The sequence below is a fragment of the Streptomyces sp. NPDC054796 genome (genome assembly GCF_053611545.1).
In genome coordinates, this window is sequence record NZ_JBSHAO010000009.1 from 1 (window position 1) to 57,671 (window position 57,671).

A 57,671-nucleotide genomic window follows, 5' to 3' on the forward strand; every position below is an offset into this window, starting at 1 on the left:
TGTCGGCGAGGAGGAGGCCCTGGGGCCCCGGGCGGCTCGTGGCGAGCCGCCCGCCCTCGTGGTGCTACTTCTCTTCGGCCTTGTCGGCGGCCTTCTCGTCGGCGGCGTCGGCCTTCTCGTCCGCCTTGGCCTCGGCGGCCTCCTCGGCGTCACCGGACTCGGTGGCCTCGACCGTCTCGGCGGTCTCGTCCTCGTCGTCCAGGTCGACGATCTCGCCGTTGGTGTCCTTGACCGTGGTGGCCTCGACGACCGTCGCCAGGGCCTTGCCGCGGGCGACCTCGCCCACCAGCATCGGGACCTGGCCGCCCTCGACGACGGCCTGCGCGAACTGGTCCGGGCTCATGCCGGAGGACTGCGCGCGGCGCATGAGGTGCTCGGTGAGCTCCTCCTGGCTGACGTTCAGCTTCTCCTTGTTGACCAGCTCGTCCAGCACGAACTGCGTGCGGATGCCCTTCTCCGCCTGCTCCTTCAGCTCGGCGTCGAAGTCCTCCTCCGACTTGTCCTGCATCTGGAGGTAGGTGGCGAGGTCGAGACCCATCTGGCCGAGCTGGTGGTTGACCAGGTTGTGCTTGCGGGTCTCGACCTCGTCCGCGAGAAGCTTCTCGGGGATCGGCACCTCGACGCGCTCCAGGAGGGCGTCGAGCACCTTCTCCTGGGCCTGGGTGGCCTGGTCGTACTTCTTCTGCTGCTCGAGGCGCTTGCGGCTGTCGGCCCTCAGCTCCTCCAGCGTGTCGAACTCGCTGGCCATCTGCGCGAACTCGTCGTCCAGCTCGGGCAGCTCGCGGGCCGAGACGCTCTCGACGTCGACCTTGACCTCGGCCTCCTTGCCGGCGGCGGAGCCGCCCTTCAGCTCGGAGGTGAAGGTGGCGGTGCCGCCGGCCTCCAGGCCCGTGACGGCGTCGTCGATGCCTTCCAGCAGCTCGCCGGAGCCGATCGTGTAGTCGACGCCCTGGGCGACGCCGTCCTCCAGGACCTCGCCGTCGACCTTGGCCTCCAGATCGACCTTCACGACGTCGCCCTCGGCGGCGGCGCGCTCGACGACGCTGGTGGAGGCGAAGCGCTCACGGAGCTGCTCGACGGCCTTGTCCACGTCCTCGTCGGACACGACGGTGGCGTCGACCTCGACCTCGATGTCCGAGTAGTCCGGGATCTCGATCTCGGGACGGATGTCGACCTCGGCCGTGAAGGCCAGCGACTCGTTGTCCTTGAGGTCGGTGATGTCCACCTCGGGCTGCCCGAGCGTGTTCAGCTCGGCCTCCTCGACGGCGGACTGGTACAGCTTCGGGAGCGCGTCGTTGACGGCCTCTTCCAGCACCGCGCCGCGGCCGAATCGCTGGTCGATGACGCGGGCAGGGATCTTGCCCTTACGGAAGCCCGGCACCGTGACCTGCTGATTGATCTTCTTGTACGCCGCGTCGAGGCTGTCCTTGAGCTCCTCGAAGGGCACCTCGACAGTGAGCCGAACCCTGGTGGGGTTCAGGTTCTCAACGGCGCTCTTCACGGTCGGTCTCCTTGGGGCTGACTTCTGGGGGTTTCACGATTGAGAGGGGCGCCCCGTATGCGACACGACGAGTTTGCGGACACGACACAGGCACGCGCGTCTTTCATAGTACGTGGTCGGGGTGGCCGGATTCGAACCGACGACCTTCCGCTCCCAAAGCGGACGCGCTACCAAGCTGCGCCACACCCCGTCGGTGCGACACGTAGAGTACATGCCGTACGATGCAGTCCGTGCCGCTCCGGGGGACAGCTCCGGGAGCACGGGACCGGCAGGGTCCCGATACGCTCTGCGGCGGCGCATGCGGGCGTAGCTCAATGGTAGAGCCCTGGTCTTCCAAACCAGCTACGCGGGTTCGATTCCCGTCGCCCGCTCCACACACGCGAAGGGCCCGGTTCCCCGAGGGGAGCCGGGCCCTTCGCGTCGGCGCGCACGGATCGCTCGGGCCGCACGGGTCCCGTCGCGTCAGGCTGCGGTGACGGGAGGCGGGGCCGTCAGAAGCTGATCTGGTTGATCATGTCCGCCAGCGAGTTCATGAAGCGGTTGATCGACGGAGCCATGCCCGTGGAGGCCAGGAAGAAGCCGAAGAGGACGGCGACGACGGCCGGTCCCGCCTTGAGCGAGCCTCCACGGATCAGCACGATCAGGATGACAAGCAACAACACAACTACAGACAGTGAAATGGCCATAACTGATCACACCCTCGCGGTCGCAACGCCTCGCCGTGCCCGGGGACCCGTCGCCATGGCCATGCCCCCGCACCGGCACCATCGTGCCACCAACTTCCGCGCGGGCCGACCCGAGTGACGAATCATCGGCCAAAGGTCCCGGCCCTGATCATGCCGTTCCTCCCCCGGATGCCCTTCGCGTACACCCCACCCGCCCCACGCGATGGGACCGTGTACACGGAAGACAGCGCGTACACAGGTAATTGCACGGGGAATTCGGCCTGATCAATGCGGTGTGCAGCAGTCATGCAACATGTGCAATAGCCCGGGTCGGCGCGGCACTCTCCGGTCGAATTCACGGACGCACATGAGAGGTCCAACTCCCTTTGTGGGGTCGGTCACAGGGGTGACAGACCGGGACGCATGGGGCGTCGTGAGGCGGTCGCCGTGGACTCATATGCGTTGCTTATGTGGGACATCACACGACACAGTCAGCGATAACGAGCATCGAATACTCGTGCCGATTCGGGGTGTGACGAATTAGCCCTCGGGCACGCGTACATGAGGACGCGAAGAATTTACGACTCACAGGTTTGAACGCTAAGGTGCGGCAGATGTTGCACGCTGGTTATGAGCGGGCGCCGCTCCCCCCTGCCCGCGAGGAGTCCCCCTCCGCGACGCCGCCGAAGGACGCGTCGACGGAGCCCCCTGCCAAGGCAGCACCCAGGCCAGCAGCCAAGAACAAGCCCCGGGACCCGTTCTTCGACAACGCGAAGTACCTGACGATCCTCCTGGTCGGCATAGGTCACGCGTGGGACCCGATCCGGAGCGACAGCCGGACCGCCGAAGCGCTCTACTTCGTGCTCTACACCTTCCACATGCCGGCGTTCATCGTCATCTCCGGCTACCTTTCCCGGAGCTTCGAGGGCAAACCCCGGCAGATCCAGCGGCTGATCACCGGCGTCCTCGTGCCGTACGTGATCTTCCAGGTCGCCTACACCTTCTTCATGCGCTGGGCCAGCGACAGCCCGGACCGCGAGTTCCACATGCAGGAGCCCGGCTTCGCGCTCTGGTTCTTGATCGCGCTCTTCCTGTGGCGGCTGACCACGCCGGTCTGGAAGAACCTGCGCTGGCCGCTCCCCGTCGCCCTGGCCATCGCCGTCGCCGCGAGCGTCACGCCGACCATCAGCAGCGACCTCAACCTGATGCGCGTCTGCCAGTTCCTCCCCTTCTTCGTCCTCGGACTCAAGCTGAAGCCCGAGCACTTCGAGCTGGTGAAGCAGCGCAGGATGCGGCTCATCGCCGTCCCCGTCACGCTGGCGGCCCTGGTCTTCGCCTACTGGGCCGTGCCCCGGATGTCGAAGGGCTGGTTCCTGCACGACAAGGCGGCGCAGGAACTGGGCGTCCCCGCCTGGGTCGGCGCCGTGATGTTCCTCGCCGTGTTCGGCTGCGGGCTCGTCATGACCGCGTGCTTCCTGTCCTGGGTGCCGCGCCGCCACATGTGGTTCACGGTGCTGGGGTCCGGGACGCTGTACGCGTATCTGCTGCACATCTACCCGATCAAGATCTCGCGCGAGTTCGACTGGTACGACATGGACTGGGTGGACCACCCGCTGAGCCGCGTCGTGATCACGCTGCTCGCCGCGGCGATGATGACCGTCCTGTGCACGCCCCTCGTGCAGCGGATCTTCCGCTTCGCGATGGAGCCGACGATGGACTGGTTCTTCAAGCGGGACGCGGGCGCCGCCGCGCGCGAGCGCGAGAAGTCCTCACCCTCGCAAGGCCAGAACCAGGGCCAGGGCCCCGGTCAGGGCTCCGGCCAGGTCGGCGCGTCCGGGAGCGGTGGCGCCGGGCAGCACGGGCAGCACGGGCAGCACGGGCGGCACGCGGCGCACCGGTCGACGCAGGGCTACTACTAGACGCACGCACACGCCACGCATCACGTACGACACGGCTGAGGGCCGTCGCGCCGCGGGAGACATCCCGTGCGCGGCGGCCCTCGGCCGTGCGTGCCCCGCCCCGCCCCGTCGCGGTCCCGTGTCGCGTGTTCCGTCGCGGCCCCGTCGCGCCCCGTGCCCGTGCCCGCCGGGACCCCGTCACAGGCCGAGCACGGCGCGCGCGGTGAGGAAGTAGATCACCAGGCCCGTGGCGTCCACGAGGGTGGTCACCATGGGTGCCGAGACCACGGCCGGGTCGATGCGCAGCCGCTTGGCCAGCAGCGGCATCGCGCCGCCCACCGTCGCCGCCCAGCCGCAGATGATGATCAGCGCGGCGGCGACGACGACCGCGATGTCCAGGCCCACGAAGAGCGAGCCCACCCCGAGCGCGAGCACCGCCAGCAGCGCCCCGAGCGCCAGCCCGACGCGGCACTCGCGCCAGATGACCGCGAGCAGGTCGGAGCCGCGCACCTCGCCCACCGCCAGGGCGCGCACCGCGGCCGTCGCCGCCTGGGCCCCTGTGTTGCCGCCCGTGCCGATCAGCAGCGGGATGAACATGGCGAGCTGCGTGACCTGCTCCAGCGTCCCCTCGAACGCCTGGGTCACGCTCACCGTCAGCGTCGCGGCCAGCAGGAGCAGCAGCAGCCACACCACGCGGTAGCGGGCGAGCTGCCACACCGTCGCCGCCATGTAGTGCCCGGCCCAGGGCGCCGAGCCCGACTGGCGTGCCACGTCCTCGGTGTCGGCCGCCTCGATGACCTCGACGGCGTCGTCGATGGTGAGCAGGCCGAGGAGCCGGTTCTCGCTGTCCACGACGGGCAGGTCCAGGACGTTCGTCTCGCGCATCAGCCGGGACGCGTCCTCCGCCGGGTCGGTGGCGTGGGCGCGCGGGGCCTCGGTGACGACGAGATCGGCGACGGTGCGGTCCGGCGGGCTCAGCACCAGCTCCCGCAGCTCGACGATCCCGGTGAGCCGCCGCCCGTCGTCCACGACGGGCAGGGTGTAGACGGTCTCGGCGTGCTCGCCCCTGGCCCGCACCCGCTCCAGCGCCTGCTCGACGGTCAGGTCCTGGTTCAGCGGCACCGTCTCCGGGGTCATGTAGCGGCCGACGGAGCCCTCGGGGTAGCCGAGCAGCGCGGCCGTCATGCGGCGCTCGTGGGCGCTGAGCCCGGCCAGCACGCGCTGGGCGACCTTGGCGGGGGCCTCGCGCAGCATGCGGACGCGGTCGTCCGGGTCCATGCCCTCGACCAGCTCACGGAACGCCACGTCGCGCAGGCCCATGAGAACGGCCTGCTGGTCGACGGGTTCCAGCTCCTCGAAGACCGTGATGGCCTGGTCCTTGTCCAGGAGGCGGAAGGCGACGACGGCGTCGACCGTGTCCATGCGGGCGAGTTCGTCGGCGATCAGGTGGGGCGGGTTCTCGCCGAGCCAGTGCTGCGCGTCGCGCAGGTCGTGGCGCTCAAGGGCGCTCCGGAGGCCGGTGGGCAGCTCGTCGGGCAGCTGGGACTGCGTCATGGCAGGCATCCCTTACGAAACGGTGGGTGGGCGCTGTGGCTGTGTCCGTACGCGCGCGCCGCACGCCGCGCCCGCCCTTCACCGCACCGGGCGGCTGCCTGGCTGGCTGCCCGGCTACCTGGGGGCTATCTGGGGGTGCCTGTGCCGGGTTCTGGAAGGGGCCTGTGGGAGGTCACGGCGGCGGGGCGCGGTGGTCGACTGGGAGGCTCGCTGCGCATCCGGACCACCTCCTCCGCTCGCCGTCGCCGGGGTCACCGGCGGGCCCTGACGTTCCTGGTCCGACGTCTCCGTCCGACGGCCCGGCGTTCCGGGCCGTCGTCCAGGATACCCGCCGCCCCTCCCCCGCTCCCCGTCGGCTCAGCCGCCTCGGCCACGCGAGCCGCCTCAGCCGCCTCAGCCGCGCGAGAGCAGCAGCAGGGCGCGGTCGTCGTTGACGTCGCGGGCCACGGCCTCGATGAGGTGCCACGCCGCGCCGTGGAAGCCGGAGGCGACATAGCGGTCGGCCTCGCCCGTGAGGCGGTCGATGCCGTCGGACAGATCGCGCTCGGCCGTCTCGACCAGGCCGTCGGTGAACAGCATCAGCACGTCGCCGGGGCGCAGCGTGCCCTTGACCGGGTCGAACTGGGCGCCGTCGTACACCCCCAGGAGCGGGCCCTCGGCGGCCTTCTCCTCCCAGGTGCCCGTGCCGGCGCCGCGCTGCACGGCGGGGACGTGCCCCGCGGAGAAGAGTTCGTAGTCGCCGCTGTCCAGGTCCAGGACGAGGTGCACGGAGGTCGCGAAGCCCTCCTCCCAGTCCTGGCGCAGCAGATAGCCGTTGGCCGCGGGCAGGAACGCGTGCGGGGGCAGCGAGCCCAGCAGGCCGCCGAAGGCGCCGGAGAGCAGCAGCGCGCGGGACGCGGCGTCCATGCCCTTGCCGGAGACATCGGTGAGGACGACCTCCAGGGTGCGCCCGCCCGGACCTGTCCTGGCCGCGACGACGAAGTCGCCCGAGAAGGACTGCCCACCCGCCGGGCGCAGTGCCATCTCGCGGTGCCAGCCCTGCGGCAGCCGGGGCAACTTGCTCTGGACCCTGATGCGTTCGCGCAGGTCGAAGAGCATGGTGCCGCCCCTGCGCCACGGCACACCGACCCGGCTGCGGAACTGCGCGACGAGCAGCCCGGACAGCCCGGCGGCGGCGACCACGAGGATCGTGCCAGGCGTGACACGGCCCGCGCCGTCGTCGTAGGGGCCCAGCACGGCGGACTCGACGATCAGGGCGAAGGCAGCGGCGGCGTACAGCGTGATCAGGCTGGCCGGGCGCAGCAGCAGCCCGCCCGCGATGATCGGCAGGACCAGCGCCTCGGGCGCGGCCCACAGGGGCATCACGATCGTGGCGCAGGTGAGGGTGGGGATCGTCAGTAAGAGGGCGGCGAGTGCGACCCAGTCGGAGGCACCGCCGCGGAAGTAGTCGACGGCGGATCGACGCACGGTCGTGCGGGCCCGGTGCAGCGCCTTGCGCGCCTGGTGCAACCGGGCCGCCGTGGGAGCCAGGCCCGGTCGACGTACCACCATGCTTCGGGACCTTATCCACACGTTCGGCAACCCGTCGATTCCCGGCACGGCTCCCCAGTGGAACAGACCGTGCATACGCACGTGCATGCGCCATACAAGCGTCGTAGGCCGTGCGGCCAGGGCCGGAAGGGGGCAGTGCGGCGGCTGTGCCCCGGCCGGGCCGGGGCCGCGCGGGCCCCCTTGATCGGGCACCCGTAATTTCGTTCGCCCGCGCACCGCGTCCCTGGTCTCATGGGCCCATGACGACTGAGCTGCGGGTGCTGGACCCCGCGGAGTACGAGAGCTGGACCGAGGGCCTGCTGCGCGCCCTCCTCGTGGACACGGAGCCGCCGGAAGAGCGCGAACTGTGGCGGGAACTGACCGAGTTCGACCGCTCGCTCGCCGCGTGGGACGGCGACGACGTGGTGGGCTCGGCCTCGGCGCTCTCCTTCCGCATGTCGGTGCCGGGCGGCGCCGTGGTGCCCACGGCGGGCGTGACGATGGTCCACGTCGCGGCGACACACCGGCGCCGGGGCGTGCTGCGCTCCATGATGCGGCGGCAGTTGGACGACATCCACGAGGCGGGCACCGAGCCGCTCGCCGCGCTCACCGCCTCCGAGCCGCAGATCTACGGCCGGTTCGGCTACGGCCTGGCCACCCGCAAACTCCTCGCCGACATCGACACGAGCCGCGTCACGCTCGACGTGCCGCCCGAAGCCGACGACGTACGGCTGCGGTTCGTCGCCGATCCCGCCTCCGTGTGGGAGCGGTGCGAGGCCGTGTACGCGCGGCGGGTCGGCGCGCGCGCCGGGATGCTGGAGCGCGGGCGGCTCCTGCACCGGCTCCCACTGCTCGATCCCGAAGGGCAGCGCGAGGGGTCGCTGCCGCTGGCCTGCGTGCTGGCCGAGCGCGACGGCGAGGTGACGGGCTACGCGCGCTACTTCGCGCGCGACAGCTCCGACGCCTACGGCGTGCCGCGCGGCACCGTGCGGCTCCGCGATCTGGAGGCGCTGGACCCGGCCTCGTACGGTGCGCTGTGGCGCTACCTCTTCGACCTCGACCTCACCACGACGCTCGTAACGCACAACCGGCCCGTCGACGACGCGTGGCAGCACATGGTCAGCGACGTGCGGCAGTGCGGGCTTCGCTACTGCGACGCGCTGTTCCTGCGGCCCGTCGACGTGGGCGCCGCGCTCGCCTCGCGGACGTACACGGTGCCCGTGGACGTCGTCCTGGAGGTCGAGGACGCGTTCTGCCCCTGGAACGCGGGGCGGTGGCGGCTCAGCGGCGACGCGAAGGGCGCGAGCTGTGAGCGGACGCGGGACGGGGCGGATGTGGCGTTGTCAGTGCGGGAGTTGGGGGCCGCGTATCTGGGGGGTGAGTCGCTGGGCACGATGGCCTTCACGGGGCGCGTCCGTGAGCTCCGCGAGGGCGCCCTCGCGACGGCCTCGTCGGCCTTCCTGTCCGACCCGCTCCCCTGGCTGCCGCACGGCTTCTAAGGAAACGGTGGGTTGCCGGTTCGTCTGGGGTGTTGCGCGGGACGGTTTGCCGGTGTGGTGGGTGCCGTAGGGTCCCGCGCCATTTTTTGTGCCTGGGCGCTGTTCTTCGGGTGCGGGCCGGTGGCTACGGCGCGGCGTGTGGTGACGGTGCGACGCGGCTGGCGCCGCGTGATTCTGGCTCGGACCGTGGATGTGGGGTTGCTGTGTGGTGGGGGTCGGTGCCGCGCCGGGGTGTCTCCTCGGGCGGCGACAAGTGCGGGTCGGCTTTTCGGCTGCCTGTACATACTCGTCGCCACCACTTGCGGGGACACCCCACCACGTCCCCTCCCACCCGGTGGCCAACCTCCGGCCCGCTCCCACTGTTGTGGGCAAGCGTTCCGCATGGCGAGGGGGCACCTCCCAGCGGTAGCTGGGGGAGGGTGGGCACAACCCACCCACCGGCCCGCACCCGCGAACGAACCCCCAAAGGGGCAACCGGGTAGGCGCACCCCTGATGAAGGGAGCACCCCGTGATGGCTTCACCCCGCACCCCGTGAAGGGGCAACCCTGCGTTTTAGGGCGCGCCCCGCGAGGGTTGGCAGGTGGGGCACCAGAAGAGGTTGCGGGCGGCCAGTTCGGCGGCCCGGACTTCCGTGCCGCACAGGAGACAGGGCCGGCCCGCCCTGCGGTAGACGTACACCTCGCCGCCGTGGTCGTCCACGCGCGGCGCCCGCCCCATCGCCTCGGGCGTGTGCTCGGGCCTGACGGTGTCGATGCGCCCCAGCCGTACGCCTTCCCTCATCAGCCCGACGAGATCGGCCCAGATCGCGTCCCACTCGGCGCGCCGCAGATCACGCCCGGCCCGGTACGGATCGATCCCGTGCCGGAACAGCACCTCGGCGCGGTAGACGTTGCCGACGCCCGCGACGATCTTCTGGTCCATGAGCAGCGCCGCGATCGTGGTGCGGCTGCGGGAGACGCGGGCCCAGGCGAGCCCGGGGTCCGCGTCCACGTCGGCCCGCAGCGGGTCGGGACCCAGCCGGTCCCGTACGGCGCGCATCTCCTCGCCCGTGATCAGCTCGCAGCGGGTGGGCCCGCGCAGATCCGCGTACGCGTCGTCGGTCGAGAGCCGCAGCCGTACCTGCCCCACGGGCGCGGGCGCCGGGCCCTCGCCGAAGGTGAACTTGCCGTAGAGGCCGAGGTGGACGTGGACCCACCCGTTCGGCTCGAAGCCGAGGAAGAGGTGCTTGCCGTGCGCGTCGGCGCCCGAGAGCACCTGGCCGTCCAGCAGAGCGGCGCCGTCGGAGAACTTGCCCTGCGGGCTGGCGGCACGCACGGCCCGGCCGCCGAACCTCTCCTCGTGGTCGGCGGCCAGCCGGTGGATCGTGTGGCCCTCGGGCATGGGTGCGGCGCCCGCCCGCTCAGTCCTGCTGGGGGTGGTGCGCGGGTACGGGCGGGAGCTGGCCCGTCACCTCGTACGCCGAGAGCATGTCGATGCGGCGCTGGTGGCGCTCGCCGTCGGAGAAGGGGGTGGCGAGGAAGGTCTCGACGAACTTCACCGCCTCGTCCGTGGTGTGCATCCGCGCGCCGACGCTGACGAGGTTGGCGTTGTTGTGCTCGCGGGCGAGGGCCGCCGTCTCCTCGCTCCAGGCCAGGGCGCAGCGGGCGCCCTTCACCTTGTTGGCAGCGATCTGCTCGCCGTTGCCCGAGCCGCCGATGACGATGCCCAGGGCCTCGCCGTCGGCGACGGTGCGCTCGGCGGCGCGGAGGCAGAAGGGCGGGTAGTCGTCGTCGGCGTCGTAGATGTGCGGGCCGCAGTCGACGGGCTCGTGGCCCGCGGCCTTGAGCCATTCGACGAGGTGGTTCTTGAGTTCGTAACCGGCATGATCGGAGCCGAGGTACACGCGCATGCCGTCGAGTCTATGACGGGACGGTACGGCCGCTCGTCCGGGCCGGTCCTGGCGGGTCCCGGGACGGCAGCGTGCGGGGCCTCGTACGCGGAAACGCCGGGCCGCCCGGCGAGGGGCGGCCCGGCGTCACCCGGTGCGTGGCCGGTGCGCGGCCGGTGCGTGGCGTCAGCCGCGGCGGCCCGCCAGCTTCCAGGCCGTGGGCAGCGCGCCCATGGCCAGCGCGGCCTTGAGCACGTCGCCGACGAGGAAGGGGACGAGGCCCGCCGCGAGCGCCTCGCCCGCCGACATGCCCGTGGCCAGCGCGAGGTAGGGGACGCCGATCGCGTAGATGATCACCGTGCCCACGGCCATGGTCCCGGCCGTGCGCAGCACCCCGCGGTCACCGCCGCGCCGCGCCAGCGCGCCGACGGCCGCGACGGCGAGCAGCATGCCCAGGACGTAGCCGAGCGAGGGGATGGCGGTTCCCGAGGCGCCCTCGGCGAACCAGGGCATGCCCGCGATCCCGGCCAGCGCGTACAGCGCGAGGGAGAGGAAGCCGCGCCGGGCGCCGAGGCCCATGCCCACGACGAGGGCCGCGAAGGTCTGGCCCGTGACCGGGACGGGGGAGCCCGGGACGGGAACGGCTATCTGGGCCGCCACACCGGTCAGCGCGGCGCCCCCGACGACCAGGGCCACGTCGCGGACACGGGCGCGGGCCGCCGTGGAGGCGGGGAGCAGGTCGGCGAGGACGGTTCCGGGGCGGGTGGTGCTGGCGGTGGACGTGAGGGCGCTCATCAGGGCGACTCCGAGTCGTTCGTCGTCGGTGCTGGACCTTTCGACGCTAGCCGACCACGGCGCGTGTTCCAGCGTGACGTTGGCGACAAAGCCCGGCCGGGAGCCTTGGTGGGATCCGCACGTGTATGCACCATGTATCGTGCGGCGACGTGGGGGGAGACCCGTGTCCGTATACCGGAACGTTATCCACGACTATTGCAGCGCCGGGTGAGCCTGCCGAGACTGTCCCGAGCGCCACAACGATCAGTTCTCCGACCCCCACCAGGAACGGCCTCTCATGACGCGCACCGAGCTGTCCGACGACGCGCCGCCGCCCCGGGAACCACAGGGTTCCGCAGGCCAGGACCCCGCGCGGCCCGCGCTTGCACAGGGTCTCAAGCAGCGCCATCTGTCCATGATCGCCCTGGGCGGTGTCATCGGCGCCGGGCTCTTCGTCGGATCGGGTGCGGGCATCGCGGCCGCGGGCCCCTCCATCGTCCTCGCGTACGCCGCTTCGGGTCTGCTTGTCATGCTCGTGATGCGCATGCTGGGCGAGATGTCGGCGGCGCACCCGGCCTCCGGCTCCTTCTCCGTGCACGCGGAGCGCGCGATCGGCCCGTGGGCGGGCTTCACCGCGGGCTGGATCTACTGGGTGCTGCTCTGCGTCGCCATCGCCACGGAGGCGACGGCGGCGGCGGACATCATGGTGAAGTGGCTGCCGGGCACCGACTCCTGGATGTGGGTCGCCCTCTTCATGGTGATGTTCTGCGGGACGAACCTGGCCGCCGTGCGCAACTTCGGCGAGTACGAGTTCTGGTTCGCGGCGCTGAAGATCTTCGCCATCACGGCCTTCCTGCTGCTCGGCGTCCTCGCCATCGTGGGCGTCCTGCCGGGCACCGAGGCCCCGGGCACGGACAACCTCACCGGTGAGGGCGGCTTCCTGCCGAACGGCTCGGAGGGGCTGGTCATCGGCCTGCTGGCCTCCGTGTTCGCGTACGGAGGGCTGGAGACGGTGACCATCGCGGCGGCCGAGTCCGAGAAGCCCGTCTCGGGCGTCGCGAAGGCGGTGCGCACCGCGATGTGGCGCATCGGTGTCTTCTACGTCGGCTCGATGCTGGTGATCGTCACCCTGATCCCGTGGGACGACAAGTCGGTCCTCTCCGGCCCGTACGCCGCCGCGCTGGACTACATCGGCATCCCTGCGGCGGCCCAGGTCATGAACATCGTGGTCCTGGTGGCGCTGCTCTCCGCCATGAACGCGAACATCTACGGCGCCTCCCGGATGTCGTACTCCCTCATCGCGCGCGGCGAGGGCCCCGCCTTCCTCGGCCGGGTCAGCGGCAGCGGCGTCCCGCGCTACGCGGTCATCGCCTCGTCCTTCTTCGGCTTCGTCGCGGTGCTGCTCAACTTCATGTGGCCCGACACGGTCTTCCAGTGGCTGCTGAACATGGTCGGCGCCGCCACCCTCGTCGTGTGGGGCTTCATCGCCGTCTCGCAGCTCATCACGCGCCGCCGCCTGGAGCGCGAGGAGCCGGAGAAGCTGGTCGTGAAGATGTGGGGCTTCCCGTGGCTGACGGGCCTCGCGATCCTCGGCATCCTCGCCGTGCTGGCCCTGATGCTGCGCGAGAGCGACACCCGTACGCAGCTCGCGTTCACGGGCGGGCTGACGATCGTGCTGGCGCTGGTCGGGCTGCTGCGGCAGCGGCTGGCCGGGCAGCGCGCGGCCGTCGGCGGCGCGGCCGGCGCCGGTACGGAGAAGTCCGAGGGCTGACGGCACACACACCAGACCCGCGCACAGCACACCCGCGGCGCGCGCCGCGACACACGTCAGGGGCGGTCCCTCCCGGAGGGGCCGCCCCGGACTGTTGCTGCTACCTTCTTCTTGCAAGTAATGTGCAATAGCGGAGGGGCAAGCAGAATGGCGACCTACACACTTCCAGAGCTGCCGTACGACTACGCCTCGCTGGAGCCGGTCATCAGCGGCGAGATCATCGAGCTGCACCACGACAAGCACCACGCCGCGTATGTGAAGGGTGCGAACGACACCCTGGAGCAACTGGCGGAGGCCCGTGACAAGGACGCGTGGGGCTCCATCAACGGCCTGGAGAAGAACCTGGCCTTCCACCTCTCCGGGCACATCCTGCACACCATCTACTGGCAGAACATGACCGGCGACGGCGGCGGCGAGCCGCTGGAGAAGGACGGCACGGGCGAGCTGGCGGACGCCATCGCCGAGTCGTTCGGCTCCTTCGCCAAGTTCAAGGCCCAGCTCTCGAAGGCCGCGGCCACCACCCAGGGTTCGGGCTGGGGCGTCCTCGCCTACGAGCCGGTGACGGCCCGCCTCATCGTCGAGCAGGTCTACGACCACCAGGGCAACGTCGGCCAGGGCAGCGTGCCCATCCTGGTCTTCGACGCCTGGGAGCACGCCTTCTATCTCCAGTACCGCAACCAGAAGGTCGACTTCGTCGAGGCCATGTGGCGCGTCGTCAACTGGCAGGACGTGGCCAGGCGCTACACCGCAGCCAAGGAGCGCGCCAACAACCTGCTCCTCGCGCCCTGATGCTCCGGCCCCCCGTCGACCAGGGGGACCGGCCTCCTGCCTCGTGATCGTCTTCTCACCGCTTCACCGGGCAGGCGGAAAGCGGGAGGGCCCCGTACGGACGTGACGTACGGGGCCCTCCTGTCAGTGGCCGGGGCCGCTTCGGCCGGCCGGGGTCAGTCGAAGATCGGGCCGACGTCGCGGGTCCGCTTGATCTCGAAGAAGCCCGGCGTCGACGCCACCAGCAGCGTCCCGTCCCACAGCTTCGCCGCCGCCTCACCCTTGGGGGCCGGGGTGACGACGGGGCCGAAGAAGGCGACCTGCCCGCCGTCCGCGCCCGGGACGGCGATGACCGGGGTGCCGACCTCCTGGCCGACCAGATCGATGCCCTCCTTGTGCGAGGCACGCAGCGCCTCGTCGTACTCCGTCGAATCGGCCGCGTCCGCGAGATCGGCGGGCAGCCCCGCCTCCTCCAGCGCCTCCACGAACGTCTCGCGGGTCCGCTCCTGCGCACGGTTGTGGAAACGGGTGCCGAGGGCGGTGTAAAGGGGGCCGAGCACCTCGTTCCCGTACTTCTGCTCGGCCGCGATGCACACCCGCACCGGGCCCCAGCCGGTCTTCAGCAGCTCTCGGTACTCCTCGGGCAGCTCGTCCAGCTTCGGCTCGTTGAGCACCGACAGGCTCATCACATGCCAGCGGACCTCGACAGGCCGGACCTTCTCCACCTCCAGCATCCAGCGGGAAGTCATCCACGCCCACGGGCACAGGGGGTCGAACCAGAAGTCTGCCGGTGTCTTCTCGGCCATGGCCAGGGTCTCCTCGGACGAACGATTAACGGACGGTACCGGAGCACGCTACGAACGTGCGGTACGGACGCAGGGAAAACGCGCGGGAGGGCGCGCCCATTCCCCGGTATGCGTTGTCTGTACCGCGTGCGATGCTGACTGAGATCGTTCACCATGCGAGACGAGGGAGTCACGTCGTGCCCGGAGAGAACCTGACCCGAGACGAGGCCCGCGCCCGCGCGGCGCTGCTGACCGTCGAGGGTTACGAGGTGGCGCTCGATCTGCGCTCTGCCGTCGCTCCCCCTCCGGCCCAGGGCCCCCGCACCTTCCGCTCCACGACGACGATCCGCTTCCGCTGCGCCGAACCCGGCGCCGCCACCTTCGCCGATCTCGTGGCGCCCGCCGTCCACTCCGTCACCCTGAACGGCCGGTCCCTCAACGTGGACACCGTCTTCGACGGCACCCGCATCGCGCTGGAAGGGCTCGCAGAGGAGAACGAACTGCTGGTGGACGCCTCCTGCGCCTACAGCCGCACGGGCGAGGGGCTGCACCACTTCATCGACCCCGAGGACGGCGAGGTCTACCTCTATACGCAGTACGAACCGGCCGACGCGCGCCGCGTCTTCGCCAACTTCGAGCAGCCCGACCTCAAGGCGGCGTTCGACTTCACCGTGACCGCGCCCGCCCGCTGGACCGTGCTCAGCAACGGCGCCCAGCAGGGCGAGGCGGAGCCCCTGGAGGACGGCACCTTCTCGGTACGTCGCTTCGCGCGCACGCGGCCCATCTCCACGTACATCACGGCGGTCGTCGCGGGCCCGTACCACCGCGTCACCGACACCTACCGCCGCGCCCTCCCCGGCGGCGGCGAGCTGGAGATCCCCCTCGGCGCGCTCTGCCGCAAGGGCCTGGCCAGGTATTTCGACCCCCAGGACATCTTCACCGTCACCAAGCAGGGCCTGGACTTCTTCCACGACCACTTCGACTACCCGTACCCCTTCGGGAAGTACGACCAGGCGTTCGTGCCCGAGTACAACATCGGGGCCATGGAGAACCCGGGCTGTGTGACCTTCCGCGAGGAGTTCGTCTTCCGCGGCAAGGTGACGCAGGCGTCCTACGAGGGCCGGGCCAACGTCATCCTGCACGAGATGGCCCACATGTGGTTCGGCGATCTCGTCACCATGGAGTGGTGGGACGACCTGTGGCTCAAGGAGTCCTTCGCCGACTTCATGGGCGCCTTCTCGCTCGTCGAGTCCACCCGCTTCACCGACGGCTGGATCACCTTCGCCAACCGCCGCAAGTCCTGGGCCTACCGCGCCGACCAACTCCCCTCCACCCACCCCGTCACGGCGGACATCCGGGACCTGGAGGACGCCAAGCTCAACTTCGACGGGATCACCTACGCCAAGGGCGCCTCCGTACTGAAGCAGCTCGTCGCCTACGTCGGCAGGGACGCGTTCCTGGAGGGCGCGCGGCGCTACTTCCGGCGCCACGAGTGGGGCAACACCCGCCTGGAGCACCTCCTCTCCGTGCTGGAGGAGACCTCGGGCCGGGACATGGGCGAGTGGGCCAAGTCCTGGCTCCAGACCGCCGGGGTCAACGTGCTCACGCCCCAGCTCACCTACGACTCCGCCGGCCGCGTCACCGAACTGGCCGTCCTCCAGGAGGCCGCCGAAGGCCACCCCACGCTGCGCCCCCACCGCGTCGCCGTCGGCCTCTACCGCCACGAAGCGCCCGGCGGCGCCCTCGTCCGCTACGCACGCGCGGAGACCGACGTCACAGGGGCCCGCACCGTCGTGGCGGAGCTGGCGGGCGCCGAACGGCCCGATCTGGTCCTCGTCAACGACGACGACCTCACCTACTGCAAGGTCCGCTTCGACGAGCGCTCCCTGGACACCCTGCGCGGCCACCTCGGCTCCCTCACCGACCCCCTCGCGCGCGCCCTGTGCTGGTCGGCTGTGTGGAACCTGACGCGCGACGGACTGATGCCCACGCGCGACTTCCTCGGCCTCGTGCTGCGGTTCGCCGGTGCCGAGTCGGACATCGGCGTGCTCCAGATGCTGCACGCCTGGGCCCGCACCGCCGTCGTCCACTACGCGGCGCCCCAGTGGCGCGAGGAGGGCGAGCGCCTGCTGTCCGAGGGCGCGCTGACCCAACTGCGGCTGGCCGAGCCCGGCAGCGGCCACCAGTTGGCGTGGGCCCGCTTCTTCGCCTCCGTCGCGGTGCGCGAGCAGGACCTGCGGCTGCTGCGGGGACTGCTCGACGGCTCGGCGCGCGTCGACGGCCTCGACGTCGACCAGGAGCTGCGCTGGACGTTCCTCGAACCCCTCGCCGCGCAGGGCGTCGCCGGGGCCGAGGAGATCGACGCGGAGCTGGCCCGCGACGACACGGCCTCCGGCAAGCGGCACCAGGTCCGCTGCCTCGCGGCGCGCCCCACGGCCGAGGTCAAGGCCCAGGCGTGGGTCGCGGTCATCGAGTCGGACCAACTGTCCAACGCGCTGGTCGAGGCCACGATCTCGGGCTTCGAGCAGCCGGGGCAGCGCGAGTTGATCGCGCCCTACACGGGGCGGTATTTCGAGGTCCTGGAGGACGTGTGGCGCACACGCTCCATCGAGATCGGCATGGCCATCGTGCGGGGCATGTACCCCGCGCTCCAGGGCGACCAGGCCACGCTCGACGCCACGGACGCGTGGCTCGCAGCGCACGAGGACGCCGCGCCCGCGCTGCGGCGCCTCGTCCTGGAGTCCCGCGACGACCTCTCCCGCGCACTGCGCGCCCAGCGCCGTGACGGTCCCCTTCGCGGGGGGCGGAAGGAAACGAAGGGTTAGCCCTTCACCGGGCTGCACCCCTTCACGGGGTACGAGGTGAAGCCCTCACGGGTGCCGCCTCCTCGTAGGGGGCGCCTCTGCGGCGTGCGGCTGGTGTTTCGGCTACCGCTGAGGGGGTTCCCCCTTCACGGGGGGGGTGCGCGGTACGGCTGCCCTGTGCGGTGCGCGACCCTTCGCGGGTGCGGAAGGTGACGGGTGGGGTTGCCCCCCCCTCACGGAGACGTTGCGCGGGACGGTGGGCTGGTGAGTCGGGGCCAGCGCCGAGGGGTCACCAGGCGTCTCCTGGGCGGGGGTCCGCCGTCAGGGGCCGGGACAGATCGAGGGCTCCGTTCACGGCGAGTACGAAGACGCCGCCGTCGTCCTCGGGCGTACGTCGCGCCCCGACGGGGGTGAGGACGGACGTGGGCCCCTGCCACGGGTGCCAGCCCCGTGCGGCGTAGAAGTCCACGGCGTCCTCGGACGCGCTGAGGGCACCCAGTTCGTACGCCCCGCGCACGACGCGCTCCACCTCGCGCATCATCGCGGCACCGTAGCCGAACCCGCGCCGGTCCTCGCGGACGGCCACACCTTCGACGTAGCCCGTACGCAGCGCGCGCTCCCCGTACAGCAGACGGCGCTGGACCAGGGCCGCGTGGCCGACGAGGTCGGCGTCCCCTTCCAGGACGAGGACGTGGAGGCCGCCCACGGTGTGGTCCCAGTCATCGTCGGAGAAGTCCCCCTCGAACGCGTCGTCCAGAAGCTTCCGCACTGCGGTGAGCGTCCCGCCGTCCAGCGCCCCTGTATGCACCGTCCGCAACTGTGCCCCGCCCATGTCCGTGTCCATGGCGCCATCCTCCCAGCGGGTCCCCTTCGCGGGGGGGCGGAAGGAAACGGGGGGTTCTGGTTGTCCGGGGGTGTTGCGCGGGACGGTTGGCCGGTGTGGTGCGCACTGTAGGGTCCCGCGCTGATTTTTGCGCCGCGTCACGGGGGCGGCGTCGTGTGGCTTGGCGCCGTATTCGGGCGCGGGCCGGTGGCTTCGGCGCGGCGTGTGGTTGCGGTGCGTTGCGGCTGGCGCCGCGTGATTCCGGGTTTCCACCGTGGTTATGGGCGCGTGGGTGCGGGGTGTCCGGTGCCGCGGTGGGGTGTCTCCTCGGCGTGAAGCTTTCGTTGTCGGCTTTCTGCCGTCGTTCGTCTCGACCTGCGGGGACACCCCACCACGTCCCCGTCCCGCCGGTGACCCACCTCCGCTCCGGGTCCGCCAGGGCCGACACCATGACGTGCGGCGGCACGCCCCCAGCGCGGGACCTACGGTCCCCACTCCACGGGCAAACCGTCCCGCGCAACACCCCCTTCGCAGGGGGCGCCTACCCGAGTGCCCCCTGGGGTCTCGTTCGCGTGCCAGGGGCGGGCGCATGGTGGTGGCGCGCCGGTACCAGCGATGGACCGGTCCACAGCATGGGGACAAGCGGAGGGGTCGCCGACCTGTTGTTGGCCACCGGGCGGGAGGGGACGCGGTGGGGTGTCCCCGCAGGACGAGCAAGTCACCGGCGGAAAGCCGTAAACGAGACCTTCACGCCGAGGAGACACCCCACCGCGGCACCGACCCCCACCACACAGCAACCCCACATCCACGGTCCGAGCCAGAATCACGCGGCGCCAGCCGCGTCGCACCGTCACCACACGCCGCGCCGTAGCCACCGGCCCGCACCCGACCACGACGCCAAGCCACACGTCGCCGCCCCGCCGGGCAACGGCACGCCAAAATGTTGTGGGCAATCGTCCCGCAGGGCGGGACGGGTGGGCACAACCCGTGCCACCGGCCCGCACCACGCGAACGAACCCCCAAGGGGCACCAGCCAAGGCGCACCCCTACAAGAGACGGGCACCCCGTGAAGGGGCACAACCCGGCGAAGGGGCAACCCCCCGTTTCCTTCCGCACCCCGCGAAGGGGCCGTCAGGCCGGTATCGGTGCCGAGAGGGGGCGCAGCAGGGGGATGTGGAGGGCCGGAGGGTTCGGGGCCGTGCCCTTGGGGGGCGGGCCCTCCGGGCGGGAGACGCCGTGGCGGCGGAGCCAGTTGCGGTACGTCTCGCTGGCCCAGGCGACCTCCGCGTATGCCGACTGGAGGTCGGCGAAGAGCGCGTCGGCGTCCAGGCCCGGCACGTCGGGGGAACCGGGCCCCGCGCGGAACGCGCGGGACACCATCACCAGCCGGACCGCGAGCGGATCGCCCCGCAACGGGCGGATCGTCATGCCGGGCCGCGGCCTCGACGTGGGCTGGCACGGCGTGACCACCTCGCCGCCCGCGACGAGGTCGGAGGCCGCGAGATAGTCCCCGTACACCACGCGCGGCTCCAGCCCCGCCGCCATGAAGACGCGGCGCAGCCCTGGCCAGTCGCCGTCGACGGCCGGATCGACCATCCAGCGGTCGGCCGCGAGGTCGGACAGGTCCAGTTCCTCCTTCACCGTGGCGGGGTGCGCCGAGGGGAGGGCGACGAACTGGGGCTCGCGCTCGACGAGTACCCGCAGCTCCAGGCCCTCGGGAAACCGCAGCGGCGAGCCCTCGACCTCGTGCACGAACACGGCGTCGAGCTGATTGGCCGCGACCATCTGGAGCAGCGTGTTCGCGGAGACGTCCATGTGGATCGTGGTGTCCGTCTCGGGGAGCCGGGCGTGGAGCCTGCGGAGCCAGCCTGAGACGGCACGGCTGCCCGTGCTGCCGATGCGCAGGCGTCGTCCGCCCGCGCGCCCCGCCGCCTCCTTCGCCTCGCTGACCAGCGCGTTCATCTCGGCCACGAGGGGCCGGGCGCGGCTGAGCACGGAGCGCCCCAGCGGGGTGGGCCTGCTTCCGGTGCGCTCCCGGGAGAAGAGCTGGCCGCCGATGGCCTGCTCGATGCGGCGAAGCTGTGTCGTCAGGGACGGCTGTGTCATGCCCAGTTGGCGTGCTGCCTTGTGCACGCTGCCCGTATCGGCGATCGCACACAGGGCGCGAAGGTGCCTCACTTCGAGCTCCACAGGCCGGAGCATAACGGCGCATGAGCATGTCACACCAGACACTCTCCGCCGCCCGACGGGGGCGCGCCAGGAAGGGGTGACGGAGGGGACGAGGAGGGCGGCAGCGAACGCGGCGGCCGTCGCGAGCCCCGGAGCCCCCGGGGATAGGCCCGTCCTATCCCCGGATGGCATCATCCCGCGCACCCCCGGCTCCAAGAGACTCTGCCTCGGCAGGAGTTCATCCGGCGGAACGGCGGTCGCGCCGCACACCACACCGCGACCGGACGGTTTCCGCGGACAGAAGGAGACCCCCCATGAGACACCGCAGAACGGCACTCTCCGCGACGCTCGGCCTCGGCCTGGCCGTGTCCCTCGGCCTCGGCGCGGGCCCCGCGACCGCGGCCCCCACCGGCGCGGACGAAAACCACGGCACCATCGCCCCCGCCAAGGCCGGCTACGTCGGCGAGAGCGACAAGGGCACCGAGGCGTTCTTCAACGCCGTGGTCAAGGACGCGCTCAAGAAGCAGGCGGCGAAGCCGGGCATCCAGGCCGTCACCGTCAAGTACGACACCAGCCGCGCTCCGTCGTTCCGCAGCCAGATAGCCAACAGCACCGCGGTCTGGAACTCGTCCGTGACGAACGTCAAGCTCCAGGAGGGCTCGGGCGCCAGCTTCAGCTACCGCGAGGGCAACGACGCGCGCGGCTCGTACGCCTCCACCGACGGGCACGGCCGCGGCTACATCTTCCTGGACTACCGGCAGAACCAGCAGTACAGCTCCAACCGCGTCGTCGCCCACGAGACGGGCCACGTGCTCGGGCTGCCCGACCACTACTCGGGCCCCTGCTCCGAGCTGATGTCGGGCGGCGGGCCCGGCACGTCCTGCACCAACGACCGGCCGAACGCGCAGGAAGCCGCCCGCGTCAACCAGCTGTGGGCGAACGGGGTGGCCAGCGCCGCCTTCGACAAGGCCGCCTTCTCCGGCACCCGCTGAGTCGCTCCACCCGGAAGGACCTGGCCCGGGACACCATCTGAACCCCGCACCCGCACACGCACCCGCACCCGCACCGCTTCCCAGTCGCCACCTCCCACACGAAGGCCCCCGGTACTTCCTCCTCCGGGGGCCTTCGCACGCCCTCACGGGCCAGGGACGCGGGACCGGGTCAGCCCGCCACGCCTCCCGTCGCGTCAGCGGCCCGCGCGTCGGCTGCCTGCGCTCGCAGCGCCCGCTCGACGCCCGCGCGCGACTCCGTCACCAGCCGCCGCAGCGCCGCGCTCGGCTCGACGGAGTCCAGCCAGGCGTCCGTCGCCTCCAGCGTGGCGGGCTCGATCTGGAGCGTCGGGTAGAGGCCGACGGCGATCTGCTGGGCCATCTCGTGGCTGCGCGCGTCCCAGATGTCCTTGACCACGGCGAAGTACCGCTCCGCGTACGGGGCCAGCAGCTCGCGCTGGTCGGTCTGGAGGAAGCCTCCGATGACGGCCTCCTGGACGGCGTTGGGCAGCGTGTCGTTCTCCACCACGGCCGCCCACGCCTCCGCCTTCGCCTCGGCGGTCGGCCGCGCGGCCCGCGCCATCGCCGCGTAGCGCTCGCCCGCCGACGTCGCGTCCCGCGCCAGCTCGGCGTCGATCTCGGCCTCGCCCGCGCGCCCGGTGGCGGCGAGCCGCTGGAGCAGCGCCCAGCGTAGATCGGTGTCCACCGTCAGGCCCTCGACGCTCTCGCCGCCGTCCAGCAGCCCGGCCAGCAGCGCGAGCTGCTCGTCCGTACGGGCCGTCGCGGCGAACGCGCGGGCCCACGCCAACTGGTGGTCGCTGCCAGGATCGGCCGCGCGCAGGTGCTCCAGCGTCGCCTCGGACCAGCGCCTGAGCCCGGTCTCGCGCCACGCGGGCTCCGCGTACAGGTCGAGGGCCAGCTTGACCTGGCGGTGCAGGGTCTGCACGACGCCGATGTCCGACTCCTTGGCGATCCCGGAGAGGACGAGATCGAGGTAGTCACGGGTGGCCAGCTCGCCGTCGCGGGTCATGTCCCAGGCCGAGGCCCAGCACAGGGCGCGCGGCAGGGACTCGGTGAAGTCGCCGAGGTGCGCGGTCACCACCGCCAGCGACTCCGGGTCGAGGCGGACCTTGGCGTACGAGAGGTCGTCGTCGTTGAGCAGCAGCACCGCCGGGCGGGGGCGACCCACCAGCGAGGGCACCTCGGTCAGCTCGCCGTCCACGTCCAGCTCGACGCGGTCGGTGCGCACCAGCTTGCCGTCCACCAGCTCGTACGCGCCCACCGCGATCCGGTGCGGGCGCAGCGTCGGCTCGCCCGTCGCGCCCGCGGGCAGCGCGGGGGCCTCCTGGCGGATGGCGAAGGAGGTGAGAACGCCCTCCTCGTCCGTGGTGATCTCGGGGCGCAGGATGTTGATGCCCGCCGTCTGGAGCCACGCCGTCGACCAGGTCTTCAGATCCCGGCCCGACGTCTCCTCCAGCGCGCCGAGCAGATCGCTGAGCCGGGTGTTGCCCCACTCGTGCCGCTTGAAGTAGCGCTGCACGCCCTGGAAGAACTCGTCCATCCCGACGTAGGCGACGAGCTGCTTCAGCACGGAAGCGCCCTTGGCGTAGGTGATCCCGTCGAAGTTGACGAGGACGTCGTCCAGGTCGCGGATCTCCGCCATGATCGGGTGGGTGGAGGGGAGCTGGTCCTGACGGTAGGCCCAGGTCTTCATCTGGTTGGCGAAGCTGGTCCAGGCGTGCGGCCAGCGGCTGCCCGGCGCGTGCGCCTGGCAGGCGATGGAGGTGTACGTCGCGAACGACTCATTGAGCCACAGGTCGTTCCACCACTCCATGGTGACGAGGTCGCCGAACCACATGTGGGCCAGCTCGTGCAGGATCGTCTCGGCCCTGGCCTCGTACGCGGCCTCCGTCACCTTGGACCGGAAGACGTACTGGTCACGGATGGTGACTGCGCCCGCGTTCTCCATGGCTCCCGCGTTGAACTCGGGCACGAAGAGCTGGTCGTACTTCTCGAAGGGGTACGGGTAGTCGAACTTCTCCTGGAACCAGTCGAAGCCCTGGCGCGTGACCTCGAAGAGCGCGTCGGCGTCCAGGTACTCGGCGAGCGACGGACGACAGTACAGGCCCAGCGGCACGCTGCGGTCGCCGCCCTCCCAGCTGCTGTGCACCGAGTGGTACGGGCCGACGATCAGCGCGGTGATGTACGAGGAGATCCGCGGCGTCGGTGCGAAGCGCCAGACGTTGTCCTGCGGCTCCGGCGTCGGCGAGTTGGAGATCACGGTCCAGCCCTCGGGGGCCTTCACGGTGAACTGGAACGTCGCCTTCAGGTCCGGCTGCTCGAAGCTGGCGAACACGCGGCGCGAGTCCGGCACCTCGAACTGGGTGTAGAGGTACGCCTGGTCGTCGACGGGATCGACGAAGCGGTGCAGGCCCTCGCCCGTGTTCGTGTACGCACAGTCCGCGACCACCGTCAGCTCGTTGCGGCCCGCGAGCAGCGAGGGCAGTGCGATGCGGGAGTCCGCGAAGACCTCGGCGGGGTCGAGGGTGTCACCGTTGAGGGTGACGGAGTGCACGGTCGGGGCGATCAGGTCGATGAACGTTTCGGAGCCGGGGGCGGTCTCCGCGACGTCGAAGGTGACCGTCGTCACCGAGCGGAAGGTGCCGCCCTGCTGGGCCGCGCTGAGGTCCAGCTCGATGGCGTAGGAGTCCACGGTGAGCAGCCGTGCGCGCTCCTGGGCCTCTTCGCGCGTCAGATTTGTGCCAGGCACGTGGTGATCTCCCCACTCTCATGGCTCTGTATATGGCGTGTTCCGGCCATCCTTCCACGGGGCCCCTTCGCGGGGTGCGGCTCCCTTCGCGGGGTGCGGAAGGAAACGGGGGGTTGCCCCTTCACGGGGCTGTGCCGCTTCACGGGGTGCGGGGTGATGGCTTCACGGGGTGCGCGTCTCTTGCAGGGGTGCGCCTTCCCTGGTGCCTCTTGGGGGTTCGTTCGCGTGGTGCGGGCCGGTGGCACGGGTTGTGCCCACCCGTCCCGCCAGCGGGACGTTTGCCCACAACAGTTTTGGCGCCGTCGCCAGTGGGGGCGTCCCTGGGTGCGTGTTGGGGGTTCGTTGCGCGGGTGCGGGTGGGTGGCTTCGGCGCGGCGTGTGGTTGCGGTGCGATGCGGCTGGCGCCGCGTGATTCCGGGTTTCGGCCGTGGTTGTGGGCGCGTGGGTGCGGGGTGTCCGGTGCCGCGCCGGGGTGTCTCCTCGGCGTGAAGCTTTCGTTTTCGGCTTTCCGCCGTCGTTCGTCTCGACCTGCGGGGACACCCCACCGCGTCCCCGTCCCGCCGGTGGCCCACAGCCCCTCCGGGTCCGCCAATGCCCACCCCCGGCGCGGGACCTCCGGTCCCCACTTCACGGGCCCAGAGCGTGGGAACAACGGGAGCGGCCTCCGGCCGGAGGGTGGCCACCGGGTGGGAGGTGGCGCGGCGGGGTGTCCCCGCAGGTCGAGCAAGTCACCGGCGGAGAGTTGACGACGATGGCTTCACGCCGAGGAGACACCCCGGCGCGGCGCCGACCCCCACCACACAGGCACCCCATAACCACGAGGCCAGCCAAGAATCACGCGGCGCCAGCCGCGAACAACCGGTCCACACGCCGCGCCGAAGCCACAGGCCAGGCAGCCGAACACGGCGCCAAGCCACATCGCCGCCCGCGCCGGGCAACGGCACCCAAAAGTTGTGGGCAATCGTCCCGCAGGGCGGGACGGGTGGGCACAACCCGTGCCACCGGCCCGCAGCACGCGAACGAACCCCCAAGGGGCACCAGCCAAGGCGCACCCCTGCGAGAACCGGGCACCCCGTGAAGCCATCACCCCGCACCCCGTGAAGGAGTGCAGCCCCCGTGAAGGGGCAACCCTGCGTTTCCTGGCGCCGCCCGCGAAGGGGACCCCCTACCCCGTCACATGAACGGCGCGTGAGCGGAGGTTCACGATCCGGGGAGGGGGTGACGAGGGGTGCGTAACGGGCGCGAACTGTCATGATCCCTGCGCCCCGATGGGCTTACGGCGTTCCCGCGCAGTTAAGACGCAGGTCACCCCGGCTGCCAAGGCTCACTGGTGAGCGGGCCCACCCCGCTCACCCAACGCACCACGTCGCGTTCGCACTCGGGGAGCCAGCATATGTCCCGCACCCGTATCCGCACCCGCACCCACCCCCACACCCTCGACCGCCGCACGCTCCTCGCCGCCACCGCCGCAGGCGCCGCCACCGGACTCGGCGCCGGGCTCGGGCTCGGCGGCGGGTCCGCGACGGCGAACCAGCCCGCCACGGCCCGCGCCGCCGTCGGCGCACACCCCCTCGCCGCGGGCGCCCCCGCCCGCGAGCCGTCGACGTCGGGCACGACGCTCGAATCCGTCGCCACCCCGCGCGGCGCCTCCGGCGGCTACCAGCGACTCGGCGAGGGCCCCGCCTGGGACCGTGTCGTGCGCACCGAGCTGGCCCCCGCGCGCGGCGGCAGGGCGGAGAAGCGGACGGCGCTGACCGCGTTCACCCAGTTCACCGACCTGCATCTGGTGGACGTGCAGCACCCGCTGCGCTACGAGTACCTGCGCGCGGAGACGGCCAGCGCCTGGCGCCCGCAGGAGGCGCTCTCCGTCGCGGGCGTCGTCTCGCTCATCGAGCGCGTCAACGGGCTCAAGGGTGCCCCGGCCACGGGCGCGCCGCTGTCCTTCGTCGTGACGACGGGCGACAACACGGACAACAACAGCAAGGCGGAGCTGGACTGGTTCCTCACCGCGATGAGCGGCGGCCGGATCACCCCGAACACGGGTGACCCGCGCGCGTACGAGGGGGTGCAGGACAGCGGGCTGAAGCTGTACTGGCAGCCCGAGTCGGAACTCCGCGACGACGACAAGGCGCTGGGCTTCCCGCGTATCGACGGTTTCCTCGACGCGGCGATCCGCGAGGTGAACAGCCCGGGGCTGACGCTTCCGTGGTATTCGACCGTCGGCAACCACGACTCCCTGCCGGGCGGCTGTTTCGTCTCGGGCGACGGCTTCTTCGCGGAGTTCGCCGTCGGCGGCAGGAAGCTGATGGACGTGGGCTCGGAGGCGGAGGCCGAGCGGCTGTGGCAGACGGTGCAGGACGGGAGCGACCCGAAGGGCGAGCGGTTCCAGGCGATGCTGCGCTCGCGGGCGAAGCAGATGCGCGCGGTCACCCCGGACCCGGCCCGCGCGCCCTTCACACCCGAGGAGTATCTGCGCGCCCACCTCAACCCGCGCTACGAGGGTCCAGGGCCCGTCGGGCACGGCTACACGAAGGAGAACCTGGACGAGGAGCGGATGTACTACGCGTTCCGGGTCTCGGACGACGTGGTGGGCATCAGCCTCGACACGACCCGCTCGGACGGCGACTACAGAGGCAGGGTCGGCGCGGCCCAGCGCCGCTGGCTGGAGCGGGAGCTGGAGAAGCACCGTGAGGAGGGCTCGTACGTGCTGGTCTTCAGCCACCACACCAGCGCGACGACCCCGGACGGCGGCGCCGAACTCGTCTCGCTGTTCCAGCGCAACCCGCACGTCCTGGCCTGGATCAACGGGCACAGCCACAAGAACGCCATCACTCCGCGCGGCACGTTCTGGGAGGTCTCGACGGCCTCGCACATCGACTACCCGCAGTTGGCCCGCGTGGTGGAGGTGGCCGACAACGGGGACGGCACCCTCTCCCTGTTCACCACCCTCATCGAGTCGGCGGCCCCGCACCGCACCGCGTTCGACGACCTGTCCCAGACGGGGCTGGCCGCGCTCTACCGCGAGCTGTCCTTCAACGCCCCCGCCGCCCGCAAGACCCTCACCGGCGACCCCGAGGACCGCAACACGGAGCTGCTGCTGCGCAAGCCGTGAGCCCTCCCCCGTCGCTCAGCCGCCCGCCCCCGCCCCCGCCCCCGCATCCGCACCCGCGCTCTCGGCCAGCGCGGCGACGCAGGCGCGGACCGAGGGGTTCTCAGCGCGCGCCCGCCACGCGGCCCGCACCTCGCGCCGCCCCCGCCGACCGGCTCCACGCTGCTGCTCCAGCCGGTGATGGCCATCGGCTTCGGCATCGGATTCCTCGGGGAACGCCCCACCCTCACCCAGTACGCCGGGTGCGCCCTGGTCGTCCTCACCGTATGGCGTGCGAGCCGCACCGATCATTAGGGTGCTGTCGCATGCCCCTGCGCACCACCCTCGTCGCCATGGTGGTCACGGCTGCCGTCGTCGCGTTCTCCATCAGCTCCTCCGAGGCGGCCGACCGGGGCCATGCCACGACGCAGGGCGCGTTGGACGCCGCCGTCACCGAGGACGGCGCGCCGGGGGTGCTGGCGCGTGCCGAGGACGGCGGCGGGGTGTGGAACGGCGCCTCGGGCGTGGCCCGGCTCGGCACCGAGCGCCCCAGGCTCCCCCAGGACCGCTTCCGCATCGGCAGCCTCACCAAGCCCTTCGTCGCGACGGTGCTGCTCCAGCTCGAAGCCGAGGGCAGGCTGCGCCTCGACGACCCGGTGGAGCGCTGGCTGCCCGGCACGGTGAGCGGCGACGGCTACGACGGACGCCGCATCACGCTGCGCCAACTGCTCGGCCACACCAGCGGGATCTACGACTACACCGAGGACGCCGCCTTCCAGCGCGCCTACTTCACCGACGCCTTCATGACCAGCCGCTTCCGCCCCGTCAGCCCCGAGGGGCTGGTGCGCACGGCGACCTCGCACCCGCCTGTCTCGGCCCCCGGCGCCGCCTGGCACTACTCCAACACCAACTATGTGCTGGCCGGGATGGTGATCGAGCGGGTGACGGGCCACTCCTACGCCCACGAGATCGAGCGCCGCGTGCTGCGCCCCCTCGGCCTGCGGGACACTTCGCTGCCCGGCGCCTCGACGCGCGTACCGGGGCGGCACGGGCACGCGTACTCCGCCCTCCTCTCGCCGGGCAACGGGGCGAAGGTGCACGACGTGACGGTCCTGAACCCGGCCATGGCGGGCGCCTCGGGCGAGATGATCTCCACGACCGGCGACCTCGTCCGCTTCTTCCGCGCGCTGGCGACGGGCGAGCTGCTGCCGCCGCACCAGTCGCGCGAGATGAGGACGACCGTCCCCGCCGTGGACGGCAACCGCTACGGCCTGGGCCTCACCGAGCGCACCCTGCCCTGCGGCCAGAAGGTGTGGGGGCACGAGGGCTCCATCCAGGGCTCCCGCACCATCGCCGCCACCACGCCCGACGGTGTGCACACCGCGGCGTTCAACATCAACGGCGACTGGTCGGGCGATCCGGGGAAGCTCCTGGAAGCGGAGTTCTGCGGCTAGGGACGTATCCTGAGCAGCCGACGCGGCCGCCGCAGCCGATGATGTTGATCGTCGCAACCGCCCGTCGCAACCGCCCGTCACAGCCGGGTGCCGCACAGCTCCGGGTACCGGGTACCCGGCGAACGATCAGGAGTTGACCGGTGATCAGCCTGGCCGCAGTGGGGGGAGTGGCCCTGATCGAACTGGGCATGGCCCTGACCCCGGGACCGAACATGATCCACCTTGCCTCTCGTGCGATCACCCAAGGCCGCAGGGCGGGCCTGGTCAGCCTGAGCGGGACCGCCGTGGGATTCCTGTGCTACCTGCTGGCCGCCGCCGCGGGCCTGTCCGCGTTGTTCGCCGCCGTGCCGATAGCGTTCATGGTGGTCAAGCTCGCCGGAGCCGCCTATCTGGCCTACCTGGCCTGGGACATGCTCAAGCCCGGTGGCCGCTCACCCTTCGCCCCGGCCCAGGACCTGCCGCCGGTCTCCGACGCCCGCCTGTTCTCGACGGGGCTCCTGACCAACCTGCTCAACCCCAAGATCGCGCTCCTCTACGCCGCCCTTCTGCCCCAGTTCATGGATCCGCAGGCGGGCCCGCCCTGGGCACAACTGCTCCAGCTCGGCGGTGTGCAGATCATCGTGGGGATCTCCGTGAACGCTCTGGTCATGCTCGGTGCGGCGCGGGTGTCCGGGTTTCTGGTCGCCCGGCCCCGTGTGATGGCCGCTCAGCGGTTCGCTGCGGGCGGTCTGCTCGGCGTCTTCGCGCTGCGCACCGCCCTGTCCCGTACGCCCCTCCCGGCCTGAGCCCACCCGGAGGCGCCTCAGCGGGGCGAGACCACCACATACTCGGCCGGGGCCCGTTCCACCGAGGTCACCAGTGCCGTACGCACGATCGCCGCCTGCGACTCCAGCGACTCGCGCAGCCTCTTCGGGGTGAGGTGGACGACCGCGATACCGATCTCCTCCAGCGCCTGCCGCTTGCGCGCGAGCGAGGACCACTGCGCGCCGCTCTGCTGGTGGCGGGGCGCACGGGTGTCGAGTTCGACGGCGACCCCGTGGTCGGGCCAGAAGGCGTCGACGCCGCCCAGGTGCGGGCCGCCGGGGAGGCGGAGGTCCACGTTCCAGCAGGGGTCGGGCAGGTCGTGGCACCGCACCATCGCGTAGAGGGAGCCCTCGGCCAGCGCCCTGCCCTCGGCGAGCAGCGCGTCGACGGCGTCCACGACGTGGGGGCTCGCCAGCAGTCTGGCCCGGGTCAGCTCGCGCACGACGGCCTGCGCCTCGCAGTGTCCGCCGCGCACCGCCTCCGTGAGCAGCCGCCGCACCGTCACCGCGTCCGTGAGCCGCAGGACGGCGTCGGCGAGCGCGCGGGGCACGGGCGCCACCGGCAGCCCGGTGACCTGCTCGGGCTCGGGCGGCTGCTCGTCGCGCACGACGCGGGCGCAGCCGTGGGAGCGCAGCCGCCGGGTGCGCGGGACGAGCACGTCGAGCTGGTCGAGGGCGCGCAGCGGGGGCGCCGAGGAGAAGCCGTGCAGGGCGAGCGCGGCGAGCCCGGTGATCATCACGACGCACCCGCGCGGCAGCGCCTCCTCCGCGCCCGCGCCGCTGTGGCCTTCGCGGTCTTCTCCGCGGGCGCCGTCGGGCCGTGGTTGCGGAGGGATCAGCTGGCGTCCCGCGTAGAGGAGTACGGCGCGCAGCCGTTCGTCGCTCGTGGGCGGTCCGGCGTGCAGGACGTAGACGCCGGGCAGCGGCATCTGCCAGGGGCCGCCGGGGCGGCAGCGCTCGTTGGCCACCGCGGTGGTGACCCCGTGCTCGCGCAGCGCGCGGGCGGTGAGGACGCGCTGCCGCACGGCGTCCGTCAGTTCGCTGAGGGGGCGGGGGGAGAGGGGTGCGTTGTGCGTCATGCCGGGCCGATTCCCACCTCTGGTACCGGGTCCACCCTCTGTTACGAGGCCGTCGACAAAGCCGGACAACGCCGTCCTAAAGTACGGACGTTCGACTGCCGATGATCTCGCCCCATTCCGGCACAGGACCGGAGCCCCGGCGCCGCGCCGCTCTGGCCCGGTCCGGTCCGTCCGTCCCGTCAGTCCCGTCCGTCCCGTCAGCCTCGCCCGGTCCCGTCAGCTCGTGGCACGCGCGTACCGCTCGCGCAGCCCCGCCCGGCCGCGCTCGGTCAGCGCGCCGTGCAGCCGGAGGCGGGCGATGCCGCCGTCGGGGAGGACGTCGAGGCGTACGTGGGTCGCCGTCGCGCCCTCGGGCAGCGCGAGGCGGTGCGTCGTGTCGGGCTCCAGGCGGGTGCGCGGCAGCAGCTCCGACCAGGTCCTGCCGCCGTCGACGGAGCCGTGCAGCGCCGCCCAGCCCGCCGCGTTGCCCTTGTAGTTGGCGGTGTCGATCTCGACGGCGCGCGGCTGCGCCTCACCGGCGAGCCGCAGCCGCACCCAGTCGTTGCCGGTGTCGCGGCGCCGCCGCCCCTCCCAGCCGTCGTCCATCTTGTGGGAGATGCCGGGGAGGGTGATGTTGACGGGCTGCGAGAAGAAGCGGTCGGAGGCGTCCTCGACGTGCGCGCCGTTGAGGACGGAGGCCAGGTCGTAGGTGCCGAGCAGCGCCAGCCAGGACGGATCGGGCAGCACCTCGCCGTGGACGCGCAGGCGGGCGATGCCGCCGTCGGGGTGCTGCTTGAGCCGCAGATGGGTGAAGCGGCGGCCGTCGTCCACGGGGAAGCCGTTGGCGGCGTGCCCGTACACGCGGGTGGGCGGGACCAGCTCGTGCCAGGTCACCTCGCCCGAGAGCAGTTCTTCGGGGCTCGGGGTGCCCTCGACGGCCGCCGCCTCGACGCTGACGCGCTGCGGGTAGTTGCCGCGGAAGTGCGCGGTGTCGACGAGAAGTCCGTGGACGACGCCGGGGGCACCGAGGCGGATCAGCGCCCAGTCGTGGTCCCCGTCCGCCGGATGCGGCGCCTCGGCCGAGACGCCGCGCCTGCGGCGGGTCTCCCAGCCGTCCATGACCTTGCCCTTGTGGCCGAACGCCTCGGGGTCGAAGTGCGCGGCGCCGGGCCGCAGCAGGTTCTCGCGCTCGGCGAAGAACTCATCGTTCGCGGCGACGACGCCCCCGCCGAAGCGGCGGTCCGCGAGGTCGACGAGATCGGTGAAGGGGAACGCGGCGGCGCGGTAGTCGGCGTACGGGTCGCCCGTGGTGCAGGGCGGCGCGTCGTGGGGGTGGGCGTCGTGGGGGTGGGGCTGCTGCTGGGACAACTGGAGCCTTCCGTCGGAAGCGGCGCGGCGCGGTGCGGTGCGGTGCGGTGTGGTGCGGGTGGGCCGTGCGACGGCACAGCCCCCGGCCCGTCTCGTGAACGACCCTGGCAGCAGCCGACTCATCAGGTCCATCGAGACTTTCTAGGCCCACCGTTCAGTTCAACTGAACGTTCCGCAGGGCCTCGACGACCCGCCCCAGTCCGGGCCACTCCTCGGCGCCCCTGCGCACGGCGGCCACCACGTGCCGCCGCGGCCTGTCGTGCTCCAGTACGCGCACGGCGACACGCGCCGCCGACTCCGCGCGCAGCGAGCCCGTACCGCACTCCGCCGTCACCATCCGGGGCAGCAGCGCCACCCCCATCCCCGCGCCCACCATCGCGAGGATCGCGGACCAGTCGGCGGCCGTGTGCGCCTGCTCGGGCGCGAACCCGGCCGTCTCGCACACGGTCGTCGTGATCTCCGACCACGGTCCGCTGTGCCCGAAGATCCAGGGTTCGTCGGCGAGTTCCGCCAGCCGCAGCCCGGACTTCCCCGCCAGCGGATGCCCGGCGGGCAGCGCGATGTCGAGGGGGTCGGCGTGCAGCGCGAACCCGGTGAAGCGCGGATCGCGGGCCGTGGGCGCGTGCGCGGCCAGCGAGAGCGCCAGATCGACGGCGCCCTCCGCGAGCATCCCGTACGCCTCGGCCGCCTCGGCCTCGCGCACGGACACCGTCAGCCCGGGGTGCTCCTCGCGCAGCGCCCGCACGGCGGGGACGACGAGCGCGGGCACGGCCGTGCTGAAGGCGCCGACCCGTACCCGGCCGACCTCGCCCCGCAGGTACCCCGCGAGGTCGGCGTCGGCGCGCTCCAGTTGGGCGAAGACGGCCTCGGCGTGCCGCAGCACGAGCGCGGCGGCGGGGGTGAGCCGCACCCGTCGGCCCTGGGCCTCCAGCAGGGGCACCCCGAGCTGCTTGCTGAGCGCGGAGAGCTGCTGCGAGACCGCCGAGGGCGTCATGAACAGCGCCTCGGCGGTCGCGGTGACGGTTCCTACGTCACCGAGTGTGCGCAGGATGCGCAGCTTCTTGACGTCCCAGTCGGCCATGCGGGGAACGTACACCGGCCTCCCGCGCCGCCCCCGTACCCCCTCCCGTCGCGCCCAGTGCCACGCCCGCGACGACGGGGAGCATGCACAGGGCCTGCGTCGGCGTCGCGCGCTCACCGAGCAGCAGGGCCGAGAGGAGGGCGACGAAGACGGGCTGAAGGTAGTAGACGACACCGGCCCGCGCGGCGCCGACCATGGCGACGGCCTTGTTCCAGGTGAAGTAGGCGACGGCGGAGGAGAAGACGCCGACGTAGAGCAGCGGCCCGACCGTGGCGGCCGAGGGGCTGAACCCGCCCTGGAGCGCGAGGCTGACCCCGTAGACCGGCGCCAGCAGCAGCGCCCCGATCGCGAAGGTGGCGAAGAGCAGCGCGAGCCCCGAGATGCCCTCCGGCCTGCGCCGCAGCAGCGCGCTGTACCCGGCGAAGGCGGCCGTGGCGCCGAGCATCAGCAGATCGCCGCCGGTGAAGTCGAGCCCGAGCAGCGCGGCGGGCGACCCCTTGGCGACGAGCGCGAGCACTCCGCAGAGCGCCAGCAGCATCCCGGCCAGCCGCCGTCCGCCGACGCGGCGCCCCTCGAAGAGGACGATCAGCGCGGGCGAGGCGGCGGCGATCACCGCCATGTTGGTGGCGGGCGCGGTCTGTCCGGCGAGGTAGATGAGGGTGTTGAAGAGGGTGACGCCGAGCAGCGCGGCGAGGGTGAGGAAGCCCGCGTGCCGCCGGATCAGCGCCCGCTGCCGCCACACCTGCCCGAGCGCGAAGGGGGCGACGGCGACGAGCGCGATGATCCAGCGCCAGAAGGCCGTCTGCACGGGCGGCACCTGCGCGTGCAGGGCGCGGGCGACGACGAAGTTGCCCGACCAGACGAGCGTCGCCGTGACGGCGAGCGCGAGTCCTCCCCAGGCCGCCGGATGAACCCTACGGTCACCGCTGACGCTACGGACATGGTGTGGAGCGTCCACTGTTGTGCTGTCCTCTTTCCCGTTCCGGGCCCCGTTCGTTCCGGGACCGCTCACGGGAACCAGCCTCGCCGCGCGGACCGCTCAGGTCCATCGAATCTTTTCGCGGCGAACTTTCAGCGAAACTGAACGGTCCAGCATGCGAAAAGGGCGCCCCGCATGGCGGGACGCCCTCGTGACGCACGGTGTGCGGCGGGTGTCGGCTACTGCTTGCGGGACTTGTCCCCCACCATCACCAGACCGGCGATCACCAGGAAGAGCACGATCGGCGCGGCGACGTAGAGGCCGAGCGTCTCGATGACACTCAGACCAGGACCCGGGTCGTCGCCGTCGTCGCGGGTGAGCGCGAAGGCGGGGGACGACAGCAGCAGCATCAGCGTGGCACCGGCGGTGACAGTGCCGGCGCGCAGGGCGTTCTTGTTGACCTTGTTGCTCACGGATTCAACATAGCGGACGGGTACGGGCCCCGCGCGCCCGGGTCGGCGTTACAGGTGCGCGCCCACAGGCGGTGCGGGGGCCGGGCCGGTCAGTCCTCGGCGAGCGCGGTGCGCAGGTCGGCGAACAGCTCGTGCACGCGCGGCGTCGCCGCCAGTTCCTCCAGGCTGACGGGGCGGCCAGAGGCGTCGGCCACCGGCAGCCGCCAGTTGGGGTACTGGTCCCAGGTGCCAGGCAAGTTCTGCGGGCGGCGGTCCCCCAGCGCGTCGGGCAGCCAGACGCCGATCATCCGCGAGGGCGTGCGGGCGAGGAAGCGGTACACCGCCTTGACGGCCTCCTCCTCGCCGCTCGCCGTGCCGCGGGGCAGCAGTCCGAGCTGCCCGAAGAAGGCGAGCCATTCGTCGGTCTCCGTCGCCGCCGCTGCCTGTTCGTGCGCGAGGGGCCGGGCCAGCAGGCCCAGCTTGTGGCGCAGCGCGACGTGCTCGCCGCTGAGTCTGGCCGCCGTGCTGGGGAGGTCGTGGGTGGTGGCGGTGGCGAGGCAGTCCGCGCGCCACCGCTCGGGGCGCAGCGGCGGCGCCTCGCCCCCGTCCCCCGCAGCACCCGATCCCGCGCCCCCATCCGGGTCCGCGTCCGCGTCCGCGCCCGCCGCGTAGTCGCGCTCGAACCACAGCACCGAGGTCCCCAGCACCCCCCGCGCCGCCAGATCCTCGCGCATGCCGGGCTCGACCGTGCCCAGGTCCTCGCCGATGACGGCGGCCCCGGCGCGGTGCGCCTCCAGGGCCAGCACGCCGAGCATGGCCTCGGTGTCGTAGCGCACATAGGCGCCCTCCGTCGGTGGGCGGCCCTCGGGGATCCACCAGAGGCGGGAGTGGCCCATGACGTGGTCTATGCGCAGGGCTCCCGTGTGCCGCAACTGGCTGGTCAGCACCTCGCGGTACGGCGCGTAGCCGGAGACGGCCAGCGCGTCGGGCCGCCAGGGCGGCAGGCCCCAGTCCTGGCCGTGCGGGTTGAACGCGTCGGGCGGGGCCCCGGTGGAGATGCCGGGTGCGAAGACGTCCTGCTGGGCCCATACGTCGGCGCCGCTCGGGTGCACCCCGACGGCGACGTCGTGCACGAGGCCGACGGGCATCCCGGCGGCCCGCGCGCTCTGCTGGGCCCGCGAGAGCTGGGTGTCGGTGAGCCAGGCGAGCCAGCTGTGGAAATCGACGCGCTCCATGTGCTCACGCCGCGTACGGGCCGTGCGGGCCGAGTGCGGATCGTCGAGCCCTGTGGGCCAGGAGCGCCAGTCCGGGCCGTGCAGCTCGGCGAAGGTGCTCCAGGTGGCGTGGTCCTCCAGGGAATCGCCGCGCTCGGCGAGATAGTCGCAGTAGGCGGCGCGGCGGCCCGGTGCGAGGGGGACCTTGCGTACCAGTTCCAGCGCCTCGCGCTTCAGGTTCCAGACGGCGTCGCGGTCGATGTGCGCGCCCTTGCCGAGCACGGCGCCCCGCAGCGTCGCGGCCCGGCCGAGCAGCGACTCGGCGCGCTCGCGGTCGATGCCCTCCAGATAGGCGTACTCGGGCACGTCCTCGACCCGCAGATGCACGGGATCGGGGAAGCGGCGCGAGGACGGGCGGTAAGGGGAGGGGTCCGTCGGACCGCCCGAGGCGCTGGGCACGGCGGTGTGCAGGGGGTTGAGCTGGATGAAATCGGCGCCCAGGACGCGGCCCGCCCAGTCGGCCAGATCTGAGAGGTCCGCCAGGTCTCCCATGCCCCAGGAGCGGGAGGAGAGCAGCGAGTACAGCTGGACGAGCAGGCCGAAGCCACGGCCCGCGGCGCCGCGGCCACGGGGCGCCGGGAAGTGGTCGGGCGCGACGAGCAGCGTGGCGTGGGCCGCGCGGCCGTCGGGGGCCTGCGCGTGCAGCGTGTGCGCGCCGAGCGGGAGGGTGGCGCCGGGACCCCAGTCAAGGGTGTCCCCGCTCTCGGTGATGACCCGCAGGACGGTGCCTTCGGGGAGTGCGGGGAGCGTGGTGACCGCGGACCCGGCGCGCAGCACGACGGTGGGCGGCAGCAGGCGCAGGGAATCCTGGGCGTGCCGCTCCAGGGCCTCGCGTAAGGCTTGGGGCGTGGAGGCGTCCACGCCGAGCGCGGCGAGCACGGAGACGACCGTCTCGTCGGGCACCTCGACCGTCGAGCCCGGTGCGGGCTCGTAGGAGGTGCAGACACCGTGCGCCGCGGCGAGCCGCGCGAGGCGGCCCATCAGACGTCCGCGAACTCCGTGCCGAACCCGACGCCGGTCGCCTCGCTGGTCAGCGGGGGCTCGGCCAGGGGCGGTTCGCTGGTCAGCGGCGTGGCGTCGGCCAGAGGGGGCTCACTGGTGAGCGGGGCTTCGAAGCATCCGCAGGAGCACGAGCCGTCCAGCCCGGAATCGGGGTCGGACACACCGGGCAGGTCTACCGGCTCGTGCACTCGTTTGGAGAGCGTCTGGCGCGGCAGCGGGGTGAGGGCGGACATCAGTAGTTCAGCGGACGCGGCCACGACGGGCCTCCGTTCGTTGACAACGGGTGGTCATGTCTGGCCTTACCCAGTCGGCGCGAGCGCAGACGTATCTACGGGGTGAACGTGGTCCAGCTCACGTTTGTTCCGGGCAGGCGATTTCGCGGCCGGGCCCCTCCGGGGACGGAGAAACCGGGGGGCGGCGCCGCTCGGGCCGCGAAAATTTACGCAGTGCTGACACCCGTTCACGCCGTGTCCGGGCGGCGTACCGCCCGGACACCACCCGGACACAACAAAGCCCGGTCTCAGGCAGAGGATCTGCCGTCGATCCGGGCGAGAGCGTCGTCCGCGCCGTATGGCTGGAGATAAGGCAGCCAGCGCGGGTCCCTATGCCCCGTGCCGATGATCCGCCAGGCGAGCCCGGACGGCGGCGCGGGCTGATGGCGCAGCCGCCAGCCGATCTCGCCGACGTGCCGGTCCGCTTTGACGTGGTTGCAGCGGCGGCACGCGGCCACCACGTTCTCCCAGGTGTGCTGTCCTCCGCGACTGCGCGGAATGACGTGGTCGACGCTGGTTGCGACGCCACCGCAGTACGCGCACCGGCCGCCGTCGCGCGCGAAGAGCGCACGGCGCGTGAGTGGCACGGTGCCCCGAAAGGGCACCCTCACGAACCGCTTGAGGCGGACGACACTCGGTGCGGGTATGACGCGGGTCGCGCTGTGCATAAGGGCGCCCGATTCCTCCAGGCTGATCGCCTTGTCGTTGAGGACGAGAATGAGCGCGCGGCGTAGCGGTACGACGCCGAGCGGCTCGTACGACGCGTTGAGGACCAGGACATGCGGCACGGTGCCTCCTTGTACGTCGGCGGCGCGTGGCTCGCGCCGTGACGATCTCCCCTCAGTGTGTCCCGTGGCCCGGCGAGTGCGCCACCACGACCGCGTAACGCACTGAGCGTGTTTTCAACCACACCGCATATACCCCGTGCGCCCCCTCGCGTCAGGGCTTCTCCCCCGAACGCACCCTCAACACCCCCTCGACGGGGGCCGGATGCCGCCGTGCGCCCGTCCGTGCGGCCGAATGTGAAGGCCGTGCGCCGTTAGTGTGGTGGCCGCGTCCGCGTGCTCCGTCCGCGCCGACGCTCCCGCACACGGAAGGTTCTGCTGTGTTCTGGCTGATCGGCGCCGCCCCCTCACCCGACGGGAGCGCGGGGGCCACCTCTCTTGAGGACGCCCACGAGACCGCGACGAACGCGGCCGGGTGGATCGAGGAGAACTGGTCGACCTGGCTCACCTCCGGGCTGCGCATCCTGCTGATCGCGGTGATAGCGGTCGTCCTCCGCTACGTGATACGCCGCGCCATCACCAAGCTGATAACCCGGATGAACCGCCGCGCGGCGGCCACGGACAGCGGCAACGCGCTGCGCGGACTGCTCGTCAACCACGAGCGGCGCAGACAGCGCTCGGCGGCCATCGGCTCGGTGCTCCGCAACGTCGCCTCGTTCGTCATCATGGGCACCGCCGTGCTGATGGTCCTCTCCGGACTCGGCATCAACCTCGCGCCGCTGCTGGCCAGCGCCGGTGTCGCGGGTGTCGCGCTGGGCTTCGGGGCGCGCAATCTGGTGACGGACGTGCTGGCCGGTATGTTCATGCTCCTGGAGGACCAGTACGGGGTGGGCGACCGCGTCGACGTCGGGGAGGCGTCGGGCACGGTGCTGGAGATCGGGCTGCGCGTGACGCAGTTGCGCGGCGACGACGGCGAGATCTGGTACATCCGCAACGGCGAGATCAAGCGCGTCGGCAACCTCAGCCAGGGCTGGGCGACGGCGGCGCTGGACGTCCAAGTCAGGGCGGACGAGGACATGGAGGAGGTCCGCGCGGCCATCGCGGCGGCGGGCGAGGAGCTGGGGAAGACCGAGCCCTGGGACGAACTGCTGTGGGAGCCGGTCGAGGTGCTCGGTCTGGACTCCGTCACCCTGGACTCGATGGTCATCCGGGTCTCGGCCAAGACCATGCCGGGCAAGGCGCTCGGGGTGGAGCGGGAACTGCGCTGGCGCATCAAGCAGGCGCTGGACCGGCGCGGCATCCGGATCGTCGACGAGGAGTCGCTGGCGCTGGAGGCCGCCGCGGGGCGGCAGGGCGAGCGGGGTGCGCGGGGCGAGGGGCGCGTCGAGCTGGGCAAGGGCTCGGGGGTGCCCCTCCAGAAGTAGCGCGCGTTCCGTTTCACGAGGCCACGCGCCCGCGCCGGTTCCATTGACGGTGCGGGCGCGTGGCCTTACTGTCGGGGCACTCAATAGGAAACCTTCCTAACAGTGCGGGGTGGGGGCAGACGCCATGGCGGGTACGGGGGCGGGGAGCACACCGGGGACGCCGCGTGTGCTGCGCGCGATGAACGACCGCGCCGCGCTCGATCTGCTGCTCAGTCAGGGCCCCCTCTCCCGCAGCCGCATCGGCAAGCTCACCGGCCTCTCCAAGCCCACCGCCTCCCAGTTGCTGGCCCGCCTCGAAGCCGCGGGCCTCGTCGTCGTCACGGGCACCAGCGCGGGCCGCCCCGGACCCGGCGCGCAGTTGTACGCGGTCAACCCCGGGGCCGCCTACGTCGCCGGGCTGGATGTGACACCGGGGCGCGTCCTCGCGGGGGTCGCGGACATCGCGGGGCGCACCGTCGGCACGTACGAGCTGCCCACTCCGGGGCGGCGCGCGGCGGACGGCACAGTGGAGCTGGTCGTACGGGCCGTGGACGGGGCCGCCAAGGCGGCGGGGGTGCACCGGGGTGACCTGCGCCGCGTCGTCATCGGCACCCCGGGCGCCTTCGACCCGAGCACGGGGCGGCTGCGCTACGCCTCCCACCTGCCGGGATGGCACTCCCCCGCCCTGCTGGACGAGTTGGCCGCCGCGCTGCCGATGCCGCTGGACTACGACAACGACGTGAACCTCGTTGCCGTCGCCGAGCAGAGGCTGGGCGCTGCCGAAGGGCACGAGGACTTCGTCCTGCTGTGGAACGAGGAGGGCATCGGCGCGGCCCTCGTCATCGGCGGGAGGCTGCACCGCGGCAGGACGGGCGGCGCGGGCGAGGTCGGCTTCCTGCCGGTGCCAGGGGCGCCGCTCGAACGCCGTCCCGCGCGGACCAACAGCGGCGGCTTCCAGGAGCTGGCCGGGGCCAACGCGGTGCTGCGTCTCGCCCGTGAACTGGGCCTCGATTACGACAGGGACGCGCGGATGAAGGACGCGGCGGCCGAGCTGCTGACACGCGCGGCGCGGGTCACCGGGGACGCCGAGGTGGCGGGCCCCGAAGCGGGCGCGGCGGACGCGGATCCGGGCGCCGGCTCGGGCGCGAACGGCGAGCTGCTGCGCCGCACCGCCACCGGCGTCGCCGTCGGCCTCGCCTCGCTCGTGGCCGTGCTCGACCCCCAGCTCATCGTGCTCTCGGGCGGCGTGCACACCGCGGGCGGCGAGCCGCTGCGCGCGCTGGTGCGCGCCGAACTCACCGAACTCGCCGTGCCACGGCCCGAACTGGTGCTGGGCACGGTGACCGAGCACCCCGTGCTGAACGGTGCGCTCCAGAGCGCCCTGGCCACGACCCGCGACGAGGTGTTCGACACCGCCCGCTGATCCCCCTCATAGCGCTCATAGCGAAGGGCTCCTCCATGTCAGCCATGAAACTCGCGGTGGTCGGTGGCGGCTCCACCTACACCCCGGAACTCATCGACGGCTTCGCCAGGCTGCGCGACACGCTGCCCCTGGCGGAGATCGTCCTCATCGACCCGGACGCCGAGCGGCTGCGCCTGGTGGGCGGCCTCGCGCGGCGCATCCTCGCCAGGCAGGGCCACGACGCGCTGGTCACCACCACGGCCGATCTGGAAGCGGGCGCCGAGGGAGCGGACGCGGTGCTGGTCCAGTTGCGCGTCGGCGGCCAGGCTGCACGCAACGAGGACGAGACCTGGCCGCTGGAGTGCGGCTGCGTCGGCCAGGAGACGACGGGCGCGGGCGGGCTCGCGAAGGCGCTGCGCACCGTGCCGCTCGTCCTCTCCATAGCGGAGCGCGTGCGCCGCGTCAGCCCCGACGCCTGGATCATCGACTTCACCAACCCCGTCGGCATCGTCACCCGCGCCCTGCTGGAGGCCGGGCACAAGGCCGTCGGGCTGTGCAACGTGGCGATCCACCTCCAGCGGAAGTTCGCCGCGCTGCTGGAGGCGGAGCCCGACGAGGTCCATCTCGACCACTACGGCCTCAACCACCTCACCTGGGAGCTGGGCGTGCGGCTGGGCGGACCCGGCGGCGAGGACGCGCTGCCCCGGCTGATCTCCGCGCACGGCCCGCGCATCGCCGAGGACCTGCGGCTGCCGCCCGCCGTGCTGGAGCGGCTCGGCGTCGTCCCCTCCTACTACCTGCGCTACTACTACGCGCACGACGAGGTCGTCGACGAGCTGCGCACCAAGCCCTCCCGGGCGGCCGAGGTCGCCGCCATGGAGAAGCGGCTGCTGGAGATGTACGCGGACCCGGCGCTGGACGAGAAGCCGGAGCTGCTGTCCCGGCGCGGCGGTGCCTTCTACTCCGAGGCGGCCGTGGAGCTGGCCGCGCCCCTGCTGGGTGCGGAGGGGGAGGACGCGGAGGGGGAGGACGCGGAGGGGGAGGACGCGCCGGTGCGGGTCGTCAACACGTACAACAACGGGACGCTGCCCTTCCTCCCCGACGACGCGGTGGTCGAGGTCCCGGCCCGGATCACGCCCGGTGGCGCGCGGCCCCTGCCCGCGCCCGCCATCGACCCGCTCCACGCGGGCCTCATCGCCCACGTCACGGCCTACGAGCGCCTCGCGCTCGACGCCGCGCTGCGCGGAGGCCGCGAACGGGTCTTCAAGGCGCTCCTCGCGCACCCCCTCGTCGGCCAGTACACGCAGGCCGAGGCGCTGACCGACCTCCTCCTCGCGCACAACAGGGAGCACCTCGCGTGGGCCTGAACCCGGGCGGGGCCTGCCTCGCCATCGACGCGGGCAACAGCAAGACGGACGTGGCCGTCGTCGCCGTCGACGGCACCGTGCTGGGCACCGCGCGGGGCGGCGGCTTCCAGCCGCCGACGGTCGGCGCGGAGGCGGCCGTCGGCGAACTGGCGCGCACCGTGGCGCACGCGGCCGAGGCGGCGGGCGCGGGCGGCGGGGGCACGGACGGATCCCCGCGCTTCGCGCACGTCTCCGCCTGCCTCGCCAACGCCGACCTGCCCCGCGAGGAACACGATCTGACGGCCAGGATCGACGCGTACGACTGGGGCCTGACCGCGCACGTCGTCAACGACACCTTCGCCATACTGCGCGCCGGGCTGCCGGACGACGGGACGGTGCGCCATGGCGTCGCCGTCGTCTGCGGCGCGGGAATCAACTGCGTGGGCCGGGCCGAGGACGGCCGCACCCACCGCTTCCCCGCCGTGGGCCGCCTCTCGGGCGACTGGGGCGGCGGCGCCGGGCTGGCCGCCGAGGCGCTGTGGCACGCCGCGCGCGCGGAGGACGGCAGGGGCGGGCCGACGGAACTCGCGCGGGCCCTGCCCGGACACTTCGGGCTGCCCTCCATGTACGCGCTGATCGAGGCCCTGCACATGGAGGACGTACCGGCCGGGCGCAGGCACGAGATCACCCCCGTCCTCTTCGAGGTCGCCGCGACGGGTGACGAGGTGGCCCGCGCGCTCGTGCGGCGGCAGGCCGACGAGATCGTCTCCCTGGTCACCGTCACCCTCGACCGCCTCGGCCTGCTGGCGACGGTGACGCCGGTGCTGCTGGGCGGCGGCGTCGTCGCGGCCCGGCACCCGCTGCTCCACGACCGCCTCACGGAACAGCTCGCCGCCCAGGCGCCCAAGGCCGACCCACGCATCGTCACCGCGCCCCCGGTCCTGGGCGCGGGCCTCCTCGGACTCGACGCGACGGGGGCGCGCCCCGAGGCGCACGCGGCGCTGCGCGCGTACTACGGCTGACGGCGGCGGGCAGCGGGCGGCAGCCGTCGGGCGGCGAGACGGGGCCGCGCAGGGGACGACGCGGCCCCCGGCGGGCCCGCGGGTGCGGGGCCGACGGGGGCCGTCGTCCGGCTGGTCAGGGTCAGCCGCGGTGCAGGGTGATCGTCGTCCAGGCGCCGACGTGGACGCGGTCGCCGTCTGTCAGCGGGACCGGGACGAAGGGCTGGATCGGGTCGTCGGCGCCGTTGATCGTGGTGCCGTTCGTCGAGTCCTGGTCCACGACCGACCAGCTTCCGTCCGGCTGCTGCACCAGCACGGCGTGCTGGTGCGAGACGCCAGGGTCCTCCGGGGCCCGGCCCAGATCGATGTCCGGCGCCTCGCCCGTGGAGTGGCGGCGACGGCCGATGGTGATCTGGTTCCCGGTCAGCGGAAGCTGCTGCTCCGGCGAGTACGCGGGCAGGTTGAGGCTCGCGGCCTCGGGACCGCTGCGGCCCATCATCGCCGTGAAGTACTCGCGGTCCGGCGCTATGACCGCCACCCAGGAGGAGGGCTGCTGCTCCTGGTATCCGGGGTCCTGCCGGCCCGGGTACTGGCCGCCCTGCTGATCCGGGTACGGGCCCTGCTGGCCCGGGTGCTGGCTCTGCTGGGGCGGCTGGTGCTGCTGGCCCTGCTCGCCGCCCGGACCCGGCTGACCCGGCTGACCCGGGTAGCCGGGACCCGGCTGGCCCTGGCCCGGCATCTGCTCGGGCTGGGCCTGGCCGGGGAAACCGGGCGGGCCAGGGTACGGGGGCGGCGGCTGCGGTCCCTCCGGGGCAGGGGCAGGGGGCGCCTGGGGAGGGGCGCCCTGGGCCTGCGCCTGGAAGGGCTGAGGCGGCTGCTGGGGCGGTTGCTGCTGCTGAGGAGGCTGCGGCTGCTGCTGCGGATCCTGTCCGGGGCCGCCGGGAGGCGACAGCATCCAGTCGCCGCTGGGCTGCTGCGGCGGAGCGGGCGGCGCCATCTGCTGGCCGTGCTGGCCGTGCTGCCCCTGCTGGCCGGGCCCTGGCGGCGGACTGGGCGGACCGGGCGGACCCGGTACCTGGCCGTTCTGGTCAGCACCGTACGGCCCAGGACCACCGGGGCCACCGGGCGCGCTCTGCTCGGGCGTCAGCGGCTCGGCGGGACGGTTGATCTGGGAGGGGCGCGACGCCTGGTAGTCGAACCGCTGCTCCTGGCTCGGGTCCGTCTGCCCGGGGAAGGGCGGCGGAGGCGGCGGCCCCGGCTGGCCAGGCTGCCCCTGCTGAGGCGGCTGGCCCTGGCCGGGGAAACCGGGCGGCGGGCCCTGCTGCGGGAAGCCGCCGGGCTGCTGCTGCCCCGGCGCACCGGGACCGGGCGGACCAGGCTGACCGGGCTGACCGGGAGGAGCGGGCGGACCGCCGGGGCCGCCCGCCGTGTGCTGCGGGTTCGGCGGCACGTAGGTGGTCGGCGAGTGCGTCAGGAAGTTGTAGCGGCACTCCTCGCAGAACGGCGCCTGCGCCTCACGCGGCGTACCGCACTGCGGGCACAGCTCTCCCCCGCCCTGCGGACCCTGCCCCGGGCCCTGCGGACCCCCGGGCTGCGGATACCCGTACCCCTGCCCCTGTCCCTGCCCACCGGGACCGGGCGGGCCAGGGGCCGCCGGCGGGACGGGGACACCGGGGGCCTGGGGCGGCCCGGGGTAGCCGTAACCGCCCTGTCCCGGTGGAGCAGGGGGCTGCGGCACCCCGCCGGCCGGCGCGCCGGACGCGTCGGTCATGCGGTGACCGCACACCTCGCACCAGTCGTCGGCCGCCGACTGGTGGCCGTTCGGGCAAGTCGGCATGGTGAGTGCCTCCCCCTCCGTGCTCCTGCTGTCCGTACCTTTCGGTACTCGCTACTTCTTCACGCGGACCGTCTTGGTGGACCGCGTTTCCAGGGTCATCTCGTCGGCCTCGGCAACCTGTGCCTTCAGCCGAACAGTACCGGTCGCCTCGTCCACGACGTCGACGACCTTCGAAAGCAGTTTCGCAGTATCCGCGTTCCCCGAGACGCTCGCCAGTTGAACGGCCCGGCCCAGTTTGGCCGTCGCGCCCTCCTCGTCGCCCGCCTTGCGCAGATCGAGCCCCTGCTGGATGGCCTGCGCCAGCTCCGCCTGGCCCGTGTAGTGCGCGACCTGCGGATTGATGCTGGTGGTGGCCCCGAGGTCGTCGGTCCACACGGCCCGGATCAGCCCCTGCGAGAGCGTGCGCGGACTCCCGCCGTCCGGCGCCGGGACGATCAGGGAGGCCCGTGCGGCGAGCATCTCCTGGCCCACCTCGGCGGGGGGCACCTCGACGCATACGTGGTAGTCGCGGGACTCGTCGCCCCACGAGCCCGTGGGGTAGTCACCGGCCCGCGGGCCCGCTTCCGTGCGGCGGTCCGTCAGGTCCTCGACGGTGGGCGCGACCTGCTTCACGAACTTGATCCCGGTCCCCAGCGGCGTCCACAGGCGCAGCGCCACGTCGGCGACCTCCTTGCCCATGGCCGTCTCCATCATGCGCGTGAAGTCGTCCGCGAGGCCGCCGGGATCGGCCACGATGTCGGCGGAGCCGAGCAGTGCGGAGGCGATGCCTGTGACTTCTTTCACCTCCCAGTCGGTGCCCACGCCCCGCGCGTCACAGGTGAAGCGGCCCGCGCAGGCGTCCAGGGTGGCCTGGAGCTGCTCGGGCTCCTCGTGCTCGTTCCTGCCGTCCGTGAGCAGGATCCCGTGGCGGATGGAGACGTCGGCGGAGGCCAGCAGGCTGTCGGCCAGCCGCAGCCAGGTGCCGATGGCCGTGCCGCCGCCCGCGCCGAGTCTGCGCAGCGCCTGCTTGGCCTGGTCGCGGGTGGCCGCGCCGGCGACGGCGAGCCTGCCGGCTCCCGGGTAGACCTCCCTGGCCTGGTGGGTGCCCGCGACCACCGCGAACCGCACCCCGTCGCGCACGGTGTCGATGGCCGCGGCCGTCGCGTCCCGCGCGTTGCGCATCTTCGTCGGCGGGTAGTCCATCGAGCCCGAGCAGTCCACCATGATCACGACTGCGGCGTCGGTGTGGAGGCCCCCGCCGCCGAGCGGGGCGCGCGACGGGTCGGTGACCGGCAGCGGCTGCCCGCCGGTCGTCCCCCCGCCCGTCGAGGTCACGGTGACGATCGCGTTGACCTCGCTCGCGCCCTCCGACAGGTACTCGTTCTGATAGATGTCCACCGAGAACTGCGGCACGTTCGACTTCGAGATGTTGGCCATCTGTTCCGCTCCTGCTCCATGTCGACAAGGAGATGAAGGGGCGGGCGGAAACGCCGCATGCCAGCGGCGTCCCCGGTGCTTCCCCCCGTGCTGTGTGCTCCGTTCCGCGTGCGGTGTGCGGTGTGCGGTGTGCGGTGTGCCTGCGCCGTGCCTGTGCGGTGCCTGTGCGGTGCTGCGTGCTGCGTGCTGCGTGCTGCTGTTATGCGCCGGTGTCCCCTGGTCCCGGTCTCAGGCTGATCCTGCCCCTCCCACGAGCGCCGGGAACGGAAGCACCGCCACCGTTACGTTGTCGTGGCCACCGCCGTCCAGCGCGTAGCCGACCAGGTGCTGCGCCGCGTGCAGGGGGCGGGCGCGGGCGTCCGGCGGGACCGCGGCGGCCATCTCGTCGGCGGACTCCGCGTAGTTCCACAGCCCGTCGGTGCACACCACCACTACACCCGGCCGGTCCGGCTTGAAGGAAGCGGTGTGCGGTTCGAGTTCGTACGCGTCGGCGCCGAGCCAGCCGGTGATGGCGTGGGCCCGCGAGTCCGCGTACGCCTCCGCTTCCTCCATCAGTCCCGCCGCCACCATCTGCGCTGCCCAGGAGTCGTCCTCGGTCAGCCGGGAGGAGGACGTCGTGCGGTCCTCGGGCACCCAGTACGCGCGGCTGTCGCCGACCCAGCCGACGGTGAGGATGCCGTCGGCGGTCAGCGCGCTGACGATGGTGCATGCGGGCGCGTTCTTGTTGGGCTCGTTCGGCCCGTCGGCCGCGAGCGCGGTGACGGCGTCGCCCGCGGCGAGGAGCGCGTCGTGCATGGCCTGCTGGGGGTGCGTGCCCTGGGGCACGGCCTCCCGCAGCGACGCACTGGCGGCGCGCGCCGCCGCGGCCGACGCCTCGTCGGAGCGGGTGGCCGAGGAGACCCCGTCGCAGACGACGGCGATGGTCGCCGGGGTGCCCTCCTCGGAGGCGGTCTCGGCCACCGCGTAGAAGTCCTCGTTGCGGTGGTGGCGCAGGCCGCGGTCACTGGCCGCGGCGACGGTCGCCAGCTCACTTTCCATGTGGTCCCGTTCGCAGGGCTGCTTGTGACCGCAGTGTTCGCAGTAGCCGTCGTGGTCGATGGTGCCGGTGCCGCAGGCGACACAGCGCGGCCCCGGAACGGCGGTCTCCGCCTCCGTCTCTGGTTCCGGTTCCGGCTCCGGTTCCGGCTCCGGTTGCCTCTCCGCCGGAACGGGAGGGGGTGGTGGGGGTGTCGCGGGCGTCGGGACCAACGGTGCCGACTCGGCCCTCGCGGGGCGTTCCCAACTGCGGGCACCGCCCCGGTTCCCGCCCTGACTGCCGCCCTGGTCCACGAGGTCGATGAGGGAGCGGATCTTGCTGGCGGGTGGCGGTGAGTCGTCGAGCATGGCGCGGGGGTCGGCGGTACGCGGGTCGGGCGACGCCTCGGTCCCGGCGTCCGGAGCCCCGGCGTCCGGTGCGGCTTCGGGTGCCGGTGCTGCGGTGTTCCACGCGGGAACGGACACGGGCGCGGACGCGGTGCCCCCGTGCTGAGGGGGCGCCGGTGCCGCGGGCGGCAGCGTGAAGTCGGGCTCGGTCGGCGTGGGGGCTTGTCCCGGCGCGGGGTTCTGGGGGGTCGCCGTCTGCTGGGACGCTACGGACGGGGGCGCCTGCCCGTACCCCGGAGCCGCGCCCTGCGGACCCTGTGGGCCCGGAGGGACCGGGGAGGCCGGGGAGACCGGGGAGCTGGGGCCCTGAAACGGGGCCGCCACGGGCGAGGGCATCGAGGGCAGCGTCGGCGTGGGCGGCACGGGCGCCGACGGCGGACCCGACGGCGCCCCAGGAGGGCCGGACGGCGCGGACGAACCCCCCGGGGACACGGGAGGCGCGGGGGGCGTGGGAGGCGGAGGCGCCGGGGACACCGGTGTGCCCGGCACGCCAGGTGCGCCCGGAGCCGCCGGGTTCACGGGATACGCGGGGGACGGCGGCACGACGGGCGACGCCTGCGCGGCGGGCGGCGGCGGCAGGCGGATCCCGTTGATCGGAATGGTCGGGTTGTCCTCCTCCGGCTCCCCGGCCCCCGCGCCTGACGCGTACCGCAGCGCAGCGCCCAGATCGGTGCCGCAGGCCCCGCAGAAGTGGTCGCCCGCTTCCAGCGGCTCAGCGCAGCTGGGGCATACGGACAGTTGGTCGAGCTGTGGCATGGTCACACCCACGTCCTGGGGCGGAAGCGGTTGGCCCGTTCCACCAGTTCGATCCTTTCGGTGCCGGACTGCGCGAGCCGGGCGAGCAGCCGGTAGGAGCGCTCCAGTCCGAAGCGCAGCCCTTCCTCGTCCAGCGGACTGCCGAGCAGTGTCCCGAGCTGCCCGGATCCGGCGCCGGCGCCGGATCCTGCTCCCGGCGGGGCCCCGCGGCGCCCCGCGAGCACCCAGTCCAGCGCGCATCCCAGCACTTCGGTGGTCAACTCCTCCCGGCGCAGCGCGTCGAGACCCACCTCGCGCAGCCTTTCCGTCTGGTCCGCCGCAGCGCGGAGGTCGTCGAGCAGCGGTTCGTACGGGGCACGCTGCCGCAGTCTGGCCCTGATCGCGGCGACGCGCGCCGCGGTGAAGTGGATCGACGCCTCCGGCACGGACTCCAGCGCCTCCACGGCGCCCCGCCTGTCACCCGCCGCGAGACGCACTCTGGCGAGGCCGAAAGCGGCGCTGACGAAGGAGGGGTCGGTGGTCCACACGAGGCGGTAGTACTCGGCGGCGTTGTCCAACTGGCCCAGCACCTCCGCGCAGACGCCGAGCGCCAGCTTGGGCGCTGGCTCGCCGGGAAACGCGTCGTAGACGGCGTCGAAGGAGAGCGCCGCCGTCTCCCTGTCCCCGGCGACGAGCGCGGACAGGCCGCGGTACCAGATGACCCGCCAGTCGTCCGGGTGCCGCGCCTCCAGCGCGGCGAGCGTCTCGGCCGCCGCCGCGCGGTCCTCCGTGGTGTCCAGTTCCAGCCGGGCGCGCAGCTCGCGCAGCCGCAGCTCGCTGGAGGAGGCGGGCGCGCCACGCAGGGCGCCGATCAGCTCGGCCGGTGCGGAGGTCATCAGGCCCGCGAGGAAGCCCGCGTTGGGGTCGGCCGGATCGACGAGCGGTACGGGCAGCGCCAGCGCGGTGGACCGGGTGTGCAGGGGCGCGAGCCGCACGGCCCCCTCGCCCCGGCCCCTGTTCTCGCCCGTGCCCGCGCTGCCGGGTCCGGTGTCGGCGCCGGGCTCCGACGCGTGGTCGGGGCGACCCGGCAGGCGTACGTGCGTGGGCGTGGTCCCGTACGGACCGTACGCCTCCGCCGCCTGGCTGCGCGCGGCGAGCGTGGTGGCGGGCGCGCCGCCCTGGCCACCGCCCTGGCCGCCTGGTGCGGGCAGCGACGGCACCGTCGAGCCGGGCCCCACGGGCACGCGCTGCGCGGGCACCATCGCGCCGGGCCCGGCGCCGGTGCCCTGGGCCTGCTGGCCCGCGACTGCCCGTCCCCTGCCCTTGCGTCCGCCGCGCGCCGGGACGAGGGCGCGGGCGCCCAGCGAGGACGCGTCGCCCGTGATCTGGGCCAGCAGCGTCGTGTCCACGACGCGCAGCTCGGGCCCGAAGAGCGTGGACATGGCGGGACGCGGCTGTCCCGTCTGGAGCGCGACCACCTCGCGCAGCACGCCCAGCAGTTGCTCCGACATCTCCTCCGCCGAGGCGAAGCGGCGCTGCGGGTCGGGGTCGGTGGCGCGGACGAGGAAGCGGTAGAACGACTCGTACTTCTGGAAGACCTCGATGTGCTGCGGCTCCGGCAGGGCCGCGGCGAAGACGTTCGTGTAGCCCTGGAAGTCGAAGGTGAGGACGGCGAGGGTGCGGGCCACGGTGTAGAGGTCGGACGCGACGGAGGCGCCCTCCTCGGCGACCTCCGGGGCCTGATAGCCGACCGTCCCGTAGATCGCGCTGTCCTCGTCGTCCATGCGGCGCACCGCGCCCATGTCGATGAGCTTCAACTGGTCGTTCTGCTGGATGGCGTTGTCGACCTTGAAGTCGCAGTACAGCAGGTTCCGGCTGTGCAGATGGCCGAGCGCCTCCAGCGCCTCGATCCCATACGCGCACGCCTGCTCGACGGGCAGCGGATCGCGCTTCCCCGAAGGGGTGCGGCGGCTGTTGGCGATCTCCTTGAGCGACTTGCCGCCGACGTACTCCATGACGATGTAGCCGTCGAGGCTGCCGGTGCGCGGGTCGAGGTGCTCGACGAAGTTGTAGATGCGGACGATGTTGGAGTGCTCGATCTCCGCGAGGAAGCGCCGCTCGGAGATCGCGGCGGCCATCGCGTCCTCGTCGCCCGTGTCGAGGAGGCCCTTCAGCACGACCCAGCGGTCGGACACCGCGCGGTCGACGGCCAGATAGACCCAGCCGAGCCCGCCGTGCGCCAGACAGCCCGCCACCTCGTACTGCCCGTGCACGATGTCGCCGGGGCGCAGCTTGGGCACGAAGGAGTAGGGGTGGCCGCACTTGGTGCAGAACCCCTCGGTCCGCCCAGGCCGGTCCCCGCGCGAACGGCCCACGGGGGCGCCGCACTCGCCGCTGCTACAGAACCTCTTGCGCTCGGGCACCTCGGGGTTCTCCAGCACGACGGTGCCGGGGTCGGGCTTCGGCACGTCCGGCACCGTGACCAGCCCGGCGCCGAGCCTGCCCCGGCTGGAACTCCCGGCGGCCGAGCGCGAGGAGCTGCGTACGGAGACGGAACGGGCGGTGCTGCGGCCCGAGAGGTCGCGCGAGAGGCGCCCCGAGACGGACCGCCGGGAGGAGGCGGAGCGGGACGAGGTCCTGGAGGAGGCACGGGAGGAACGCGACGAGCCCCCTGAGCTGCCCGAGCCTCCCGGGCCCGGGGTGCTGGGTGTGCCGGGCGTGTTCGGTGTGCCCGGCGTGTTCGGTGCTGCGGGTGAGGGGCCCGGACGGCGCGCGGAGCCCGAGCGTCCTGAGCCTGGCGTCCGGGCCGCGTTCGTGATGCCCGTCGGCGCTGAGCCGAGCATGCCGCCCCGCGCGACGACGGGCGCGAGCCCGCACGTGTCGCAGTACAGCTCGCCCTCGCCCATGTCCTCGTAGGCGCCCGCGCAACCGGGGCGCTGGCAGGAGGCCCCCGCGCCAGGGCCTGTGCCCGGACCGCCGCCCTCGGTGCTCGCGGCTTCCGGGCCCGCGCCCTTGTTCTCGGCGCGGTTCTCGGCGCGGTTCTCGGTGCGGTTCTCGGCGCGCGCTGCCACGTGGGTCTCCGCCGTACCGGCCGACGCGACCTCCGGCGGCTGAACCGTTTGCTCACCCTGCGCGGAGTGCGCGGGCCGCGCCGCCTGGTCCGGCTGACCACCTGGCGTCGGCTGCCCGGCCTCAACAGGCGCCCCGGCCTGAGCCGGTTCCCCTGCCCCCGCCGCCTGCGCGCCCCGCTCCTCGCCCGCCGCGCCCGGCGGAACCCGCGTCTCCTGGTCCGGCTTCTCGGTCACGGTTCCCCCTTGCGGTCGGCCGTGGCGGCGCCGCCGCCCTGCCGGGGCACCAGAACCTCCTGGGCTGCCCGCTGGTAGCGCAGCACCGCGTCCTCGGCGGCCCGCAGATCGCAGGGCGCGCTCCAGAGCATGCGGCGCGCCACGTCGTAGCGCTCCATCAGGAACCGGTCCTCGGCCATGCCGTGCTGTGCCACCTTCGCCTTGTAGGCGTCCAGACGGCCCCTCAGCTCGGCCCGTACGGCCAGCGGGGCCGTCACGGCCGAGAGCTGTGCCCTCGCCCTGTCCAACTCGTCCTCGGCGCGCTGCTCCAGGCTCTCCAGCAGCGGGGAGAGCCGGTGCCAGCGCGCATGACGACGGTACTCCGCCGCAGCCGACAACTGCTCGTAGAGCGCCGTCGGCGGGCCGCTGACCGCAGGCACCTCCGAAGCGGCTATCTTCGCCAGCACCTCGACGCGCGCCTCGCGGGCCTCGGCCAGGGTGCGGTCGGCGCGCGAGAGGATGTCGCGGAGCCTCATCAGCCGCTGTTCGGAGTCCTGCCGCACGTTGAGCACGGCGTCGATCTCGCGGCGGATGTCCTCCAGGCCGCGCGCGGCCGTGTCGTAGCGCGAGGTGTCGGGGCGTCCGCCGCCAGGGGCGCTGCTGCCGCCCGCCGGGGTCCAGAAGGCGAGGGGGTCGGCGACCACCTCGGCGCGCAGCGAGGTCAGTTCGGCCGTGGTCCGCTCCAGATCGTCGCCCGAGGGGTGCTCGCCGGGCCGGACGCCCACGGAATGCGCCAGGGAACGGACGCGCTGGAGTTCGGCCGCGAGCATGTCGATACGGGCCGGGAGCGCCGACCACACCGAGTCGGCGGCGGCGACCACGTCCAGGGCCTGCGCGTACCAGCCGTTCATCCGCTCGACCAGCTCCGTCAGCGTGACCTCCTCGGCCAGCCGGACCGGCGTCGCCTGCCCGCCCGTCGCGCCGGTTCCCGCGCCCGCGCCCGCTCCGCCCGTGAGCGTGCCGCCGTTCAGCGCGCCGCCGGAGATGGTGAGGGTGCCGCGCAGCAACTGCGTCAGCTCGACGAGATCGTCACGGCTGGGCCAGCGGCGGCGCCCGCGCACCTCGCGCGCGAGGTCGAGCGCGCGCGTGTACGTCTCGAAGCCCGTCCACAGCATGGTGACCGCCTGCTCGGCCTGCGCCCAGCGGTGCGCGGTGATGCCGGTCAGGTGGGCGCCCTCCAGCAGGCGGCGTCCGGCGTGGTCCTGGAGTGCGAACAGCGACGACTCCACGGCCTCGTGCTCAGCGCCGAGCCGCTCCAGAGCGCGGTCGACCTCCTCCCGGCTCATCACCGGCCCGGTGGGTCCCGCGGGCCCCATCGATCACCTCACTGCTCTCTCGTCCGTGCGTACGGATCGGCGTGTGTCCGAGTCGGTCGGCTACGTCAGTCGGTCTGCTGCGTCGGTCAGTCAGTCGGTCAGTCGGTCGGTTCCGTTGGTCACATCGGTTACGTCGGCTACGTCGGTCAGTCGCGGTACTTCGGTTCCGGTGGCGCCGGATCCTTCCCGTCCGCCGCACTCATGATGTCGTCGGCGAACCATTTGTCGTAGGACCGGCGCCACTCGCTGTCGTCGCCGCCGGAGCGGTACGCGTCCAGTCTTTTGTTGACCCATCGGACCAAGTCCTCGTCCTCCAGGTTCATCGCGATACCGTACGGCTCAATCGTCTCCGGGTCACCGATGAGTTCGACCGACGGATCCTGCGCGGCCTGCCCCGCGCCCAGCGCGCTGTCGGTCAGCGTCGCGTCGGCCTTCCCCAACTGCATGCGGACCAGGCAGTCGAGCTGGTTGGGCACCACGACGGGCTTCGCGCCCAGCGCCTTGTACTTCCCCTTCTCCATCAGCGCCTGCGCCGTGGACCCGTCGGCGAAACACAGCCGCTTGCCGCGCATGCTCGCGTCGAACCCCTTCACGCGCGCGTTTTCCTTGGGGACGAGGAGCTGCTGGCCCGCCTCGAAGTAGGCCGTGGAGAAGGCGACTTCGCGTATGCGCTCGCAGTTGACGGTCATGGTCCGCACGACCATGTCCACCTCGCCCTTCTGGACCGCGGGTATGCGCTGGTCGGTGGGGATGGTCTTGTACGTGATCTCCGGGTCCTCGCCGAGCAGATCCTCGGCGAGGGCGCGGACGAGGTCGATGTCGAAGCCGTCGATCTTGCCCGTGGAGGGGTCACGGAACCCCCACAGATAGCTGTTCTGGTCGACGCCGACGATGAGCCGGTCCCGCTTCCGGATGCGCTCGACGGCCTCGCCCGCCTTGTCCGAGGGCCGCAGGCTCTCCGCCGGGTCCTTGCCGTCCTCGCAGGTCTCCTGCTCGGGAGCGGCGGCCGACCGCACCTGCGAGGTGCCCGGGCCGACGCCGTCACCGGTGCCGTTTCCGGTTCCGGTCCCGTCCTGGACGCCGACGCCCGGGCCGTCACCGCCGCGCCCGCGCTCGTGCTCGTGCGTGCCGGACGCGCTCACCGACAGCACCGTGGAGACCAGCACCGCGATGACGACGGCGAGCCCGCCCGCCGCGACGGCGACCGGCTTCCCGTAGCGCTCGCGTTCCCGGCCCCCCGCGACGTACGGGCGGCCGGAACCGGAACGGCGGCGGTACAGCGCCGGTTCGCGTCCGCTCCCCTGACCTCGCCCCTGTACTCGTCCTGGCCCTGAGCGGTCCATGCCCGTCCCCCTCCCCGTCACCTGTACTCCGACAGCCTGCGCCCGACGCCGAGCACCCCGGCCGCCGCGCCCAGCACCGCCAGCACCGCCGCGCCCACGGCGAGCCCCGCGAAGCCGCCCCGCCCGTCGTCGGCGGCGCGTTCGAACTCCTCCTGCTCGTGCGCGCTGGCCTTGCTCAGGCTGGCGTCGACGTTGTCGAAGCACTCGCCCGTCGAGCCCTCGGCCCCGATGACGCCCTCGACGGCCGCGTCGTAGTCCCCGGCGTCGTCCTCGCCCCTGGCGTCCTTGTGCCGGTCCTTCCAGATGCCGACCGCGTGCTGCGCCTCCTCGACGGGCTCGCTGCCCGCTCTGTCGTCGGCAAGGAACAGCGCGTCCTCCAGCAGCCCCTGGCCCGCCCGGTCCGTGCCCCGGCCCGCGACATCGCCCATCTGCTTCTGGAACGCTTCCTCGTAGGCACTCCCGGCGCCGCGGGCCACGAGCGTCATGTTCTCGTCGCCACGGGCCTGGAGCGCGCCGATCCACGCCTCGTTGAGCGCCTGGAGGGAGCGCGCGCCCTTCTCGTCGGACTCGCTCAGGTTCCAGCGCGCGACCCCGTGCCCCGCCGTCAGCCAGAGCATGACGGCGAGGGAGGCGGCCGTGGCGCCCACGAGGCCGAGGTTGAACACTCGGTTCGTGCGGCGGTAGTTGCGCCGCTGGGCCCAGCCGAGCGCGCCCAGTGCCAGCACTCCCGTGCCGAGCGCGAACCATGGCCAACGCTTCGCCTCTTCGTAGTCGTTTCCGAGCCGTGCCGTCTCCGCCGTGTAGAGCACGCGGGCGGCAGGAAGCATCTCTTCGCGCATCTGTTCATTGGCGTAGCGAAGATACGCACCGCCCAGCGGCAGGCCCTGCCGGTTGTTGGCTCGGGCCGACTCGACCAGGCCCGTGTACACGGGCAGCGTCCTGTTCAGCTTCGCTATCTGGCGCTGCGCGGAACGTGAACTGTCCGAGTTCGCCGCCGCCTTGGCGAGCAGTTCGGAGGCGTCCCTGATGTCCTTCTCGTAGCGCTCGCGCACGGCACGCGGCTCGTCCCCGCCCGCGAGGAAGCCGCTCGCCGCCGTGGTGTCGGCGTCCGCGAGTGAGCGGTAGATGCGGGCAGCGTCGACGCTGAGCGGCTGGCTGTGCTCGACGACGGCCTCGGCCGCGGCCTCCCGCTCGGAGACCTCCCAGGCCGTCACCACCCCGAACAGCACGATCAGCGCCGCGAGCACGGCGCCGATGGCCCGCAGCCGGCCCGGCTCCGTCGTCGCGGCGGCGCGCACCCTGTGCACACCCTCGGTCCAGGCGCTGCGGCGCCTGCCCTGGGGGACGACGGGGGTGGGGACGGGGACGAAAGCAGGATCGGGAGCGGGCCCCGGAGCGGAGGCGGAGGCGGGCGCCGAGGCCGCGGACGGGAGCGGGAAGGCGGAGGGTGAGGAGGCGGGCGGCGTGACGGGAGGCGGCGACGGTGGTCGCGCGCCCGGCGGCTGTGTCACTTCGAGACCTCCCCCTTGGTCGCTGACGGGGCCCCGTGCCCTGCGGCGCACCGTCGGCGGCGGGCATGGAGTCCACGGCAAGCAGTATGGCCGCAGCGGCTGACAACGACACCGTTTTGAGACGGGCCATCCCGTGCCGGCCGCGATCTGCGGAGAGCCCCCTTGCTCCTCACCACGCGGCTCGAACACGTCCGGTTCCCGTGACGGACCCGGCTGGGCCCGGCCGGGCCCTGAAGGCACCCGGCCCTCACAGCAGCAGCCACACCCCTTTCGCGAGGGTGACCACCCCGCCCCCGAGGGCGAGGCCCAGGATCACGCGACGGGCCGCGTGTTCGGGGGTACGGGCCGCTATGACGCCGCCGAGCAGGATGCCGACGGTCATGGTCACGGCGACCAGCAGCCAGGCGGACCCGGTGAGCCGGGGCACGCCCTTGGCGAAGACCGAGAGTACGTTGACGACCAGGCCGTAGAACTGCGCGTTGGGCACGAAGTCCCGCGCCGACCAGCCCTCGTTGACGGCGTAGAGGGAGAGCGCGGGGCCGCCGATACCGGCGGAGGAGTTCATGAAGCCGCTCACCGCGCCGGCGGCCAGCGCGCCCCCGGTGCCATAGAGGCCGCCCACGCGCACACCCCACATGACCAGCAGGACGGCAACGGTCACCAGCGAGCCGAGCCCGGTGAGCAGCACGGGTTCGGGCAGCGCCCGTGCCACGTAGGCGCCCAGCGGGACGCTCACCCCGGCCGCCGCCACCAGCGGCAGCATGGTGCGCAGCCGCACCAGCCGCCAGGTGGCCGCGAGCCCCACGGCGCTGATGGCGACGCTCCCGCAGTTGACGAGCGCGACCCCCTGCACGGGCCCCATGAGCAGCACGAGGCCCGGCGCCCCGACCAGTCCGAACCCGATCCCGGCCAGCCGCTGCACGGACGAGCCGAGCAGCACGACACCGCCGAGCAGCACGAGGAAGTACCAGGCGGAGGCCACCTTTTGAGGCTAGGTGCCGCACGGCCACAGGTCAGTGGGCCGTACAGCCATTGGTGGTAATCCCCGCGTTTCGGCCGAGTTGGCGCCCTTGACCGGCTTGATGCTCTCGGCTCTCTTGACGCTCTTGGCGCTCTTGGTGCTCTTGGTGCTCTTGGTGCTCTTGGTGCTCTTGACGGTTCAGTCCCGCGACCGCGCCGTCGGCTGCTCGCCGAGCGGCCAGGTGTCGGGCCCGTCCTCGTCGTCGAGCCAGGCCCACTGGGCGCCGTCCCGCAACGTCACCCCGTAGCGCTCGCGCGCTGGGCGGCCCGCGCGGCGCCAGAGTGCGTAGGCGCGCGGGCGGTCGAGGGAGCCGCCGCTGAGGGTGAGGAGGAAGCGGAACGAGTCGTCGCGCAGCACGCGGCGCGGGATCTCGGCCTCCTCGGCGTCCCGGCCCTCCGCCTGGTCCTCTTCGCCGGACGCGCCGGATCCGCTAGGTCCCCCGGCCGTCGGCTCCGTCCGCTCCGTCGGCGCGCCCGGCTCCGTGGCCGCTGCCGCCGCCTGGCCCGTGGGCGTCGCGGGGCCGCCCCCGCGCAGCGGTACGAAGAAGGCCGGGGTCTCCAGGAAGCGCCCGGTGGCGTAGCGCGTGCCGGTGACGCGGAGGCGGAGGAGCCCCGTCGCGATGGGGGCCAGCACGAGGGCGCCCGGCGCGCACTGCTCCGGCCACGCCTCCGGTACGCGCGGCAGCGCGCAGGTGGCGATGATCCGGTCGTACGGCGCGTGGGCAGGGCAGCCGCGCGCCCCGTTCCCCGTCACGACCCGGGGCCGGTAGCCGGCGGCGGCCAGATGGGCGCGTGCCGCCTCCGTGATGTCCGGGTCCAGGTCCATGGTCGTGACGCGTGAGTCGCCCAGCCGGTGCGAGAGCAGGGCAGCGTTGTAGCCGGGGCCCGTGCCGATCTCCAGCACGCTCATG

General features: G+C 72.7%; 41 protein-coding genes and 2 tRNA genes (1 of these 43 running past the window's edge). 14 read left to right on the forward strand and 29 right to left on the reverse strand.

The window, feature by feature from the left end:
- Positions 1–64: 64 nt before the first annotated feature.
- Positions 65–1,501 carry a trigger factor gene (gene tig / locus ACWGJ2_RS09925; RefSeq protein WP_453345516.1) on the reverse strand — a complete coding sequence of 479 codons (1,437 nt, stop codon included), beginning with the start codon at positions 1,499–1,501 and terminating at the stop codon, positions 65–67.
- Positions 1,502–1,614: 113 nt separating this feature from the next.
- Positions 1,615–1,691: transfer RNA gene (locus ACWGJ2_RS09930), tRNA-Pro, on the reverse strand.
- Positions 1,692–1,801: 110 nt separating this feature from the next.
- Between ACWGJ2_RS09930 and ACWGJ2_RS09935 the strand changes: the two genes are divergently transcribed.
- Positions 1,802–1,875, forward strand: a tRNA-Gly gene (locus ACWGJ2_RS09935).
- Between the two features lie 117 nt (positions 1,876–1,992).
- Here ACWGJ2_RS09935 and ACWGJ2_RS09940 read toward each other — a convergent pair.
- Positions 1,993–2,187, reverse strand: a complete 195-nt coding sequence (locus ACWGJ2_RS09940) for a hypothetical protein (RefSeq protein ID WP_453345517.1) — start codon at positions 2,185–2,187, stop codon at positions 1,993–1,995.
- A gap of 593 nt (positions 2,188–2,780) precedes the next feature.
- On the opposite strand from ACWGJ2_RS09940, the gene ACWGJ2_RS09945 reads away from it, so the two are divergent.
- Complete coding sequence (locus tag ACWGJ2_RS09945; protein ID WP_453345518.1) at positions 2,781–4,085, forward strand: acyltransferase family protein; 1,305 nt, start codon at positions 2,781–2,783, stop codon at positions 4,083–4,085.
- A 177-nt stretch (positions 4,086–4,262) separates the two neighbouring features.
- Here ACWGJ2_RS09945 and mgtE read toward each other — a convergent pair whose 3' ends face one another.
- Complete coding sequence (gene mgtE / locus ACWGJ2_RS09950; protein ID WP_453345519.1) at positions 4,263–5,618, reverse strand: magnesium transporter; 1,356 nt, start codon at positions 5,616–5,618, stop codon at positions 4,263–4,265.
- Between the two features lie 393 nt (positions 5,619–6,011).
- On the reverse strand, positions 6,012–7,169 hold the full coding sequence (locus ACWGJ2_RS09955; RefSeq protein ID WP_453345520.1) for a PP2C family protein-serine/threonine phosphatase: 1,158 nt from the start codon (positions 7,167–7,169) through the stop codon (positions 6,012–6,014).
- Between the two features lie 239 nt (positions 7,170–7,408).
- On the opposite strand from ACWGJ2_RS09955, the gene ACWGJ2_RS09960 reads away from it, so the two are divergent.
- On the forward strand, positions 7,409–8,647 hold the full coding sequence (locus ACWGJ2_RS09960) for a GNAT family N-acetyltransferase (protein ID WP_453345521.1): 1,239 nt from the start codon (positions 7,409–7,411) through the stop codon (positions 8,645–8,647).
- Between the two features lie 553 nt (positions 8,648–9,200).
- Here the strand turns inward: ACWGJ2_RS09960 and ACWGJ2_RS09965 are convergent.
- The 3 genes from ACWGJ2_RS09965 to ACWGJ2_RS09975 form a co-directional block, all read right to left on the reverse strand.
- Positions 9,201–10,028 (reverse strand): Fpg/Nei family DNA glycosylase, encoded by an 828-nt coding sequence (locus ACWGJ2_RS09965; protein WP_453345522.1) that lies wholly within the window; start codon positions 10,026–10,028, stop codon positions 9,201–9,203.
- 19 nt (positions 10,029–10,047) lie between these two features.
- Positions 10,048–10,536, reverse strand: coding sequence for a ribose-5-phosphate isomerase (locus tag ACWGJ2_RS09970; RefSeq protein ID WP_453345523.1), 489 nt, complete (start codon positions 10,534–10,536; stop codon positions 10,048–10,050).
- A gap of 165 nt (positions 10,537–10,701) precedes the next feature.
- Positions 10,702–11,310 (reverse strand): biotin transporter BioY, encoded by a 609-nt coding sequence (locus ACWGJ2_RS09975; RefSeq protein WP_453345524.1) that lies wholly within the window; start codon positions 11,308–11,310, stop codon positions 10,702–10,704.
- 277 nt (positions 11,311–11,587) lie between these two features.
- Between ACWGJ2_RS09975 and ACWGJ2_RS09980 the strand changes: the two genes are divergently transcribed.
- A complete protein-coding gene (locus tag ACWGJ2_RS09980; protein WP_453345525.1) occupies positions 11,588–13,060 on the forward strand; it encodes an amino acid permease in 1,473 nt (490 codons plus the stop codon).
- Between the two features lie 147 nt (positions 13,061–13,207).
- Complete coding sequence (locus ACWGJ2_RS09985; RefSeq protein WP_453345526.1) at positions 13,208–13,849, forward strand: superoxide dismutase; 642 nt, start codon at positions 13,208–13,210, stop codon at positions 13,847–13,849.
- A 155-nt stretch (positions 13,850–14,004) separates the two neighbouring features.
- Here the strand turns inward: ACWGJ2_RS09985 and ACWGJ2_RS09990 are convergent, their stop codons facing one another.
- The gene (locus ACWGJ2_RS09990) at positions 14,005–14,634 is read right to left on the reverse strand and encodes a mycothiol-dependent nitroreductase Rv2466c family protein (protein ID WP_453345527.1); all 630 of its coding nucleotides are present in this window, start codon (positions 14,632–14,634) and stop codon (positions 14,005–14,007) included.
- A gap of 176 nt (positions 14,635–14,810) precedes the next feature.
- Here ACWGJ2_RS09990 and pepN (ACWGJ2_RS09995) point away from each other — a divergent pair, with 176 nt between their 5' ends.
- On the forward strand, positions 14,811–17,438 hold the full coding sequence (gene pepN / locus ACWGJ2_RS09995; RefSeq protein WP_453345528.1) for an aminopeptidase N: 2,628 nt from the start codon (positions 14,811–14,813) through the stop codon (positions 17,436–17,438).
- A 268-nt stretch (positions 17,439–17,706) separates the two neighbouring features.
- Here the strand turns inward: pepN (ACWGJ2_RS09995) and ACWGJ2_RS10000 are convergent, their stop codons facing one another.
- Both ACWGJ2_RS10000 and ACWGJ2_RS10005 read right to left on the reverse strand, forming a co-directional pair.
- The gene (locus ACWGJ2_RS10000) at positions 17,707–18,249 is read right to left on the reverse strand and encodes a GNAT family N-acetyltransferase (RefSeq protein WP_453345661.1); all 543 of its coding nucleotides are present in this window, start codon (positions 18,247–18,249) and stop codon (positions 17,707–17,709) included.
- Between the two features lie 1,122 nt (positions 18,250–19,371).
- Entirely contained in the window at positions 19,372–20,442 is a 1,071-nt protein-coding gene (locus ACWGJ2_RS10005) for a LysR substrate-binding domain-containing protein (protein ID WP_453345529.1), read from the reverse strand.
- Between the two features lie 281 nt (positions 20,443–20,723).
- Here ACWGJ2_RS10005 and snpA point away from each other — a divergent pair, with 281 nt between their 5' ends.
- Entirely contained in the window at positions 20,724–21,401 is a 678-nt protein-coding gene (gene snpA, locus ACWGJ2_RS10010) for a snapalysin (protein ID WP_453345530.1), read from the forward strand.
- Positions 21,402–21,570: 169 nt separating this feature from the next.
- On the opposite strand, the gene pepN (ACWGJ2_RS10015) is transcribed toward snpA, so the two are convergent.
- Positions 21,571–24,168 carry an aminopeptidase N gene (pepN, locus tag ACWGJ2_RS10015; RefSeq protein ID WP_453345531.1) on the reverse strand — a complete coding sequence of 866 codons (2,598 nt, stop codon included), beginning with the start codon at positions 24,166–24,168 and terminating at the stop codon, positions 21,571–21,573.
- Between the two features lie 1,393 nt (positions 24,169–25,561).
- Here pepN (ACWGJ2_RS10015) and ACWGJ2_RS10020 point away from each other — a divergent pair.
- From ACWGJ2_RS10020 to ACWGJ2_RS10030, 3 genes are all read left to right on the forward strand, one after another.
- A complete protein-coding gene (locus ACWGJ2_RS10020) occupies positions 25,562–27,280 on the forward strand; it encodes a TIGR03767 family metallophosphoesterase (RefSeq protein ID WP_453345532.1) in 1,719 nt (572 codons plus the stop codon).
- A 302-nt stretch (positions 27,281–27,582) separates the two neighbouring features.
- Positions 27,583–28,710 (forward strand): serine hydrolase domain-containing protein, encoded by a 1,128-nt coding sequence (locus ACWGJ2_RS10025; protein WP_453345533.1) that lies wholly within the window; start codon positions 27,583–27,585, stop codon positions 28,708–28,710.
- A gap of 140 nt (positions 28,711–28,850) precedes the next feature.
- Complete coding sequence (locus tag ACWGJ2_RS10030; protein WP_453345534.1) at positions 28,851–29,495, forward strand: LysE family translocator; 645 nt, start codon at positions 28,851–28,853, stop codon at positions 29,493–29,495.
- Between the two features lie 17 nt (positions 29,496–29,512).
- Here the strand turns inward: ACWGJ2_RS10030 and ACWGJ2_RS10035 are convergent, their stop codons facing one another.
- From ACWGJ2_RS10035 to ACWGJ2_RS10070, 8 genes are all read right to left on the reverse strand, one after another.
- Positions 29,513–30,592, reverse strand: a complete 1,080-nt coding sequence (locus ACWGJ2_RS10035) for a hypothetical protein (RefSeq protein WP_453345535.1) — start codon at positions 30,590–30,592, stop codon at positions 29,513–29,515.
- Positions 30,593–30,808: 216 nt separating this feature from the next.
- Positions 30,809–32,071 (reverse strand): allantoicase, encoded by a 1,263-nt coding sequence (gene alc / locus ACWGJ2_RS10040; RefSeq protein WP_453345536.1) that lies wholly within the window; start codon positions 32,069–32,071, stop codon positions 30,809–30,811.
- A 22-nt stretch (positions 32,072–32,093) separates the two neighbouring features.
- Positions 32,094–33,020, reverse strand: coding sequence for a LysR family transcriptional regulator (locus tag ACWGJ2_RS10045; RefSeq protein WP_453345537.1), 927 nt, complete (start codon positions 33,018–33,020; stop codon positions 32,094–32,096).
- Positions 32,971–33,978: a DMT family transporter gene (locus ACWGJ2_RS10050; RefSeq protein WP_453345538.1), complete on the reverse strand. Its 1,008-nt coding sequence runs from the start codon at positions 33,976–33,978 to the stop codon at positions 32,971–32,973. Before ACWGJ2_RS10050 ends, ACWGJ2_RS10045 begins: the two co-directional genes overlap by 50 nt.
- A gap of 200 nt (positions 33,979–34,178) precedes the next feature.
- Positions 34,179–34,412, reverse strand: coding sequence for a hypothetical protein (locus tag ACWGJ2_RS10055; RefSeq protein WP_453345539.1), 234 nt, complete (start codon positions 34,410–34,412; stop codon positions 34,179–34,181).
- 89 nt (positions 34,413–34,501) lie between these two features.
- Positions 34,502–36,646 carry a 4-alpha-glucanotransferase gene (malQ, locus tag ACWGJ2_RS10060; protein WP_453345540.1) on the reverse strand — a complete coding sequence of 715 codons (2,145 nt, stop codon included), beginning with the start codon at positions 36,644–36,646 and terminating at the stop codon, positions 34,502–34,504.
- Entirely contained in the window at positions 36,646–36,924 is a 279-nt protein-coding gene (locus tag ACWGJ2_RS10065; RefSeq protein ID WP_453345541.1) for a hypothetical protein, read from the reverse strand. Before ACWGJ2_RS10065 ends, malQ begins: the two co-directional genes overlap by 1 nt.
- A gap of 263 nt (positions 36,925–37,187) precedes the next feature.
- Positions 37,188–37,727, reverse strand: coding sequence for an HNH endonuclease (locus tag ACWGJ2_RS10070; protein ID WP_453345542.1), 540 nt, complete (start codon positions 37,725–37,727; stop codon positions 37,188–37,190).
- A 317-nt stretch (positions 37,728–38,044) separates the two neighbouring features.
- Between ACWGJ2_RS10070 and ACWGJ2_RS10075 the strand changes: the two genes are divergently transcribed.
- The 4 genes from ACWGJ2_RS10075 (at position 38,045) to ACWGJ2_RS10090 (ending at position 42,837) form a co-directional block, all read left to right on the forward strand.
- Positions 38,045–39,088 carry a mechanosensitive ion channel family protein gene (locus tag ACWGJ2_RS10075; RefSeq protein WP_453345543.1) on the forward strand — a complete coding sequence of 348 codons (1,044 nt, stop codon included), beginning with the start codon at positions 38,045–38,047 and terminating at the stop codon, positions 39,086–39,088.
- Between the two features lie 124 nt (positions 39,089–39,212).
- Complete coding sequence (locus tag ACWGJ2_RS10080) at positions 39,213–40,490, forward strand: ROK family transcriptional regulator (protein ID WP_453345662.1); 1,278 nt, start codon at positions 39,213–39,215, stop codon at positions 40,488–40,490.
- 44 nt (positions 40,491–40,534) lie between these two features.
- Positions 40,535–41,836 (forward strand): 6-phospho-beta-glucosidase, encoded by a 1,302-nt coding sequence (locus ACWGJ2_RS10085; protein WP_453345663.1) that lies wholly within the window; start codon positions 40,535–40,537, stop codon positions 41,834–41,836.
- A complete protein-coding gene (locus ACWGJ2_RS10090; protein WP_453345544.1) occupies positions 41,827–42,837 on the forward strand; it encodes an N-acetylglucosamine kinase in 1,011 nt (336 codons plus the stop codon). The genes ACWGJ2_RS10085 and ACWGJ2_RS10090 overlap by 10 nt, the downstream gene beginning before the upstream one ends.
- Before the next feature lie 121 nt (positions 42,838–42,958).
- On the opposite strand, the gene ACWGJ2_RS10095 is transcribed toward ACWGJ2_RS10090, so the two are convergent.
- The 9 genes from ACWGJ2_RS10095 to ACWGJ2_RS10135 form a co-directional block, all read right to left on the reverse strand.
- Positions 42,959–44,653 (reverse strand): FHA domain-containing protein, encoded by a 1,695-nt coding sequence (locus ACWGJ2_RS10095; protein ID WP_453345545.1) that lies wholly within the window; start codon positions 44,651–44,653, stop codon positions 42,959–42,961.
- 51 nt (positions 44,654–44,704) lie between these two features.
- On the reverse strand, positions 44,705–46,069 hold the full coding sequence (locus tag ACWGJ2_RS10100) for a VWA domain-containing protein (protein ID WP_453345546.1): 1,365 nt from the start codon (positions 46,067–46,069) through the stop codon (positions 44,705–44,707).
- A gap of 228 nt (positions 46,070–46,297) precedes the next feature.
- Entirely contained in the window at positions 46,298–47,827 is a 1,530-nt protein-coding gene (locus ACWGJ2_RS10105) for a PP2C family protein-serine/threonine phosphatase (RefSeq protein WP_453345664.1), read from the reverse strand.
- 422 nt (positions 47,828–48,249) lie between these two features.
- Positions 48,250–51,132: a tetratricopeptide repeat protein gene (locus tag ACWGJ2_RS10110; RefSeq protein WP_453345665.1), complete on the reverse strand. Its 2,883-nt coding sequence runs from the start codon at positions 51,130–51,132 to the stop codon at positions 48,250–48,252.
- A gap of 395 nt (positions 51,133–51,527) precedes the next feature.
- Positions 51,528–52,856, reverse strand: a complete 1,329-nt coding sequence (locus ACWGJ2_RS10115) for a hypothetical protein (protein ID WP_453345547.1) — start codon at positions 52,854–52,856, stop codon at positions 51,528–51,530.
- A 176-nt stretch (positions 52,857–53,032) separates the two neighbouring features.
- Positions 53,033–54,229: a glutamate ABC transporter substrate-binding protein gene (locus ACWGJ2_RS10120; RefSeq protein ID WP_453345548.1), complete on the reverse strand. Its 1,197-nt coding sequence runs from the start codon at positions 54,227–54,229 to the stop codon at positions 53,033–53,035.
- A 17-nt stretch (positions 54,230–54,246) separates the two neighbouring features.
- Complete coding sequence (locus tag ACWGJ2_RS10125) at positions 54,247–55,740, reverse strand: hypothetical protein (RefSeq protein WP_453345549.1); 1,494 nt, start codon at positions 55,738–55,740, stop codon at positions 54,247–54,249.
- Between the two features lie 247 nt (positions 55,741–55,987).
- Positions 55,988–56,722 carry a TSUP family transporter gene (locus ACWGJ2_RS10130; protein ID WP_453345550.1) on the reverse strand — a complete coding sequence of 245 codons (735 nt, stop codon included), beginning with the start codon at positions 56,720–56,722 and terminating at the stop codon, positions 55,988–55,990.
- 177 nt (positions 56,723–56,899) lie between these two features.
- Positions 56,900–57,671, reverse strand: the 3' portion of a protein-coding gene (locus ACWGJ2_RS10135; protein ID WP_453345551.1) for a methyltransferase domain-containing protein. 311 nt of this gene lie beyond the right edge of the window; 772 of the gene's 1,083 nt are visible here — the last part of the coding sequence; its start codon lies beyond the right edge, outside the window; its stop codon occupies positions 56,900–56,902.

Excerpts from the sequence above, each read along its gene's own strand:
- ACWGJ2_RS09940 (WP_453345517.1), bottom strand. The coding sequence starts at position 2,187 with ATGGCCATTTCACTGTCTGTAGTTGTGTTGTTGCTTGTCATCCTGATC.
- ACWGJ2_RS09945 (WP_453345518.1), top strand. The coding sequence starts at position 2,781 with ATGTTGCACGCTGGTTATGAGCGGGCGCCGCTCCCCCCTGCCCGCGAG.
- mgtE (WP_453345519.1), bottom strand. The coding sequence starts at position 5,618 with ATGACGCAGTCCCAGCTGCCCGACGAGCTGCCCACCGGCCTCCGGAGC.
- ACWGJ2_RS09955 (WP_453345520.1), bottom strand. The coding sequence starts at position 7,169 with ATGGTGGTACGTCGACCGGGCCTGGCTCCCACGGCGGCCCGGTTGCAC.
- ACWGJ2_RS09960 (WP_453345521.1), top strand. The coding sequence starts at position 7,409 with ATGACGACTGAGCTGCGGGTGCTGGACCCCGCGGAGTACGAGAGCTGG.
- ACWGJ2_RS09965 (WP_453345522.1), bottom strand. The coding sequence starts at position 10,028 with ATGCCCGAGGGCCACACGATCCACCGGCTGGCCGCCGACCACGAGGAG.
- ACWGJ2_RS09970 (WP_453345523.1), bottom strand. The coding sequence starts at position 10,536 with ATGCGCGTGTACCTCGGCTCCGATCATGCCGGTTACGAACTCAAGAAC.
- ACWGJ2_RS09975 (WP_453345524.1), bottom strand. The coding sequence starts at position 11,310 with ATGAGCGCCCTCACGTCCACCGCCAGCACCACCCGCCCCGGAACCGTC.
- ACWGJ2_RS09980 (WP_453345525.1), top strand. The coding sequence starts at position 11,588 with ATGACGCGCACCGAGCTGTCCGACGACGCGCCGCCGCCCCGGGAACCA.
- ACWGJ2_RS09985 (WP_453345526.1), top strand. The coding sequence starts at position 13,208 with ATGGCGACCTACACACTTCCAGAGCTGCCGTACGACTACGCCTCGCTG.
- ACWGJ2_RS09990 (WP_453345527.1), bottom strand. The coding sequence starts at position 14,634 with ATGGCCGAGAAGACACCGGCAGACTTCTGGTTCGACCCCCTGTGCCCG.
- ACWGJ2_RS10000 (WP_453345661.1), bottom strand. The coding sequence starts at position 18,249 with ATGGGCGGGGCACAGTTGCGGACGGTGCATACAGGGGCGCTGGACGGC.
- ACWGJ2_RS10005 (WP_453345529.1), bottom strand. The coding sequence starts at position 20,442 with ATGCTCCGGCCTGTGGAGCTCGAAGTGAGGCACCTTCGCGCCCTGTGT.
- snpA (WP_453345530.1), top strand. The coding sequence starts at position 20,724 with ATGAGACACCGCAGAACGGCACTCTCCGCGACGCTCGGCCTCGGCCTG.
- ACWGJ2_RS10020 (WP_453345532.1), top strand. The coding sequence starts at position 25,562 with ATGTCCCGCACCCGTATCCGCACCCGCACCCACCCCCACACCCTCGAC.
- ACWGJ2_RS10025 (WP_453345533.1), top strand. The coding sequence starts at position 27,583 with ATGCCCCTGCGCACCACCCTCGTCGCCATGGTGGTCACGGCTGCCGTC.
- ACWGJ2_RS10035 (WP_453345535.1), bottom strand. The coding sequence starts at position 30,592 with ATGACGCACAACGCACCCCTCTCCCCCCGCCCCCTCAGCGAACTGACG.
- alc (WP_453345536.1), bottom strand. The coding sequence starts at position 32,071 with ATGGACCTGATGAGTCGGCTGCTGCCAGGGTCGTTCACGAGACGGGCC.
- ACWGJ2_RS10045 (WP_453345537.1), bottom strand. The coding sequence starts at position 33,020 with ATGGCCGACTGGGACGTCAAGAAGCTGCGCATCCTGCGCACACTCGGT.
- malQ (WP_453345540.1), bottom strand. The coding sequence starts at position 36,646 with ATGGGCCGCCTCGCGCGGCTCGCCGCGGCGCACGGTGTCTGCACCTCC.
- ACWGJ2_RS10080 (WP_453345662.1), top strand. The coding sequence starts at position 39,213 with ATGGCGGGTACGGGGGCGGGGAGCACACCGGGGACGCCGCGTGTGCTG.
- ACWGJ2_RS10085 (WP_453345663.1), top strand. The coding sequence starts at position 40,535 with ATGAAACTCGCGGTGGTCGGTGGCGGCTCCACCTACACCCCGGAACTC.
- ACWGJ2_RS10095 (WP_453345545.1), bottom strand. The coding sequence starts at position 44,653 with ATGCCGACTTGCCCGAACGGCCACCAGTCGGCGGCCGACGACTGGTGC.
- ACWGJ2_RS10100 (WP_453345546.1), bottom strand. The coding sequence starts at position 46,069 with ATGGCCAACATCTCGAAGTCGAACGTGCCGCAGTTCTCGGTGGACATC.
- ACWGJ2_RS10105 (WP_453345664.1), bottom strand. The coding sequence starts at position 47,827 with ATGCCCTCGCCCGTGGCGGCCCCGTTTCAGGGCCCCAGCTCCCCGGTC.
- ACWGJ2_RS10110 (WP_453345665.1), bottom strand. The coding sequence starts at position 51,132 with ATGGGCGAGGGCGAGCTGTACTGCGACACGTGCGGGCTCGCGCCCGTC.
- ACWGJ2_RS10115 (WP_453345547.1), bottom strand. The coding sequence starts at position 52,856 with ATGAGCCGGGAGGAGGTCGACCGCGCTCTGGAGCGGCTCGGCGCTGAG.
- ACWGJ2_RS10120 (WP_453345548.1), bottom strand. The coding sequence starts at position 54,229 with ATGGACCGCTCAGGGCCAGGACGAGTACAGGGGCGAGGTCAGGGGAGC.